The organism is Pseudomonas sp. TE24901 (assembly GCF_054058375.1).
In genome coordinates, this window is sequence record NZ_JBSSAF010000001.1 from 737609 (window position 1) to 793355 (window position 55747).

The 55747-nt window shown below is 60.8% G+C and carries 56 protein-coding genes (2 of these 56 cut by a window edge); 23 read left to right on the plus strand and 33 right to left on the minus strand.

All coding sequences use genetic code 11. From position 1 onward, the window contains the following. The 3 genes from ctaD to ACVWVP_RS03385 form a co-directional block, all read left to right on the plus strand. Positions 1 to 436: the 3' end of a cytochrome c oxidase subunit I gene (gene ctaD / locus ACVWVP_RS03375; protein ID WP_178923941.1), read on the plus strand. The gene continues 1148 nt to the left of window position 1, outside the view; 436 of the gene's 1584 nt are visible here — the last part of the coding sequence; its start codon lies beyond the left edge, outside the window; its stop codon occupies positions 434 to 436. Positions 437 to 572: 136 nt separating this feature from the next. Beyond that, entirely contained in the window at positions 573 to 1124 is a 552-nt protein-coding gene (locus tag ACVWVP_RS03380; protein WP_176994625.1) for a cytochrome c oxidase assembly protein, read from the plus strand. Between the two features lie 35 nt (positions 1125 to 1159). After that, positions 1160 to 2047 carry a cytochrome c oxidase subunit 3 gene (locus ACVWVP_RS03385; RefSeq protein ID WP_176994626.1) on the plus strand — a complete coding sequence of 296 codons (888 nt, stop codon included), beginning with the start codon at positions 1160 to 1162 and terminating at the stop codon, positions 2045 to 2047. 6 nt (positions 2048 to 2053) lie between these two features. Here ACVWVP_RS03385 and ACVWVP_RS03390 read toward each other — a convergent pair whose 3' ends face one another. Beyond that, on the minus strand, positions 2054 to 2257 hold the full coding sequence (locus ACVWVP_RS03390; protein WP_176994627.1) for a twin transmembrane helix small protein: 204 nt from the start codon (positions 2255 to 2257) through the stop codon (positions 2054 to 2056). Positions 2258 to 2302: 45 nt separating this feature from the next. Between ACVWVP_RS03390 and ACVWVP_RS03395 the strand changes: the two genes are divergently transcribed. Genes ACVWVP_RS03395 through ACVWVP_RS03415 form a run of 5 tightly spaced genes read left to right on the plus strand, consistent with a single transcriptional unit; the run spans position 2303 to position 6235 of the window. Continuing rightward, positions 2303 to 3067 carry an SURF1 family protein gene (locus ACVWVP_RS03395; protein ID WP_259172496.1) on the plus strand — a complete coding sequence of 255 codons (765 nt, stop codon included), beginning with the start codon at positions 2303 to 2305 and terminating at the stop codon, positions 3065 to 3067. Beyond that, the gene (locus tag ACVWVP_RS03400) at positions 3033 to 3626 is read left to right on the plus strand and encodes a hypothetical protein (protein ID WP_178923939.1); all 594 of its coding nucleotides are present in this window, start codon (positions 3033 to 3035) and stop codon (positions 3624 to 3626) included. The genes ACVWVP_RS03395 and ACVWVP_RS03400 overlap by 35 nt, the downstream gene beginning before the upstream one ends. Positions 3627 to 3636: 10 nt before the next feature. After that, positions 3637 to 4716 carry a COX15/CtaA family protein gene (locus ACVWVP_RS03405; RefSeq protein ID WP_178923938.1) on the plus strand — a complete coding sequence of 360 codons (1080 nt, stop codon included), beginning with the start codon at positions 3637 to 3639 and terminating at the stop codon, positions 4714 to 4716. Then, positions 4704 to 5603, plus strand: coding sequence for a heme o synthase (cyoE, locus tag ACVWVP_RS03410; RefSeq protein WP_178923937.1), 900 nt, complete (start codon positions 4704 to 4706; stop codon positions 5601 to 5603). Before ACVWVP_RS03405 ends, cyoE begins: the two co-directional genes overlap by 13 nt. Then, entirely contained in the window at positions 5600 to 6235 is a 636-nt protein-coding gene (locus ACVWVP_RS03415; RefSeq protein ID WP_259172497.1) for an SCO family protein, read from the plus strand. The genes cyoE and ACVWVP_RS03415 overlap by 4 nt, the downstream gene beginning before the upstream one ends. A 143-nt stretch (positions 6236 to 6378) precedes the next feature. Here the strand turns inward: ACVWVP_RS03415 and ACVWVP_RS03420 are convergent, their stop codons facing one another. The 3 genes from ACVWVP_RS03420 to ACVWVP_RS03430 are packed head-to-tail and all read right to left on the minus strand — an operon-like array spanning position 6379 to position 8882. After that, a complete protein-coding gene (locus ACVWVP_RS03420) occupies positions 6379 to 7149 on the minus strand; it encodes a MetQ/NlpA family ABC transporter substrate-binding protein (protein ID WP_457404471.1) in 771 nt (256 codons plus the stop codon). Positions 7150 to 7200: 51 nt separating this feature from the next. After that, a complete protein-coding gene (locus tag ACVWVP_RS03425) occupies positions 7201 to 7875 on the minus strand; it encodes a methionine ABC transporter permease (protein ID WP_178923934.1) in 675 nt (224 codons plus the stop codon). After that, on the minus strand, positions 7875 to 8882 hold the full coding sequence (locus ACVWVP_RS03430; protein WP_259172499.1) for a methionine ABC transporter ATP-binding protein: 1008 nt from the start codon (positions 8880 to 8882) through the stop codon (positions 7875 to 7877). Before ACVWVP_RS03430 ends, ACVWVP_RS03425 begins: the two co-directional genes overlap by 1 nt. A 229-nt stretch (positions 8883 to 9111) precedes the next feature. Between ACVWVP_RS03430 and katE the strand changes: the two genes are divergently transcribed. Continuing rightward, on the plus strand, positions 9112 to 11241 hold the full coding sequence (gene katE / locus ACVWVP_RS03435; RefSeq protein ID WP_457404472.1) for a catalase HPII: 2130 nt from the start codon (positions 9112 to 9114) through the stop codon (positions 11239 to 11241). 106 nt (positions 11242 to 11347) lie between these two features. Here katE and ACVWVP_RS03440 read toward each other — a convergent pair whose 3' ends face one another. The 4 genes from ACVWVP_RS03440 to ACVWVP_RS03455 are packed head-to-tail and all read right to left on the minus strand — an operon-like array spanning position 11348 to position 14153. Then, a complete protein-coding gene (locus ACVWVP_RS03440) occupies positions 11348 to 12067 on the minus strand; it encodes a PA5502 family lipoprotein (protein WP_457404473.1) in 720 nt (239 codons plus the stop codon). Between the two features lie 37 nt (positions 12068 to 12104). After that, positions 12105 to 12893 (minus strand): zinc ABC transporter permease subunit ZnuB, encoded by a 789-nt coding sequence (znuB, locus tag ACVWVP_RS03445; protein WP_016969536.1) that lies wholly within the window; start codon positions 12891 to 12893, stop codon positions 12105 to 12107. Then, a complete protein-coding gene (gene znuC, locus ACVWVP_RS03450) occupies positions 12886 to 13671 on the minus strand; it encodes a zinc ABC transporter ATP-binding protein ZnuC (protein ID WP_176994638.1) in 786 nt (261 codons plus the stop codon). The genes znuB and znuC overlap by 8 nt, the downstream gene beginning before the upstream one ends. Continuing rightward, on the minus strand, positions 13671 to 14153 hold the full coding sequence (locus tag ACVWVP_RS03455) for a Fur family transcriptional regulator (protein ID WP_372339939.1): 483 nt from the start codon (positions 14151 to 14153) through the stop codon (positions 13671 to 13673). The genes znuC and ACVWVP_RS03455 overlap by 1 nt, the downstream gene beginning before the upstream one ends. 58 nt (positions 14154 to 14211) lie before the next feature. Here ACVWVP_RS03455 and ACVWVP_RS03460 point away from each other — a divergent pair, with 58 nt between their 5' ends. Next, a complete protein-coding gene (locus tag ACVWVP_RS03460; protein ID WP_457404474.1) occupies positions 14212 to 15141 on the plus strand; it encodes a zinc ABC transporter substrate-binding protein in 930 nt (309 codons plus the stop codon). Positions 15142 to 15269: 128 nt separating this feature from the next. On the opposite strand, the gene ACVWVP_RS03465 is transcribed toward ACVWVP_RS03460, so the two are convergent. Continuing rightward, complete coding sequence (locus ACVWVP_RS03465) at positions 15270 to 16223, minus strand: homoserine kinase (protein WP_178923914.1); 954 nt, start codon at positions 16221 to 16223, stop codon at positions 15270 to 15272. A gap of 56 nt (positions 16224 to 16279) precedes the next feature. Beyond that, the gene (locus ACVWVP_RS03470) at positions 16280 to 16570 is read right to left on the minus strand and encodes a DUF2782 domain-containing protein (protein WP_016969541.1); all 291 of its coding nucleotides are present in this window, start codon (positions 16568 to 16570) and stop codon (positions 16280 to 16282) included. A gap of 74 nt (positions 16571 to 16644) precedes the next feature. On the opposite strand from ACVWVP_RS03470, the gene polA reads away from it, so the two are divergent. After that, complete coding sequence (gene polA, locus ACVWVP_RS03475) at positions 16645 to 19428, plus strand: DNA polymerase I (protein WP_457404475.1); 2784 nt, start codon at positions 16645 to 16647, stop codon at positions 19426 to 19428. Positions 19429 to 19697: 269 nt separating this feature from the next. Here polA and yihA read toward each other — a convergent pair whose 3' ends face one another. Next, the gene (gene yihA / locus ACVWVP_RS03480) at positions 19698 to 20339 is read right to left on the minus strand and encodes a ribosome biogenesis GTP-binding protein YihA/YsxC (RefSeq protein ID WP_025854318.1); all 642 of its coding nucleotides are present in this window, start codon (positions 20337 to 20339) and stop codon (positions 19698 to 19700) included. A 192-nt stretch (positions 20340 to 20531) separates the two neighbouring features. Between yihA and ACVWVP_RS03485 the strand changes: the two genes are divergently transcribed. From ACVWVP_RS03485 to ACVWVP_RS03510, 6 genes are all read left to right on the plus strand, one after another. Further along, positions 20532 to 20834 carry a c-type cytochrome gene (locus tag ACVWVP_RS03485; RefSeq protein WP_457404476.1) on the plus strand — a complete coding sequence of 101 codons (303 nt, stop codon included), beginning with the start codon at positions 20532 to 20534 and terminating at the stop codon, positions 20832 to 20834. A 35-nt stretch (positions 20835 to 20869) separates the two neighbouring features. Next, positions 20870 to 21475, plus strand: a complete 606-nt coding sequence (locus tag ACVWVP_RS03490) for a c-type cytochrome (protein ID WP_176994643.1) — start codon at positions 20870 to 20872, stop codon at positions 21473 to 21475. Positions 21476 to 21643: 168 nt separating this feature from the next. Continuing rightward, complete coding sequence (dsbA, locus tag ACVWVP_RS03495; protein ID WP_178923910.1) at positions 21644 to 22279, plus strand: thiol:disulfide interchange protein DsbA; 636 nt, start codon at positions 21644 to 21646, stop codon at positions 22277 to 22279. Between the two features lie 7 nt (positions 22280 to 22286). Then, positions 22287 to 23168, plus strand: coding sequence for an endonuclease/exonuclease/phosphatase family protein (locus ACVWVP_RS03500; protein ID WP_457404491.1), 882 nt, complete (start codon positions 22287 to 22289; stop codon positions 23166 to 23168). Further along, positions 23165 to 25243, plus strand: coding sequence for a diguanylate cyclase (locus ACVWVP_RS03505; protein WP_457404477.1), 2079 nt, complete (start codon positions 23165 to 23167; stop codon positions 25241 to 25243). The genes ACVWVP_RS03500 and ACVWVP_RS03505 overlap by 4 nt, the downstream gene beginning before the upstream one ends. An 88-nt stretch (positions 25244 to 25331) precedes the next feature. Then, positions 25332 to 26108, plus strand: a complete 777-nt coding sequence (locus tag ACVWVP_RS03510; protein ID WP_178923906.1) for an N-acetylmuramoyl-L-alanine amidase — start codon at positions 25332 to 25334, stop codon at positions 26106 to 26108. 123 nt (positions 26109 to 26231) lie between these two features. On the opposite strand, the gene ACVWVP_RS03515 is transcribed toward ACVWVP_RS03510, so the two are convergent. Both ACVWVP_RS03515 and algB read right to left on the minus strand, forming a co-directional pair. Continuing rightward, positions 26232 to 28019 carry a KinB sensor domain-containing domain gene (locus ACVWVP_RS03515; protein WP_457404478.1) on the minus strand — a complete coding sequence of 596 codons (1788 nt, stop codon included), beginning with the start codon at positions 28017 to 28019 and terminating at the stop codon, positions 26232 to 26234. A 10-nt stretch (positions 28020 to 28029) separates the two neighbouring features. Continuing rightward, entirely contained in the window at positions 28030 to 29376 is a 1347-nt protein-coding gene (gene algB / locus ACVWVP_RS03520) for a sigma-54-dependent response regulator transcription factor AlgB (RefSeq protein WP_078740007.1), read from the minus strand. A gap of 391 nt (positions 29377 to 29767) precedes the next feature. Between algB and ACVWVP_RS03525 the strand changes: the two genes are divergently transcribed. From ACVWVP_RS03525 to ACVWVP_RS03545, 5 genes are all read left to right on the plus strand, one after another. After that, a complete protein-coding gene (locus ACVWVP_RS03525) occupies positions 29768 to 30052 on the plus strand; it encodes a hypothetical protein (RefSeq protein ID WP_457404479.1) in 285 nt (94 codons plus the stop codon). Positions 30053 to 30127: 75 nt separating this feature from the next. Further along, positions 30128 to 30292: a DUF1328 domain-containing protein gene (locus ACVWVP_RS03530; RefSeq protein ID WP_003170804.1), complete on the plus strand. Its 165-nt coding sequence runs from the start codon at positions 30128 to 30130 to the stop codon at positions 30290 to 30292. A 2-nt stretch (positions 30293 to 30294) separates the two neighbouring features. Next, positions 30295 to 30762, plus strand: coding sequence for an inhibitor of vertebrate lysozyme family protein (locus tag ACVWVP_RS03535; protein WP_176994649.1), 468 nt, complete (start codon positions 30295 to 30297; stop codon positions 30760 to 30762). Positions 30763 to 31479: 717 nt separating this feature from the next. Continuing rightward, complete coding sequence (gltP, locus tag ACVWVP_RS03540; protein WP_178923900.1) at positions 31480 to 32811, plus strand: glutamate/aspartate:proton symporter GltP; 1332 nt, start codon at positions 31480 to 31482, stop codon at positions 32809 to 32811. A gap of 98 nt (positions 32812 to 32909) precedes the next feature. Then, on the plus strand, positions 32910 to 34139 hold the full coding sequence (locus ACVWVP_RS03545; RefSeq protein ID WP_178923898.1) for a nucleoside recognition domain-containing protein: 1230 nt from the start codon (positions 32910 to 32912) through the stop codon (positions 34137 to 34139). Between the two features lie 40 nt (positions 34140 to 34179). Here the strand turns inward: ACVWVP_RS03545 and ACVWVP_RS03550 are convergent, their stop codons facing one another. The 20 genes from ACVWVP_RS03550 to ACVWVP_RS03645 form a co-directional block, all read right to left on the minus strand. After that, a complete protein-coding gene (locus ACVWVP_RS03550; RefSeq protein ID WP_457404480.1) occupies positions 34180 to 34791 on the minus strand; it encodes an ABC-type transport auxiliary lipoprotein family protein in 612 nt (203 codons plus the stop codon). Then, positions 34788 to 35726, minus strand: coding sequence for an MlaD family protein (locus ACVWVP_RS03555; RefSeq protein ID WP_176994653.1), 939 nt, complete (start codon positions 35724 to 35726; stop codon positions 34788 to 34790). Before ACVWVP_RS03555 ends, ACVWVP_RS03550 begins: the two co-directional genes overlap by 4 nt. A gap of 1 nt (position 35727) precedes the next feature. Continuing rightward, complete coding sequence (locus ACVWVP_RS03560; protein ID WP_259172523.1) at positions 35728 to 36531, minus strand: ABC transporter ATP-binding protein; 804 nt, start codon at positions 36529 to 36531, stop codon at positions 35728 to 35730. Further along, complete coding sequence (locus ACVWVP_RS03565) at positions 36528 to 37676, minus strand: ABC transporter permease (protein WP_178923890.1); 1149 nt, start codon at positions 37674 to 37676, stop codon at positions 36528 to 36530. The genes ACVWVP_RS03560 and ACVWVP_RS03565 overlap by 4 nt, the downstream gene beginning before the upstream one ends. Before the next feature lie 54 nt (positions 37677 to 37730). Further along, the gene (locus tag ACVWVP_RS03570; protein WP_178923888.1) at positions 37731 to 38762 is read right to left on the minus strand and encodes a DUF5924 family protein; all 1032 of its coding nucleotides are present in this window, start codon (positions 38760 to 38762) and stop codon (positions 37731 to 37733) included. Positions 38763 to 38831: 69 nt separating this feature from the next. Continuing rightward, positions 38832 to 40214 (minus strand): M16 family metallopeptidase, encoded by a 1383-nt coding sequence (locus tag ACVWVP_RS03575; protein WP_457404481.1) that lies wholly within the window; start codon positions 40212 to 40214, stop codon positions 38832 to 38834. 58 nt (positions 40215 to 40272) lie between these two features. Further along, complete coding sequence (locus tag ACVWVP_RS03580; RefSeq protein WP_178923884.1) at positions 40273 to 41931, minus strand: Na/Pi cotransporter family protein; 1659 nt, start codon at positions 41929 to 41931, stop codon at positions 40273 to 40275. A 212-nt stretch (positions 41932 to 42143) separates the two neighbouring features. Next, complete coding sequence (locus tag ACVWVP_RS03585; RefSeq protein WP_457404482.1) at positions 42144 to 42911, minus strand: TerC family protein; 768 nt, start codon at positions 42909 to 42911, stop codon at positions 42144 to 42146. A gap of 65 nt (positions 42912 to 42976) precedes the next feature. Continuing rightward, positions 42977 to 44284 carry a CitMHS family transporter gene (locus ACVWVP_RS03590; RefSeq protein WP_259172526.1) on the minus strand — a complete coding sequence of 436 codons (1308 nt, stop codon included), beginning with the start codon at positions 44282 to 44284 and terminating at the stop codon, positions 42977 to 42979. Between the two features lie 376 nt (positions 44285 to 44660). Then, positions 44661 to 46622 carry a DUF7844 domain-containing protein gene (locus ACVWVP_RS03595; RefSeq protein WP_457404483.1) on the minus strand — a complete coding sequence of 654 codons (1962 nt, stop codon included), beginning with the start codon at positions 46620 to 46622 and terminating at the stop codon, positions 44661 to 44663. After that, positions 46619 to 46939, minus strand: a complete 321-nt coding sequence (locus ACVWVP_RS03600; RefSeq protein ID WP_178923878.1) for a DUF2388 domain-containing protein — start codon at positions 46937 to 46939, stop codon at positions 46619 to 46621. Before ACVWVP_RS03600 ends, ACVWVP_RS03595 begins: the two co-directional genes overlap by 4 nt. Before the next feature lie 39 nt (positions 46940 to 46978). Further along, positions 46979 to 47287 carry a DUF2388 domain-containing protein gene (locus tag ACVWVP_RS03605; RefSeq protein WP_176994662.1) on the minus strand — a complete coding sequence of 103 codons (309 nt, stop codon included), beginning with the start codon at positions 47285 to 47287 and terminating at the stop codon, positions 46979 to 46981. Between the two features lie 106 nt (positions 47288 to 47393). Then, positions 47394 to 47714: a DUF2388 domain-containing protein gene (locus tag ACVWVP_RS03610; protein WP_457404484.1), complete on the minus strand. Its 321-nt coding sequence runs from the start codon at positions 47712 to 47714 to the stop codon at positions 47394 to 47396. 159 nt (positions 47715 to 47873) lie between these two features. Beyond that, a complete protein-coding gene (locus ACVWVP_RS03615; RefSeq protein WP_176994664.1) occupies positions 47874 to 48059 on the minus strand; it encodes a DUF1127 domain-containing protein in 186 nt (61 codons plus the stop codon). Between the two features lie 263 nt (positions 48060 to 48322). Further along, positions 48323 to 48538 (minus strand): DUF1127 domain-containing protein, encoded by a 216-nt coding sequence (locus ACVWVP_RS03620; RefSeq protein ID WP_010168694.1) that lies wholly within the window; start codon positions 48536 to 48538, stop codon positions 48323 to 48325. Between the two features lie 318 nt (positions 48539 to 48856). Beyond that, positions 48857 to 50350: an acetyl-CoA hydrolase/transferase family protein gene (locus ACVWVP_RS03625; RefSeq protein ID WP_178923875.1), complete on the minus strand. Its 1494-nt coding sequence runs from the start codon at positions 50348 to 50350 to the stop codon at positions 48857 to 48859. 179 nt (positions 50351 to 50529) lie between these two features. Beyond that, positions 50530 to 51966 (minus strand): NAD(P)(+) transhydrogenase (Re/Si-specific) subunit beta, encoded by a 1437-nt coding sequence (locus ACVWVP_RS03630; RefSeq protein WP_123716752.1) that lies wholly within the window; start codon positions 51964 to 51966, stop codon positions 50530 to 50532. Continuing rightward, a complete protein-coding gene (locus ACVWVP_RS03635) occupies positions 51966 to 52286 on the minus strand; it encodes an NAD(P) transhydrogenase subunit alpha (RefSeq protein ID WP_003220416.1) in 321 nt (106 codons plus the stop codon). The genes ACVWVP_RS03630 and ACVWVP_RS03635 overlap by 1 nt, the downstream gene beginning before the upstream one ends. A gap of 15 nt (positions 52287 to 52301) precedes the next feature. Further along, positions 52302 to 53423 (minus strand): Re/Si-specific NAD(P)(+) transhydrogenase subunit alpha, encoded by a 1122-nt coding sequence (locus ACVWVP_RS03640; protein ID WP_259172534.1) that lies wholly within the window; start codon positions 53421 to 53423, stop codon positions 52302 to 52304. Between the two features lie 452 nt (positions 53424 to 53875). Then, positions 53876 to 54775 carry a LysR family transcriptional regulator gene (locus ACVWVP_RS03645; protein ID WP_178923871.1) on the minus strand — a complete coding sequence of 300 codons (900 nt, stop codon included), beginning with the start codon at positions 54773 to 54775 and terminating at the stop codon, positions 53876 to 53878. A 156-nt stretch (positions 54776 to 54931) separates the two neighbouring features. Here ACVWVP_RS03645 and ACVWVP_RS03650 point away from each other — a divergent pair, with 156 nt between their 5' ends. Then, positions 54932 to 55747 carry the 5' portion of an acyl-CoA dehydrogenase gene (locus tag ACVWVP_RS03650; protein ID WP_003187423.1) on the plus strand. It continues 366 nt past the right edge of the window, so only the first 816 of its 1182 coding nucleotides appear in the window; it begins with the start codon at positions 54932 to 54934; the stop codon falls past the right edge of the window.

Here is a 55747-nt window from a genome sequence, read left to right on the forward strand (position 1 = left end):
CACCTACTTTGTGGTGGCGCACTTCCATTACGTACTGGTGCCTGGCGCGATCTTTGGCATCTTCGCCTCGGCGTACTACTGGCTGCCGAAATGGACCGGCCACATGTACGACGAAACCCTGGGCAAGCTGCACTTCTGGCTGTCCTTCGTGGGCATGAACCTGGCGTTCTTCCCGATGCATTTCGTGGGGCTGGCCGGTATGCCGCGCCGGGTGCCGGACTACAACCTGCAGTTCGCCGACTTCAACATGGTTTCGTCGATTGGCGCGTTCATGTTCGGCGCTACGCAGATCTTCTTCCTGTTCATCGTGATTAAGTGCATCCGTGGCGGCCCGCCTGCGCCGGCCAAGCCGTGGGATGGGGCTGAAGGGCTGGAATGGAGCATTCCTTCGCCGGCGCCGTACCACACCTTCACCACGCCGCCGGAGGTCAAATGAACACCTCTGTACAAATCCCTTGTAGGAGCTGGCTTGCCAGCGATAGCGGTGTGTCAGTTGCCGGAAATGGTCGCTGGGACACCGCCATCGCAGGCAAGCCAGCTCCCACAGAAAATCAACAGCGAGGGGGTGTGTGATGGCTGAATCGGTGCCGATCAGGCGGCTGGTCACCCGCCTGCTGATCCTGGTGGTGGCCATGTTCGCCTTCGGCTTTGCCCTGGTGCCGATCTACGACGTGATGTGCAAAGCCTTCGGTATCAACGGCAAGACCGCCGGGCAGTACGAGGGTGAGCAGGTGGTGGATCCCACGCGTCAAGTGCGCGTGCAGTTCCTGTCCACCAATGCCATCGACATGGTCTGGGAGTTCCATTCCAAGGCCGATGAGGTGGTGGTCAATCCCGGTGCGGTCACCGAGATGCTGTTTGTGGCCTACAACCCTACCGATAAACCCATGACCGCCCAGGCCGTACCGAGTATTTCCCCGGCGGAAGCGGCGATGTATTTCCACAAGACCGAGTGTTTTTGTTTCACCCAGCAAGTGCTGCAGCCAGGCCAGCGCATCGAAATGCCGGTGCGTTTTATTGTCGATCGCGACATGCCCAAGGATGTGAAGCATTTGACCCTGGCGTACACGCTGTTCGATATCACTGCGCGCCAACCGCCGGTGGCTGTCCACACCGGGGGCTAGCTACTGTTTGCCCCCTCAATCAGGAGAGCGAATACATGTCGTCTCATGATACGTACTACGTACCAGCGCAAAGCAAATGGCCAATAATTGCTACGTTTGGCATGTTGATCACGGTGTACGGCCTGGCCGTGTGGTTCAACGACCTGAAGGCGGCGCGCCCGGAATCCCACGGCCCGTGGATTTTCTTCGTCGGCGGCCTGTTGCTGGCCTACATGCTGTTCGGTTGGTTTGGCGCGGTGATCAAGGAAAGCCGCGCCGGTTTGTACAGCCCACAGATGGACCGCTCGTTCCGCTGGGGCATGACTTGGTTCATCTTTTCCGAGGTGATGTTCTTTATCGCCTTCTTCGGTGCGCTGTTCTACGTGCGGCATATGTCCGGCCCGTGGCTGGGCGGCGAAGGCCACAAGGGCATCGCGCACATGCTGTGGCCGAACTTCGAATTTACCTGGCCGCTGCTCAACAACCCTGACCCGAAACTGTACCCGCCGCCGGAAGGCACGATCAGCCCGTGGGGCTTGCCGTTGGTCAACACGATCCTGCTGGTCAGTTCCAGCGTGACCATCACCCTGGCGCACCATGCGTTGCGCAAGGGGCACCGTGGCGCGTTGAAAATCTGGCTGGCGATCACCGTGCTGCTGGGTTGGGCATTCCTGGGCTTCCAGGCCGAGGAGTACATGCATGCCTATAAAGAGCTGGGCCTGACCCTCGGCTCTGGCGTGTACGGCGCGACCTTCTTCATGCTCACAGGCTTTCATGGCGCCCACGTGACCATCGGCACGATCATTTTGTTCGTGATGCTGATGCGCATCCTCAAGGGGCACTTCAATGCCGAGCACCAGTTCGGTTTTGAGGCGGCCAGTTGGTATTGGCATTTTGTGGATGTGGTGTGGATCGGCCTGTTTTTCTTCGTCTACGTGCTGTGACGCGTCTTACCACGGCGCATGGGACACCAACTGGCCGCTGAAAAAGCCCCAGGCGATCAACGCCACGGTGATCACGGCCAGTACCACACGCACGGTCAGGGCGGTGACGAGGCGGTTGGAGTTGCCCTCGTCCTTGACCAGGAAGAACAAGCCACTGAACAGGCTCGCGACGGTCGCGATCAGCATCAGGGCAATGGCGGCTTTGAGCATGTCTGGGTTCCTGGCGCGGTGGGGCATTGAGGAGAGGGGCGGGCAATGAAAACAAGTATAGCCACCGCCATAAAAGACTTTCGCCCAGGGCTCGCACCCACATTGGTGGTGCTGGTGCTGCTGCCCTTGATGGTGGGCCTGGGGTTCTGGCAGCTGTCGCGCGGCCATGAAAAGCAGCTGCTGGTGGACAGCTATGCCGAGCGCCGTGTGGCTGACCCGGTGAGCAGCGCGCAACTCGTCGACTTGACTGACCCGGCCTTTCGTCGCGTTCGCCTGCGCGGCCAGTTCGACGCCGAACACAGCGTGTTGCTCGACAACCGCATGCGTGACGGCCGGGCGGGCGTCGAGCTGCTGCAACCCTTTCATGACCAGGCCAGCGGCGAGTGGCTGTTGCTCAACCGCGGCTGGCTGCCTTGGCCAGACCGACGTGTCCCGCCCGTCTTCACCACCCCCAATCAGCCGGTGAACCTCGACGCCTGGGTCTACGTGGCTCCAGGCGAAACGTTCCAATTGCACGCCGACCCAGCCACCGCACAGTGGCCGCGCCTGCTCACTGCCCTGCACCCGGCTGCGTTGTGGGCGGAGCTGGGCCGCAACGGGTTTGCCTACGAGCTGCGCGCAGAAGCCGGCGCCGGTACGTACGACACCACCTGGGCGGTGGTCGCCATGGGCCCGGAAAAACACTTGGGGTATGCCGTGCAATGGTTTGCCATGGCAGTGGCGCTGTTGGCGCTTTACCTCTACCTCGGATGGCATAACAAAAAGGAGAAGCACCATGGGAGCGGCCATGAATCCACTCAACATGTCTGACGCGCCTGTCACGCCCGACCGACGCAAAGGCCGCTGGCAGTTGATCCTGATCCTGATGATGGTGATTGGCCCGATGGCACTGGCCACCTTCATGTACAAGCTGCAGTTCTGGGTGCCCGAGAGTCGCAGCTACCACGGCGAGATGATCGGCAATGGTCAGACGCGTGCCGACATCGGTGTGCAGGCCGATGAAGACCGCTGGCAACTGCTGGTGACTGCACCCACCGCCTGCGCCGCCGATTGCCAGCAATTGGTGTACCTCGCGCGCCAACTGCAGATCAGCCTGGGCCGCGACGCTTCCCGCGCCAGTCATGCCCTGGCCAGCGCGCTACCGGTCGGCACCGAATACGAAGCCAAGCTCAAGGCCGAATACCCGCAGTTGCAGCGCTACCCCCTGGACCTGTCGACCTTCACCAAAGACGCCGCTGCACCCGGCGACGCGCAGCTGTGGATCGTCGACCCCCACGGCAACCTGGTGCTGCGCTACGACGCCAAGGTCAAGGGCAAGGACTTGCTCAACGACCTGCGCCTGCTGCTGAAACTGTCGAACATCGGATAAGGGCATCGTCATGGCCAAACCTGGATTTCGCCTCGCGTTGTTTGCCACCTTGCTGGCGCTGTTCGTCGTGCTGCTGGGTGCCTATACCCGCCTGACCCATGCCGGCCTGGGGTGTCCGGACTGGCCGGGCTGCTACGGCTTTATCAGCGTTCCCAAGACCGAAGCCCAACTGGCCCACGCCGAGCTGCATTTTCCGGATGCGCCGGTCGAGGCCGACAAGGGCTGGGCCGAGATGACCCATCGCTACTTTGCCGGCACCCTGGGGTTGTTGATCGTGCTGTTGGCGGCGCGCTCCTGGAGCCATCGGCGTGATCCGGGCCAGCCGGTGAAGTTGCCACTGTTTCTGTTGGCGGTGGTGTTCGCCCAGGCGGCGTTCGGCATGTGGACGGTGACGCTCAAGCTGTGGCCGCAGGTGGTGACTGGCCACCTGCTGGGCGGCTTCGCGACCCTGAGCCTGTTGTTTCTGCTGACCCTGCGCTTGTCCGGCGTGTTGCCCGCGTTGATCGTGCCCAAGCGCCTGCAATATTGGGCGACGGCGGGGTTGGTGCTGGTAATCGGCCAGATCGCGCTGGGGGGCTGGGTCAGTTCCAATTATGCGGCGGTGGCCTGCATTGACCTGCCCACGTGCCACGGCCAGTGGTGGCCGGCGGCGGACTTTGCCAACGGGTTTCACCTCACCCAACACATCGGCCCCAATTACTTGGGCGGGCAGCTCGACAGCGATGCGCGCACCGCGATCCACCTGACCCACCGCATCGGCGCGGTCATCGTGACTCTGGTGCTGCTGGGCCTGGCCTGGCAACTGCGCGCAGTGGGCATGACGCGGTTGGCGGGCCTGCTGCTGATCGCGCTGGCGGCGCAGATCAGCCTGGGCCTGAGCAACGTGTATTTCCATCTGCCATTGCCGGTGGCGGTGGCGCACAACGCCGGTGGCGCGGCGCTGTTGTTGAGCCTGGTGCTGGTCAATTACCACGCCCGTACCAGCCTGGTCCGGGTGCGCAACCCGTCACGCTTCGGCTGGCGCTTCATTCCGCGCAAACACGTATCGGGCCTCATCACCCTTAAAGGAGAGATGCCATGGCGACCTTGATCGGCGCACGCCACAGCCAGCCGATCTGGCGTGACTATTTGGAGCTGACCAAGCCAAAAGTGGTGGTGCTGATGCTCATCACCTCCCTGGTGGGCATGTTCCTCGCCACGCGCGCCGGGGTGCCCTGGACGGTGCTGGTATTCGGTAACCTGGGGATCGCCCTGTGCGCCGGTGGCGCAGCGGCGGTGAACCATGTGGTGGACCGGCGCATTGATGCGGTGATGGCGCGCACCCATAAGCGCCCGTTGGCCGAGGGGCGTGTGTCGCCGCTGGCCGCGTTGGCGTTTGCGTTGTTTCTGGCGGTGGCGGGACTGGCCCTGCTGCTGGCCTTTACCAACCCGTTGGCCGCCTGGCTGACGCTGGCGTCGCTGTTGGGGTATGCGGTGATCTATACCGGCTTTCTCAAGCGCGCGACACCGCAGAACATCGTCATCGGCGGGCTCGCCGGGGCCGCGCCGCCGCTGTTGGGCTGGGTGGCCGTGACCGGGCATGTCAGCGCCGAACCCTTGCTGCTGGTGCTGATCATCTTCGCCTGGACCCCGCCGCACTTCTGGGCCCTGGCCATCCACCGCAAGGAGGAATACGCCAAGGCCGACATCCCCATGTTGCCGGTCACCCATGGCGAGCACTACACCAAGGTGCACATCCTGCTCTACACCTTCGCCCTGCTGGCGGTGAGCCTGATGCCGTACGTGATCCACATGAGCGGCCTGTTGTACCTGGCCTGTGCGCTGCTATTGGGCGGGCGCTTTCTGCAATGGGCCCTGGTGTTGTACCGTGGCGCTCAGCCGCACGCGGCGATCAACACCTTCAAGTACTCTATCTGGTACCTGCTGCTGCTGTTCATCGCCCTGCTCGTAGACCACTACTTATTGTTGAACCTATGACTCGAACTCAAAAAACCGTCTTCATCCTGGTGGCCATCGTCGCGTTGATCATGGGCCTGACCGTCAACAAAGTGCTCTCGGGCAAAGGCCAGGGCGACCCTACCGCACTGATCGACGCCGGCATTATCCTGCTGCCGCAAAGCCGCCAGTTGCCGCCAGTGAGCATGACCAATCAGGAAGGCCAGCCGGTGGTGGTCAACGAATTGAAAGGCAAGTGGAGCCTGCTGTTCTTCGGCTACACCTTCTGCCCGGATATCTGCCCTACCACTCTCGCCCAGCTGCGCCAGATCAAGAGCGAACTGCCTAAAGAGGCGGTGGACAAGTTGCAGGTGATCCTGGTCAGCGTCGACCCGAACCGCGACACCCCGGCCCAGCTCAAGCAGTACCTGGGTTACTTCGACCCGCAGTTTGAAGGGCTGACCGGCGCAAACGTGGAGGATGTGCAGAAGGTTTCGAATGCGGTGAGCATTCCGTTTATCCCGGCCGATACCAGCAAGCCCAACTACACCGTCGACCATAGCGGCAACTTGGCGGTGATTGGGCCGGACGGGACTCAGCGTGGGTTTATTCGGGCGCCGTTGAATAACCAGAAGCTAATCGCGCAACTGCCTGGCCTGTTGCAGCGCAAGTAACTAGCAACGCAAAACAAATGTGGGAGCGGGCTTGCTCGCGAATGCGGTGTATCAGTTACGAATCTATCGACTGACACTCAGCTTTCGCGAGCAAGCCCGCTCCCACATTTTTTGATCTCCGGTGTTTGGGAGATAGGGTTACATCAGAACGCTGGCTTGATCGCGCCTTTGTACTTCTCTTCGATGAATTGCTTCACTTCAGGCGTGTGCAGGGCTGCTACCAGCTTCTTCACCGCGTCCGAATCCTTGTTGTCTTCGCGGGTGACCAGGATGTTCACGTAAGGCGAGTCGCTGCCTTCGATCACCAGGGCGTCCTTGGACGGGTCCAGCTTGGCTTCCAGTGCGTAGTTGGTGTTGATCAGCGCCAGGTCGACCTGGGTCAGCACGCGCGGCAGGGTGGCGGCTTCCAGTTCGCGGAACTTCAGGCCTTTAGGGTTGGCGGTGATGTCCTTGATGGTCGACAGGATGTTGGTCGGCTCCTTCAGGGTGATCAGGCCGTTCTTGGCCAGCAGCAACAGCGCGCGGCCGCCGTTGGTGGCGTCGTTCGGGATGACCACGTTGGCACCGCTTGGCAGCTCGTCCAGCTTCTTGTATTTGCTGGAGTAGGCGCCCAGGGGCTCCAGGTGCACCGCGCCAACGCTCACCAGGTGGGTGCCCTTGGCCTTGTTGAATTCATCCAGGTACGGCTGGTGCTGGAAGAAGTTGGCGTCCAGGCGCTTTTCAGCCACCTGTACGTTTGGCTGCACGTAGTCGGTGAAGACCTTGACCTGCAAATCCACGCCTTCTTTGGCGAGTGCAGGTTTCACGAATTCCAGGATTTCCGCGTGAGGCACAGGCGACGCAGCGACGGTAATGGTCTCGGCGTGGGCGGAAAACGCGGCAACGGCGGCGAAAGCAACCAGTAGTTTTTTCATCCAACAAGCTCCTTGTTCGGGCATGTGCCGGCTTGTGGCCGGCAATGGCCGTTATTTTCGAGAAAAATGCACCACCAGCTTGTCGCCGACGGTTTGCAGAATTTGCACCAGGATCAACAGCATCACCACGGTGACCACCATCACATCGGTCTGGAAGCGCTGATAACCAAAGCGGATCGCCAGGTCTCCCAAGCCACCAGCACCTACGACACCGGCCATGGCCGTGTAGGACACCAGTGTAATCGCCGTCACCGTAATCGCCGCGAAAATGCCAGGGCGGGCTTCGGGCAGCAGGGCGTTGGTGATGATCTGGCGCGTGGTAGCGCCCATGGACTGGGTGGCCTCGATGATGCCGCGGTCCACTTCACGCAGGGCGGTTTCCACCAGGCGTGCGAAGAATGGCGTCGCCCCGACCACTAGCGGCGGAATCGCACCGGCCACACCCAGCGACGTGCCGGTAAGCAGTACGGTGAATGGAATCATCACGATCAACAGAATGATGAACGGCAGTGAGCGCAGGATATTCACGATCAGCGACAGGAAGGCGTACAGGCTTTTTTGCTCGAACAGCTGGCGCGGGCTGGTCAGGAACAGCAGCACGCCCAGCGGCAGGCCGAGCACCACGGTGAAGAACAGTGAGCCAAACAGCATGGTCATGGTGTCGCCGGTGGCGAGCCAGATTTCCGACCAGTCGATATTGGCGAAGAAACTCAACAAAACGTCCATTAGCGCAGGACCTCCATGTGGACGTCTGCCGCAGTAAAGCGGGCGAACGCGGCTTCCATGTCCCCACCGGTGACGGCGAGGGTCAATTGGCCGTAGGGCGTGTCTTTGATGTGGTCGATACGACCGGCGAGGATGCTGTAGTCCACACCTGTTTCACGGGCGACGGTACCCAGCAAAGGCGCGTAGGTCGCTTCGCCCTGGAACGTCAGGCGCACGATGCGCCCCGGCACGTGGGCGAACACATCGCGCTGTTCGCCTTCGTCGACCTGCTCGGCTTCTTGCACGAAGCGCTTGGTGGTCGGGTGCTGTGGGTGCAGGAATACTTCTGCCACTGAGCCTTGCTCGACGATCACGCCAGCGTCCATCACAGCCACCTGGTCGCACACGCGGCGGATCACGTCCATTTCATGGGTGATCAGCACGATGGTCAGGTTCAGTTCGCGGTTGATCTCGGCCAGCAGTTTGAGCACCGACGCGGTGGTCTGCGGGTCGAGGGCGCTGGTGGCTTCGTCGCACAGCAAGATCTTTGGCTTGGTCGCCAGGGCGCGGGCGATGCCGACGCGCTGCTTCTGGCCGCCCGACAGCTGGGCCGGGTACTTCCTGGCGTGGTCAGACAGGCCAACGCGGGCGAGCAGTTCAGCCACGCGCAGGTCGATTTCCTTGCGCGACAATTCGCCGGCCAGGGTCAGCGGCAGCGCGACGTTGTCGGCGACTGTCTTGGACGCCAGCAAATTGAAGTGCTGGAAAATCATCCCGACCTGCTGGCGGAAACGGCGCAGGCCGTTGGCGTCCAGGGCGGTGACTTCTTCGCCATCCACCGTGATCTGGCCGCCGCTTGGCTCTTCAAGGCGGTTGATCAGGCGCAGCAGGGTGCTTTTACCCGCACCCGAGTGGCCGATAAGGCCAAACACCTGGCCGTGCTCGACGCGCAGGCTGGTGGGGTGCAGCGCGGGGATATCCTTACCGGCGACGCGGTAGGTTTTATGGACGTTATGAAACTCGATCACGTAGCGAACCTTGTGGGGCGCATGGAAAAGGGATCAGCGGTTAGCCGGGCGCGCATTTTAGCCTGTCCGTATAGTCTTTCTTAGCATTTATTTCGCATTCATCCATTGATTTGGCAATAACGCGATCAAAGGTCATAAAAAAGGAACGGGCCAAAACCCCATCAGTCACTACTTAGGCAGCCCGATCACCCAGGTGCCGTGCCTGGGTCCGAATAAGGAGTTTTGACTGATGAGCACGAAAAAGCCAAAGAGCGAACTCGCCGGCACCGATACCCTGGACCGTAAGAACACCAATGCCAAACTTCAGGCTTTGGAAGCATTTCGCTCCGACGCGACCGGCCAGGCCCTGCGTACCAACCAGGGTGTGAAAATTTCCGATAACCAGAACAGCTTGAAGGCCGGCGCACGCGGGCCATCGCTGCTGGAAGATTTCATCATGCGTGAAAAGATCACGCATTTTGACCATGAACGTATCCCGGAGCGCATCGTGCATGCGCGGGGCACCGGTGCCCATGGCTACTTCCAGACCTATGAAAACCATTCGGCACTGACCAAGGCAGGGTTCTTACGCGATCCTGGCCATAAAACCCCGGTTTTTCTGCGTTTTTCCACTGTGCAAGGGCCTCGGGGCTCCGGCGACACCGTGCGCGACGTCCGCGGTTTTGCCGTGAAATTCTTCACGGATGAAGGCAACTTCGACCTGGTCGGCAACAACATGCCGGTGTTTTTCATTCAGGACGCAATCAAGTTTCCCGATTTTGTTCACGCGGTAAAACCCGAGCCTCACAACGAGATTCCCACAGGCGGTTCGGCCCACGATACCTTCTGGGACTTCGTGTCACTGCAGCCGGAATCGGCGCATATGGTGATTTGGGCAATGTCCGACCGGGCGATTCCTAAAAGCCTACGGGCCATGCAGGGTTTTGGGGTGCACACCTTTCGCTTCATCAACGCCGAAGGGCAATCCAGCTTCGTTAAATTCCACTGGCGCCCTACCGCCGGCACCTGCTCGCTGGTGTGGGACGAAGCGCAAAAGCTCGCCGGTAAAGATACCGACTACCACCGCCGCGATCTCTGGGAAGCGATTGAGATGGGCGATTACCCTGAGTGGGAATTGGGCGTGCAGGTAATTGCCGAGGAGGACGAGCATAAATTCGACTTCGACATTCTCGATCCGACCAAACTGATCCCTGAAGAACTGGTGCCCATCACCCCGCTGGGCAAGATGGTGCTGAACCGCAACCCGGATAACTTCTTTGCTGAAGTCGAGCAGGTCGCCTTCTGTCCAGGCCATATCGTGCCGGGCATCGATTTCTCCAATGACCCATTGTTGCAGGGTCGCCTGTTTTCCTACACCGATACGCAGATCAGCCGACTCGGTGGCCCGAATTTCCATGAGTTGCCGATCAACCGCCCGGTGGCGCCGTTCCATAATGGCCAGCGCGATGCCATGCACCGCACCACGATTGACAAGGGGCGTGCGGCCTATGAACCCAACTCCATCGACGGTGGCTGGCCGAAGGAAACGCCTCCTGCTGCACAGGATGGTGGTTTCGAGTCTTACTACGAGCGCATCGATGCCCATAAGGTGCGCGAGCGCAGCGAATCGTTTGGGGATCACTTCTCCCAGGCGCGCCTGTTTTTCCGCAGCATGAGCAAGCACGAGCAAGAGCACATCATCGCGGCCTACAGCTTTGAGTTGGGCAAGGTGGAGCGTGAGTTCATTCGCGCGCGACAGGTGAATGAGATCTTGGCCAACATTGACCTCGAGCTTGCCAAGCGTGTGGCGCAGAACCTGGGCTTGCCGGTGCCCAAAAAAGGTACGGTGCCAGAGCGCAAAACCTCGTTGTCGCGCTCACCAGCCTTGAGCCAGGCCAACCTGTTGTCGGGCGACATCAAGACGCGCAAGGTGGCGATCCTGGCGGCCAACGGCGTGGATGGCGCGGCGATCGAGGCGTTGAAGAAAGTGCTCAAGGCCGAAGGTGCCCATGCCAAATTGTTGGGGCCGACGTCAGCACCGGTGACCACCGCCGATGGCAAGAGCCTGCCGGTGGACGCGTCCATGGAAGGTTTGCCCTCGGTGGCGTTCGACGCGGTGTTTGTGCCGGGCGGCGCGAAATCGGTGAAGGCCCTGAGTGAAGATGGCGTGGCGCTGCATTACCTGCTGGAGGCGTACAAGCATCTGAAGGCGATTGCGGTGGCCGGTGAGGCGAAGCAGTTGGTGGACCTGCTCAAGCTGGAGGCGGATGCGGGGTTGATCGTGGGCGGGGATGCCAAGGCGTTGAAGGCGTTTGTGGCGGCGATCGCGCAGCACCGGGTTTGGGATCGGGAGGCTAAAGCCAAGGCAATTCCGGCTTAAGCTTTTGGTTGACTGCTAGATTGTTATCGCAGGCAAGCCAGCTCCCACATTTGAAGTGTGAATACATTCAAATGTGGGAGCTGGCTTGCCTGCGATGCTTTTTGCTTTATTGCGCCTTGCGCGGAATCAGCACGACCTGCGCCGGAATCTTTTTCAAGATCTGCCGGTGAATCTTCAAGTCATACGCTGGATCGATGCGTTTCACTCGTTTGGTCAGCAGCGTGGCCAGCCACGGGTAATCCTCAGTGCGCGGCGCCTGGATGCTCACGTCGCACTGGTAGTTCACCACGTCGGTGGCGATGGCATCGAGCTGATGGCGAAGTTCTTCGATATCCGTGAGGTTCAGTGCCACCGTCGTGCTCTCAGCGGCAGGGTCGATGACCTTGGCGACGGGCTTGGCTTCGGCGGCCTTCAGGGCGGCCTCGGCTTTATCCAGCTCGGCTTTGCGGGCGTGGCTGATGGCGCTGTTGACGCCACCGGTGAGTGCCGGTGCCTTGGGCATTAGCGCACGGGCACGGCTGAGGGCGGTCGCGGCAGCGTTGACGTCACCTTTTTGCAACACGATCTGGCTGCGTTGCAGATAGGCTTCGGCCAATTGGCGCTGGTAGGGCTCCAGCGTCGGGTCGTTGGGCGACTGGGCCTGCAGCGCGGCCAGTTCGTCTTCGGCGGTGGCCAGCTCGCTGCTGGCCAGGTTTTGTTCCAGCTGCGCGATGGCCGCAGCGCGTGCGTCCGGGACCTCGGGGGCCGCGGGCGGTGTGCTTTGACAGGCGCCCAGCAGCAGGAAAAATGCGGCAAGGAGCAGATAACGGGAGGTGAACGGCTTCATTCCTGCGACTCTCTATTTGCGCAAAAAGCGAGCAAGTCTACACCCCTCGACGGGGCAGGACAAAACTCAGCAGAAACAGGGCGGCGGCCGTGACCACAATCGATGGCCCGGCCGGCGTGTCCTTGAACCAGGACAGCGCCAGGCCCCCGCACACGGCAAGCATCCCCAACAGGCTGGCGCCGATCGCCATTTGCTCCGGTGAGCGGGCATGGCGCTGGGCGGCGGCGGCGGGAATGATCAGCAGCGACGTGATCAACAATACGCCGACAATCTTCATCGCGACAGCGATCACCACCGCAATCAACAGCATCAGGGCCATGCGCAGGGTCGGCACGGGCAAACCTTCGACCGTGGCCAGTTCTTCGTGCACGGTGATGGCCAGCAGTGGGCGCCACAGGGCGACCAGCAAGACCAGCACGGCCGCGCTGCCGCCGAGGATCCAGGCCAGGTCGGTGGTGCTGATGGCCAGCAGGTCGCCGAACAGGTAGGCCATCAGGTCGATGCGCACTTCATGCATGAAACTCAGCACCACCAGGCCCAGGGACAGCGTGCTGGGCGCCAGGATACCGAGCAGGGTGTCGGAGGCCAGCGGCTGGCGCTGTTGCAGGGTCACCAGCAGTACCGCCAGCAGCAGGCAGCCAACCGTTACGGCGATAGTCGGGCTGACATCCAGCAGGAAACCCATGGCCACGCCCAACAGCGCGGCATGGGACAACGTGTCGCCGAAATAGGCCATGCGGCGCCAGACCACGAACGAGCCCAACGGGCCCGCCACCAACGCCAAAGCCAAGCCTGCCAGCAGGGCGTACAGCAGAAAATCAGCCATGCTTGCAGCTATCTCCATGAACGTGGGTGTGGGGTGTTGCGGGATCGTCGACCACAGCGCCATGCAGGTCATGGGCGTGGTCGTGATGGTGATGATAGATCGCCAGGCTCTGGGCGTTCTTGCCGAACAGCTCGACAAACGCCGGGTCGCCGCTGACTTGCTCCGGGTGGCCGGAGCAGCACACGTGACGGTTGAGGCACACCACCTGATCGGTGGTGCTCATCACCAGGTGCAGGTCGTGGGAAACCATCAGCACGCCGCAGCCGTGGCGGTCGCGCAGGCGGGTGATCAGGCTGTAGAGTTCGGCCTGGCCGGCGACGTCGACGCCTTGTACGGGTTCATCCAGCACCAGCAGTTCCGGTTCGCGTAACAGCGCGCGGGCCAGCAGCACGCGCTGCATCTCGCCGCCGGAGATGCTTTGCACCGGGCTGTCGATCACCTGTTCGGCGCCGACTTCTTTGAGCGCAGCCAGTGCGCGGGTACGGTCCACACCGGGCACCAGGCGCAGGAAGCGCAGCACGGAGAGCGGCAGGGTCGGGTCGACGTGCAGCTTCTGGGGCATGTAGCCGACGCGCAGCTTGGGTTTGCGCCATACCGTGCCGCTGTCGGGCTTGAGCAGGCCAAGCACCGCGCGCACCAGGGTGGTCTTGCCGGCGCCATTGGGGCCGATCAGGGTGACGATCTGCCCGGGCTCTACGCTGAGCGCGATGTTATCCAGCACGTTTTGCCCGGCGAACGTGACCCCGACCTGCTCCAGGCGGATTAACGCGTTGCTCATCAAGCCCCCTGGCAGCCCGAGCACAGGCCGACCACTTCGACCGTTTGCCCTTCGACCTTGAAGCCGACCTCGGTAGAGCTTTTGATGATGGCGTCACTGATGCTTTTTTGTTCAAGCTCGATGGCGGCGTGGCACTCGCGGCAGATCAGGAACTGGCCCTGATGAGCGTGTTCCGGGTGGCTGCAGCCGACAAAGGCGTTGAGCGAGGCGATGCGGTGCACCAGGCCGTTTTCCAGCAGGAAGTCCAGCGCACGGTATACGGTCGGCGGCGCGGCGCGGCGGCCGTCCTGTTCGCTGAGCACACCCAGGATGTCGTAGGCGCCCAGCGGCTTGTGGCTCTGCCACACCAGTTCCAGCACGCGACGACGCAGGGCAGTCAGGCGCAACCCCTTCTGCGTGCAGAGGGTGTCGGCTTCCGACAGCGCGGTATGCACGCAGTGAGAGTGGTCATGGGGACGGCTGGCAAGCGGTGTTTTAGGCATGAGCGGCGACAGACATTTGATAGAGACGTTATTATGTTACCCGTTCCTACGCCATTGAGTGGTCATCGTGTCCCGACTTTTTCCCGTTTTTGTCGTATTTGTCACCAGTTTGTTCATCGCAGGTGCCGCTCAGGCTGAAGTCAAGGTACTGACCAGCATCAAGCCGCTGCAGCTGATTGCCGCTGCTGTACAGGATGGCGTGGCCATTCCGGAAGTGTTGCTGCCGCCGGGTGCTTCGCCGCATAACTATGCGTTGCGCCCATCCGACGTACGGCGTGTGCAATCGGTGGACCTGCTGTACTGGATCGGTCCGGACATGGAAAGCTTCCTGCCGCGTGTACTCAAGGGGCGCAGCCTGCCAACCGTGGCAGTGCAGGATCTGCCGGGCATGAAGTTGCGTCGTTTTGCCGAAGATAGCCACTCCCATGCCGATGATGCCGACGAACATGACCACGATCATCGCCCAGGCAGCCTGGATGCGCACTTGTGGTTGTCGACGGTGAATGCCCGGGTGATCGCGGCGCGCATGGCGGCCGACCTGAGTTCGGCCGACCCGGCCAATGCGGCGCGGTACCAGAGCAACGTGAAGGCGTTCGATGAACGACTGGATGCGCTGGATGCCCGTCTCAAGGCTCGCCTGGCAACCGTGGGTGATAAACCCTACTTCGTTTTCCACGAAGCCTTCGACTACTTCGAAGACGCCTACGGGCTCAAGCACACCGGCGTGTTCAGTGTGGCCGCCGAAGTGCAGCCTGGCGCCCAGCATGTGGCGGCGATGCGCACACGATTGCAGGAGGTGGGTAAGACGTGTGTGTTCAGCGAGCCGCCATTGCGTCCGCGCCTGGCCGAGACCTTGGTGGCCGGCCTGCCGGTGAAGCTGGCGGAGTTGGATGCGCTGGGTGGGTACACGCCCGCCACCGCTCAGGGGTATGAACAGGTGCTGGAGAAGCTGGGTAACGATTTGGCGGGTTGCCTGGAGTCGCTCTAACCGTCACTGCATGATCCTGTGGGAGCTGGCTTGCCTGCGATAGCGTCAGGCCAGCCAGCATCTCTGTTGCTGGCCCACCGCTATCGCAGGCAAGCCAGCTCCCACATTTTTTGACCGAGTTGATCTTCTTATAGCGCGAACGGGAGTTGCAGGGTGACCTGCTGGCGCTGCGCCAAACGGTGCTCGAACTCGGCGGGGTCATGGATCAATACATCCTGCCCGGCAAACGACTCGGCAGCGATCAGCCGTGACAGCCAGAACCGCACGCACGCCACGCGCAACATGGTCGGCCACAGCTCGGCTTCTTTCGCCGTAAACGGTCGCAGGCTCGCGTAGGCACCCAGCAACGCGCGGGCACGCTGCCCATCGATCACGCCGTCGGCGTCCGAACACCAGTCATTGAGGGCGATTGCCACGTCGTACAGCATCGGACCTGAGCAGGCGTTGTAGAAGTCGATCAGGCCTGTGAGGTGCGTGCCTTCGAACATCGCGTTGTCGCGGAACAGGTCCGCGTGCACGTTGGCGCGTGGCAGGGCGAGGATTTCGGCCTTGTGCGCATCGATTTCGGTCAGCGCGTCTTGCAGCAGTCGCTGCTGTGCATCGTTGAGGTGTGAAATCAACTGCGCACCTTCACTGAGCATCCAGTCGAGCCCGCGATCCGTCTTGCGCTCCAGCACTTTCTCGCCTTGGGTGGCCAGGTGCAGGTGGCCGAGCAGGTCACCGACCTGGGCGCAATGCTGGGCGTTGGCGTCCTTGATGTGCTTGCCGGCCAAGCGCGGTTGCAGCAGCGCCGGTTTGCCTTTGAGTTCGCGCAATGCCACGCCGTCGGTGGTGCGCAGCGCGTAAGGCACGGGCAAGTCGGCGTCGTGGAGCACGTCGAGCAGTTTGATGAAGAACGGCATTTCCGCGACCGGGCCGCGTTCAACCAGGGTCAGGACGAACTCGCCCTGTTCCAGGCTGACGAAAAAATTGGTGTTTTCGCTACCGGCGGCAATTCCCTGGAAATCAAGCAGGCGGCCGAGCCCGTAAGGGGCGAGAAAGGTTTCCAGCTCGGGCCGAGCCAGGGGGGTGAACACAGACATGGTTAAAACTGCCAGTACGGGCGCCGCGGTGCGCGGCGCCAATTGAAGTTAAGAAATCATTTCCATTCGAAGATCTTCCATGACGGGATCAGCATATCCGGCTGGTCAGAGCGGATGAAGTTCGCATCCGTTCCGTCCGCGCGTACCAGGAAATACGGAGGTGCGCCTTTTGGGGTTACCTTGATCGCATACAGGAAGCCGTTTTGGCGGTATTCCCGGATTTCCTTGTCGCCTTCGGTGCGGATCGTGACATCCGGGTCTCCCGAGGGCGCGCTGTCGGCTGCCGTGGCGGCCAGCGGCAAGAATGCAATCAAGCCGGTCAACAACAAGCGATTCGCTGTACGCATGATAACCTTGTCCCTTTGTCGTCATTGGTCCGGCTATTCTAGCGCCTGACCCGCCGAAAAGGTTGATCCTGCTCATGAGCCAAGCCCCCCTCGTCCTGGTGGACGGTTCTTCATATCTGTACCGCGCCTTCCACGCGTTGCCACCGCTGACCACCTCCAAAGGCCTGCCGACCGGTGCGGTCAAGGGCGTGTTGAACATGCTCAAAAGCCTGCGCAAGCAGTACCCGGACAGCCCGTTCGCGGTGGTGTTCGACGCCAAGGGTGGGACCTTTCGCGACGACATGTACGCCGAATACAAGGCCAACCGCCCGAGCATGCCCGATGACATGCGAGTGCAGATCGAGCCGCTGCACCAGAGCGTGATCGCACTGGGTTTCCCATTGCTGTGCGTCGAAGGCGTTGAGGCCGATGACGTGATCGGCACCTTGGCCCGCAGCAGCGCGGCGGCCAGCCGGCCGGTGGTGATTTCCACCGGCGACAAGGACATGGCGCAACTGGTCGACGGGCACATTACCTTGGTCAACACCATGACCGGTAGCTCGATGGACATCGAGGGCGTAAAGGAGAAATTTGGCGTCGCTCCGGAGCAGATCATCGACTATCTGGCGCTGATGGGCGATTCCTCCGACAACATCCCGGGTGTTCCGGGTATTGGTCCCAAGACGGCGTCCGGCTTGCTGGTGGGCGTGAATGGCGGGATCAAAGAGCTGTATGAGCAGCTGGATATCGTGCCGACCCTGCCGATCCGGGGTGCCAAGACGCTGCCGGCCAAGCTGGAAGAACACAAGGAAATGGCGTTTCTTTCCTACCAGTTGGCGACGATCAAGTGCGATGTGGCGCTGGACGTGGGCCTGGACGATCTGCATCTGATTGAGCCGGATCGGGAAAAACTGCTGGAGCTCTATACGCTGCTTGAGTTCAAGAGCTGGATCGATGAGGTTCAGCGCGATGCCAAGCGTGTAGAGCTCAGCGCGGCACCAGCAGCCGAGGCGGTTGTTGAAGAAGTTGCGGCGGCGCCTGTCGAGGCGAGCTACACCACGATCCTTGATCAGGCGACGTTTGATCGTTGGCTGAAGAAGCTCAACGACGCCAAATTGTTTGCCTTTGATACCGAAACCACCGGGATCGACGCGCAACAGGCGCAGTTGGTCGGGGTTTCCTTTGCTGTACAGCCCCATGAAGCGGCCTACATCCCGCTGACCCATTCCTACATCGGCGCGCCGCAGCAGTTGGATCGAGACACGGTATTGCTGGCGCTCAAACCGCTGCTGGAAGACCCAGCCAAGCTCAAGGTTGGCCAGCACGCCAAGTTTGACATGAACATTTTGGCCAACTGCGCCATCGGCGGCGACCCTGCGCAAGGCATTACCGTGCGCGGCATCGCGTTCGACACCATGCTCGAATCCTACGTGCTGAATTCCACCGCGACCCGGCATGACATGGACAGCCTGGCCAAGAAGTACCTGGACTACGACACCGTTGCCTTCCAGGACATCGCGGGCAAAGGCGCCAAACAGCTGACGTTCGACCAGATCGCGCTGGAACAAGCTGGCCCGTATGCGGCGGAAGACGCCGATGTCACTTTGCGCCTGCACCAAGAGCTGTTTGCGCAGTTGGCGGCGATCCCGAGCCTGGCGAGCGTGCTCACGGATATCGAAATCCCGTTAGTGCCTGTGCTGGCGCGTATCGAGCGCCAGGGGGCGCTGGTCGACAAGGACTTGCTGGGCATCCAGAGCATCGAGCTGGGTAACAAAATGGTCGAGCTGGAGCGCGAGGCGTTCGAGATCGCCGGCGAAGAGTTCAACCTAGGCTCGCCCAAGCAACTCGGTGCGATTCTCTACGAGAAGCTGGGTTTGCCCGTCTTGAAGAAGACCGGCAAGGGCCAGGCTTCCACGGCCGAAGAAGTGTTGGCCAAGCTGGCCGAGGACGACTTCCTGCTGCCCAAGGTGCTGATGCAGTACCGCAGCATGAGCAAATTGAAGAGCACCTACACCGACCGTCTGCCGGAGCAGATCAACCCGCGTACCGGGCGTATTCATACGTCCTATCACCAGGCTGTGGCGGCGACCGGGCGTTTGTCTTCCAGTGATCCGAACCTGCAGAACATTCCGGTGCGTACCGCCGAGGGCCGGCGGATTCGCCAGGCGTTCGTCGCGCCCAAGGGTTACAAGCTGTTGGCGGCGGACTATTCGCAGATCGAGCTGCGCATCATGGCCCACTTGTCCAAGGACGAAGGGCTGATGAATGCCTTCCGTAACGACCTGGACGTGCACACGGCGACGGCGGCGGAAGTGTTCAAGGTTGAGCTGGCCGAGGTCACCTCCAATCAGCGTCGCAGCGCCAAGGCGATCAACTTTGGCCTGATCTATGGCATGGGTGCGCAGAAGCTGGGCAAGGACATCGGCGTTGACACCAAGACGGCCAAGGCCTACATCGACGTCTACTTCGCCCGCTACCCGGGTGTGCGCGAGTACATGGAGCGCACCCGCGCCCAGGCGGCCGACCAGGGTTATGTCGAGACCTTCTTCGGGCGTCGCCTGTATCTGCCGGATATCAACTCCAACAAACCTCAGGAGCGCGCCGCTGCGGAGCGCACGGCGATCAACGCGCCGATGCAGGGCACGGCGGCTGACATCATCAAGAAGGCCATGGTGCGGGTGGATAACTGGCTGACCGAGTCAGGCCTGGATGCCAAGGTGATCCTGCAGGTGCACGATGAGCTGGTGCTTGAGGTGCGTGAGGATCTGGTCGAAGAGGTGAGCGAGAAGATTCGCGAGCACATGAGTGCCGCAGCAGCGCTGGACGTGCCACTGGTGGTGGACGTGGGCGTCGGTGATAACTGGGACGAAGCGCACTGATTCAGGGGATTTGCCACCACCTGGCGTGGTGGCAGAGTGCTTTAGATCGGATGTCGCCGTCAGTTATTTCCAATAGTTTTTTGAACCTGCCGGAACTTAACCCGTGAACTGCTACTCAGAGTTACTGAATGGGTGGTGAAGCCCTTCAATGCTCCTATGTTGTGTTAAGTGTTGGCAGATATCTGGACCCCGCCCTAGCGGTCCGGAACTTGAACCCCGAACTTCCCCTCCCCATACGAAGTCCGGGGTTTTTTTTGCCCGCAGAAAAATTATTCCGCGATTTCAGCGCCTTTGTCTGCCAATTCCATCCAGCCGGCCAGCACGGTGTAAGCCTCTTCCAGGCCCATGCGTTTTGGCGCCGAGAACAGCTGGATGGTGATCGCATCACCCCACCCTTTACGGATTTCGGACTGCACTTTGAGCAAGGTGTTCTTGGCAGCGCCGTAAGTGAGCTTGTCGGCCTTGGTCAGCAGAATATGCATCGGCATGCCGCTGGCGACGGCCCAGTCGAGCATCAGCAGGTCGAAGTCGGTCATCGGGTGGCGGATGTCCATCATCAGGATCAGACCCTTCAAACTCTCGCGGCCACCCAGGTAAGCCTCCAGGTGACGCTGCCAGTGCAGCTTCAACGGGATAGGTACTTTTGCGTATCCGTAGCCCGGCAGGTCGACCAGACGCCGATCATCGTCTAGCTTGAAGAAATTGAGGAGTTGCGTGCGGCCTGGGGTTTTCGAGGTACGGGCCAGGCTGGCGTGGGTCAGGGTGTTCAATGCGCTGGATTTGCCAGCGTTGGAACGACCGGCAAAGGCGACTTCAAAGCCTTCGTCATCGGGGCATTGGTCAACTTTGGCGGCGCTGAGCATGAACGTGGACTGTTGGCACAGGCCGAGGATGGGATTCTTGAGTTGCATGAGATTTCCGATGTGGGCGGTGCCGAGAAAGGGTGCGGCAAGCGGTGTCGTTTCCGTTTCAGTAGCGCCAGTATATAATGCCGCAGATTTTGTGTGTGCTTTGTCCCAGCGAAGGATGAAGTTCACGGGAGCGATAGACCTTTATTGCGCATTAGAACGCAAAACGCTCTCAAACCCTGAACTGGTCGACGTATGACCAAGTGGTTGCTTGCTATCGGTGTCCTGATTCCGCTTTACGGCGCTCAGGCTACACAGGATCCCGAAGCGGTGTACAACCGAGTTTGCGTGGCTTGCCATGCCGGCCAGTTGCCCAGCGCCCCCAAACGGGGTGACCAGGCAGCGTGGGCGCCAAGATTGGCGCAGGGCATGGACACGCTGGTGCAACACGTGACCCAGGGTTTCAAGGCGATGCCGCCGCGTGGTTTGTGCATGGACTGCAGTACTGAGGATTACCAGGCCATCATTGAAATGATGGTGAGTAAACCCGGTAGATAACTCTATAAACCCCTTAGCCGTAGTTGGATTAGCTGATGAACAAACTGATCGTGAGTCTGCTGTTGACCCTGGGCATCACCGGTGTTGCCCATGCTGCAGGCGACGCTACAGCGGGCCAGGCGAAAGCCGCCGTATGTGGTGCTTGCCATGGACCGGATGGCAACAGCCCGGCGCCGAACTTTCCCAAACTGGCCGGCCAGGGCGAGCGTTACCTGACCAAGCAGATGCACGACATCAAGGACGGCAAGCGCACGGTACTGGAAATGACCGGCTTGCTGACCAACCTCAGCGATCAGGACCTGGCAGATATCGCGGCGTATTTTGCCAGCCAGAAAGGCAGTGTGGGAGCTGCCGATCCAAAAGTCGTGGCCCACGGTGAAGAACTGTTCCGTGGCGGCAACCTGGAAAAAGGCATGCCTTCGTGCATCGGTTGCCACTCGCCTAACGGCGCAGGCCTTGCCGCTGCTGGCTTCCCGCACTTGAGCGGCCAGCACGCGCAGTACATCGCCAAGCAGCTGACGGACTTCCGTGAAGGCAATCGCACCAACGACGGCGATGCCAAAATCATGCAAACCATCTCCAATAAAATGAGCAACAAGGACATTGAGGCGGTTTCCCAGTACATCCAGGGTCTGCACTGATACAAATACGACGTTAACGCTCGATTAATCCGTCGATGCAAGCATAAAAAGGGTGGCTTAGGCCGCCCTTTTTTGTGGCCGGTGCCGTTACACTAACGAACTCATGCCCGCGTAGACCTGTCACAACAAAGGTCGCGTGAGGCGACTTTATTTGTCCAGGAGTAAAGCATGCGTAATCTGATCCTCAGCGCCGCTCTCGTCACTGCCAGCCTCTTCGGCATGACCGCACAAGCTGCCGACGTGCCGCTTGAAGCCGGTAAAACCTACGTTGAATTGGCCAACCCGGTGCCGGTCTCGGTGCCTGGCAAGATCGAAGTGGTGGAGCTGTTCTGGTACGGCTGCCCGCATTGCTACGCCTTTGAGCCGACCATCAACCCTTGGGTCGAAAAACTCCCGTCCGACGTCAACTTCAAGCGCATCCCGGCCATGTTCGGCGGCCCATGGGACGCCCACGGCCAACTGTTCCTGACCCTGGAAGCCATGGGTGTTGAGCACAAGGTCCACAACGCGGTGTTTGACGCGATCCAGAAACAAGGCAAGCGCCTGACCAAGCCGGAAGAGATGGCTGACTTCGTTGCCACCCAAGGCGTCGACAAGGACAAGTTCCTCGCCACCTTCAATTCCTTCGCTATCCAGGGCCAGATCAAGCAGGCCAAGGAACTGGCGCAGAAGTACGGCGTGCAAGGCGTACCGACCATGATCGTCAACGGCAAATACCGTTTCGACCTGGGCACCTCCGGTGGTCCTGAGCAGACGCTGAATGTTGCCGACCAGCTGATCGCCAAAGAGCGCGCAGCCAAGTAAGGGGGCCATCATGCGCCGCTGGGGGACTGAACGCATCGTCGGCCTGCATGACCCGCAGGTCAACGAGCACCATCTGGAGTCCACGGGCCTGCCGGCAGACAGCCGTCTGCGCCTGCTCAGCTTCAATATCCAGGTGGGCATCAGTACCGAGAAGTACCGGCATTACCTCACCCGTGGCTGGCAGCACCTGCTGCCCCACAACGGACGTGCCGGCAACCTGCAAAAGATCGGCAACCTGTTGAGCGACTTCGACCTCGTCGCCTTGCAGGAAGCCGATGGCGGCAGCATCCGCTCGGGCTACATCAACCAGGTGGAACACCTGGCCCAGCTCGGCGCATTCCCTTACTGGTACCAGCAACTCAATCGCAACCTCGGGCGCCTGGCGCAGCACAGCAATGGCGTGCTCAGCCGCTTGAAGCCATGGGCTATCGAAGACCACCCGCTGCCAGGCCCGAAGGGCCGGGGCGCGATCCTCGTGCGCTTTGGCGAAGGCCCGGAAGCCTTGGTGGTGGTGATGATGCATCTGGCGCTCGGGGCGCGTACCCGCACGATGCAACTGGCCTACATCCGAGAGCTGATCGGCAATTACAAACACCAGGTGCTGATGGGGGACATGAACACCCACGCCAGCGACCTGCTACAGAATTCCCCGCTGCGAGACCTTGGGTTACTGGCGCCGCAAGTCGAAGCCACCTTTCCCAGCTGGCGCCCGCAGCGCTGCCTCGACCATATCCTGCTCAGCCCGACCCTCACGCTCGAAAGCGTGCAGGTCCTGGCGCAGCCCATCTCCGATCACCTGCCGGTCGCGGTAGAGATTCGTCTGCCGGGTTCGCTCACGGCTGATGCATTGCCCGCGTTGAGCCCCGGCCCTCGCGGACCCCTTGCATGAGCGACGACGCCCAGCGCTGGAAAGAAAAATACCTCAAGAGCATCGAGCAGCAGGACAAGCTCGAACGCCGCTGGGCTGCCCGCCTCGACCTGCTGCGCCGAGGGCTGGTACGCAGCACACTGGCCGCTGAGGGCACCGACCGCGCCGTTGATCAGTGCATGAAGGAGATGCGTGATGTGGTCCGCACCGACGACATGGATGCCGCCCTCGCCGCCCTGCTGCCACGCCTTGAAAAAGCCGTGCTCGACTCTGAACAGCGCCGCGAAACCCGGGTTGACCAGATCAGCACCGCGCTCACCGCACTGGTTGCACAGTTGCAGAAGCTGCCACTGCCGCGCGAAGTGGCCCGGCCGCTGAAAACCTTCGCCAAGCAGTTGGACGGGCGCGTCGGCCAGGCGCGGGAGATCCCGCTGCTGCTCAGTGAGCTGAGCAGCCTGCAAGGGCAAGCGCTGGATAACCTGGAGCCAGACGGCGAAACCCCACGCTCGGGGCCTGGTTTGCTGCAGCGGTTGTTTGGTGCAAAAGAGGTTGCCAATGACCCCCCGGCAGTCGAGCCGGCATCAGATCCTGCGCCGAAGCCCGCGTCTTCCAAGCTGCACTCGGAGCCTGAGCCTCAGGCACCTGCACAATCCGAAGAGTTGACCCAAGCGTTGCGCGCCTTTGCGCCTTTGCCGCAGGCAGCCGTCGCCGCGCCGCCTGAGCCGCCTACGCCTGTCAGTGTGGCTGCGCCCCCCAAGGTGCTAGAGGCAGCCAGTGAAGCATTGGCCTTCGAGGCCCCCGCGCAAGCGGCGCCCAAGGCTGCGCCTGTCGAGGCACCTGAACCCGAGGTGATTGAACCTGCGGTCGAAGATCCCGCCCCCGAAAGTGCCCTCGCGGCGTTTATCGAACCACCGCCGGTTCAGGACGATGCGCCGGATGAAACCTCAATCGGCAGCCTGTCGCTTCCGCCTGTTCTGGAAAGCGCCGAGCCTGACCCTGACGCGTTGCAGTCGGACGGCGTGTACGCCTTGCCCGACTCGCCCGAGCCGTCCTACAGCTCGGTGGCCAAGCATATCGAAGACACCTTGCTCGGCCTGCTGGAAGACCTCTCGCTGCCCGAACGCCACCGTCCCCAGGCCGAAGCCATGCGTGAGCGCCTGGCCCATGGTTTGAACTGGTATGAACTGCTGCCGATCCTCGATGATTTGGCGGTGTTGATGCTGGCAATCACCGACAGTGGCCAGCATGAGTTCGAGGCCTATCTCAAGCAGCTCAACGAACGACTGGAAGCCTTCCAGGGCCATCTGCAGGTTGCCAGCGATGGTCATGCCGACAGCCGCTCGGCTGCACGGGATCTGGACACGCAGATTCGTGAGCAGGTCGACGGTTTGCAAAGCAGCGTGCAGGACGCGGCCGACCTCGACAGCCTCAAGCAGGTGCTGGAGAGCCACCTCGAAGGCTTGCTTGGCACCATGGACCAACACCAGCAGCAGCGTGACCAGCGTGAGCAGGAAGTGGCGGCGCGCTTGAAAGGCTTGGCTGAGCGCGTGGCGAATATGGAGCAGGAGGCCCAGGGCTATCGCGAGCACCTGGAGGTGCAGCGCCAGAAGGCCTTGATCGACCCGCTGACCGGGCTGCCCAACCGTGCGGCGTGGAGCGAGCGCCTCGACCATGAGGTCAATGCCTGGCACCAGCGTGGCAACAGCCTGTCGCTGGCCATGCTCGACCTGGACCACTTCAAGCGCATCAACGATGGCTACGGCCACCTGGCGGGCGATAAAGTGCTCAAGATCATTGCCAGTGTGCTGCGCAAACGCCTGCGACCCACCGATTTTATTGCGCGCTTCGGCGGTGAAGAGTTTGTGTTGCTGATGCCCAACTCATCCCTGGCCGATGCGCTGGCGGCCGGTGAGATGTTGCGCCAGGCCATCGAAGCGTGCCCTTTCCACTTCAAGGGTGAGCCGGTGACGATCACGGTATCCATGGGCGTGGCACAGTTCCAACCCGGTGAGCGCAGCGACTTGGCGCTCAAGCGTGCCGATGAGGCGTTGTATCGGGCCAAGGCGGCAGGGCGCAATCAGGTGCAGGCGGCCTAAAAGATGTTCCATTTTGTAATTTGACCGCCCGGCCACAAACGGTACGTTACACTGTTGCATTATCGCCTTCAGTGTAATGTCTCCTGCCATGAAATCCTTTTGCTTTGCCTTTGTGTTCCTACTGCTCGCCGGCTGCGCCAGCGGCCCGCGCCTGAATACCAGCCATCCCTCGGTGAACCACGACAATCGCGTGCAGTTCGTCGTTGTTCACTACACCTCCACCAATCTCGAGCGCTCCCTGGCCTTGCTCACGCACGGCCAGGTCAGCAGCCATTACCTGATCGGCGACGACGCGTCGGGCACTATCTACAAACTGGTGGATGAGAGCCAGCGCGCCTGGCATGCCGGAGAAAGCGAGTGGATGGGCCGCACCTGGCTCAACTCCAGCTCCATCGGCATCGAAATCGTCAACCCCGGGTACCAGGACACCCCCACCGGCCGTGTGTGGTTCCCCTACTCCGAGGCGCAGTTCCAGTCCCTGGTGGTGCTGCTCAAGGACATCAGCAAACGCAACGGTATCGACCCCAAGAACATCATCGGCCATAGCGACATCGCACCACTGCGCAAGCTTGACCCCGGTCCGCTGTTTCCCTGGAAGCGCTTGGCGGCTGAAGGCTTAGGGGTTTGGCCGGACGCTCAGGCTGTCGCCCGGTTCCAGGTACAGTACGCCGCTGACCTGCCGAGCATCACGTGGTTCCAGGAAGAGCTGGCGCGGTTGGGCTACCAGACGCCGCAGACGGGGGAATTGGATGTGGCCACGCGTCATGTGATCGCGGCCTTCCAGATGCACTTCCGCCCTTCGTTGTTTGACGGCACCCCCGATGCGGAAAGCGCCGCGATCCTGCGAGCACTCAACCGCAGCTAACTGTAGGAGCCCGGCTTACTGTGGCGAGGGAGCTTGCTCCCGTTCGACTGCGCAGCAGGCGCCGGCTGTCATGAGCACCATGCACCCAGAGGGGACAAGCACCCTTGCCACCTACGGTTGCCGCTACAAAGGCAACGCCATATAAAACTGCGTACCCTGCCCCGGCCGTGAATACACACCCATGCGGCCGCCGTGCAACTGCACGATTTCCTTGCACAGCGCCAACCCCAGGCCCGCGCCGCCTTTCTTGCGGCCCACCTGCACGAAGGGTTCGAAGATCCGCCCTTGCTGGCCGTAGGCAATGCCCTCGCCGTTATCCTCGACACTGATGATCACCCGTTCTCCGTGTCGGCGCGCCTGCAGGCGAATCTGACCGCCCTCGGCAGTGTGGCGCAGGGCGTTGCCCAGCAGATTGTCCAGCACCCGTTCCAATTGCGCGCGGTCGGCATACAGGCGAGGTAAGTCAGACTGGGCTTCCACCAGGAGCTCAATGTGCTGGGCATTGGCCGGTTCGGCAAAGCGGGCGCGAGCGTGATCCAGCAGGTCGGTCACGTCACAGGGCCCCAGGGTGAGTTTTTGCAGGCCGTTCTGGTAGCGCGAGAAGTTGAGCAGGTCGTTGATCAACTGCATCAGGCGCTGCATCTCTTCATTGACCGTATCCAGCAAGTCCGCTTCGCGAGACTCCGCAGGAAACTTCGCCCGTTCACGAAACAGCCCGAACGCCATGTGCATGCCGGTCACGGGCGTGCGCAATTCATGGGAAGCACGCAGCACGAACTCGCTGCGCACCCGCTCGAAGGCACGCTGTTCGGTAACGTCATGCAGCACCATCACGGCCCCGAGAATATGCCCTTGGGTGTGGCTGACGGGGGTGAGGCTGTAGGTCAGCAGGCGCAGTTCACCCTCGACCTCCACTTCCAGATCTTCCGGCGCCCGCTCCAGGTTGCCGCCGCGCAGCACCAGTTGAAGCTGTTCATCCAGTTCCGGTCGCACCAGGGCTTCGCCCAGCCCTTGGCCAAGACGGTCCTCGTCCCAGCCTAATTGGCGCTGCGCCACCGGGTTGAGGTGTTCCAGGCGGCCTTGGCGGTCGATCATCAGCAGGCCATCGTCGATACTGTCGAGCACCGCCTGCAGGCGTTGCTGGCCCGCCAGCAGTTCATCAACGTTGGTTGCCTGATGCTGGCGCAGCGCTTCGGCCATGATGCCGAAGCGTCGGGTCAGCTGGTTCATTTCGGATGCCGAAGAGATGGGCAGCGTGACTTCAAAATCCCCCTGCCCGATCTTGTCGGCTGCCTTGGCCAGGGCTTCGATTGGCCCACCAAAACGCCGGGCGATGCCGTGGGCGGTCACGAACCCGATGATCAGCACCGCCAGTCCGACCAGCCCCAGCAGCCCGGCGATCAGCAAAGCACGCTCGCGCGATTTGTGCTCGCTGGTACTGATGTTTTCCAGGGCGCGCTTGTGTTCGGCGATCAGGCCGTTACGCAGCACATTGAAGGTCTCGGTCAGTTTTTCCTTGCTACCGGGGGGCGGTGAGGCTTGCTGGGATTCGTCGAAAGCCTCCAGCAGGTGCTGGTAGTCGGTGCGGGCCTGGCTGAAGCCGCTGCCACTGGCATCTCGCTGCTCGTGGGCGATGCCTTGGTCCAGGAGCTCGAAATAACGCTGCTTGGAGGCTTGCAGTGCCTGGGGATCGGGGCGCTTCTCCAGCATCATGATCAGCTGGTCGCCCAGGCTCTGGCGCAGCTTGAGCCCCAGGTCCAGAGTCACGAAGTTGCTGCGTATCAATGATTCCTGGGTCTTGGCCATCTGCATCACGCTGACCAGGCCCAGGATCAATCCCAGCAGGGCGACGGTGATCAGCGCGGAGATACTCAGGAACAACCGAGTGCGCAGTTTCATCGCAAGCTTCATAAGGTGCCGCTCACAGGTTGTACTGTTTGCGTTTGCGGTACAGGGTCGACGCGTCGATGCCCAGGGTGCGAGCTGCCTGATCCAGGGTGTCGCTGGTGGCGAGCACGGCGCCGATATGGGCCTTCTCCAATTCATCCAGGCTCAACGCGGCGCCAATCCTGGGCGCATTGTTGGTAGGTTGCTCGGCCATGCCGAGGTGGCTGATCTCCACCTTTTCCTGTGGGCAGATGATGCTGGCACGTTCCACCACGTTACGCAGCTCGCGGATGTTGCCCGGCCAGCGATAGTTGAGCAGCGCCTCGCGTGCTTCGTCGCTGAATCCCCGTGCCGGCCGTGCGTACTCCTTCACGAAGCGCGCCAGGAAGCGATCGGCGAGGGTCAGGATGTCTTCACTGCGTTCACGCAGCGGTGGCAGGTGCAAGGTGATGACGTTGAGGCGGTAGAGCAAATCCTCACGGAAGCGGCCATCGCGCACCATGTCTTCCAGGTTCAGGTTGGTGGCCGCAAGGATGCGCACGTCGGCGCGACGGGTAACCGGGTCGCCCACACGCTCATATTCCTTGTCCTGGATGAAACGCAGCAGTTTTGGCTGCAAAGTGAGCGGAAAGTCGCCGATCTCGTCGAGAAACAGCGTGCCGCCGTCTGCCTGATTGACCCGGCCCAAGGTGCTCTCGCTGGCCCCGGTAAAGGCACCGCGGCTATGGCCGAACAGCTCGCTTTCCATCAATTCCGCCGTCAGCGACGGGCAGTTGATGGTCACGCAGGATTTTTTCGAGCGCTTGCTCCAGCCGTGAATCGCCCGGGCCAGTTCGCCCTTACCGGTGCCGGACTCGCCGAGGATCAGGATGTTAGCGTCAGTGCCGGCGACCTGGCGTGCAGTCTCCAGTACCACCATCATGGCCGGGCTGTGGGAGTCGAGGCCGTCCTTGGGCTGGCGCACCTCGCCTTCCAGCGCTTCAAGGCGCGCGGACAGTTGGCGCACTTCCAACTGCTTGGCGGTGGCCAGGCGCAGTTGGTCCGGGCTGCAAGGTTTTACCAGGTAGTCGGCGGCGCCTGCCTGGATCGCGTCTACGGCTGTATCGACAGCCGAATGAGCGGTGACGATCACCACGCGCATCCATGGCGCCTGGATGCGCATCTGGGCCAGTACATCCAGGCCATTGTCCTCGCCCAGACGCAGGTCGAGGAAGCACAGGTCGAACACCTGGCGTTGCATCAGGGCGTCCGCCTGGGCGGCGCTGTTGGCAGTGGCTACGGTGTAGCCTTCATCTTCCAGGCAGTAACGGAAGGTGCGAAGGATCGCGGATTCGTCATCCACTAAAAGAATGCGGCCTTGAAGTTCCTTGGCTGATTCCATCTGTCCCGCGCTCCTTAAAGTATGAATGATGGTGTTTAGTCCCGGAATAATCGGGCAAGTTGCATGGTTTATTCTGATTGATAAACGGCATCTTCGCGCAGCTATCTGCACGGTCTCCTACAAATACGCCGATTGCTGGCGTTTTCATGCCTTCTTGCCACTTCGGCAACTCGCCAAGCGCTTTCGATCCCTCGATCCGACCACTGACCATCGTGCATTTCGCACGGCTCATCCAGGGCCATCGTGCAGGATGCTGGTCGTCATCTGTTGCATGCATTTGTAACTAATTGATTTTATTGAGTTTTATTTTGTAAAAAACCTGGCATGCGCTCTGCAATACCTCTCCCAACAGTGTCATGAACCAATAATCAGAATGCGGGAGAAACACAGCATGACTCGCCAAAGCCTCCGCCAATTGCCTGTATCGCCACTGCGCTTGCAGCAAGGCCTGTTCGCCAGCCTGGCCCTGATGGTCACCTTGGTTATTGGCCAACAGATGCAGCATTGGCAGCAGAGTCAGCAACACGCCCCGCAATTTGAAAGGCCAGTCATGACGCAAACCCATTTCCGTTCCGTTGGCAGCGCTACTGCCGATGTAACCGCCCCGCAACTGAGAGTGGCTGACCAGGATTCCACCCCTGGCGATCTGCCAATCCAAGAGCGCTGGGTGTTCTAGGCAAGACAAAGCCGCTGTTGAGCGGCTGCACGGCAACACCGCTGTTACCCCTATAAAAGCGTAAGGAGAATCACCATGTTGAGCTGGGCTATCACATTTCTGATCATCGCCATTGTGGCCGCCGTCCTGGGCTTCGGTGGTATCGCGGGCACTGCCACGGGTATCGCCAAGATCCTGTTTGTCGTCTTCCTGGTGATGTTCATCGCTTCGTTCTTCTTTGGTCGTCGCGGCCGAGGCTGAATATGACCACTCTGCCCTTTAAAGCCATGGCTGCCGCCCTGCTCCTGGGCGGCAGCGGCCTAGTGATGGCCGCCAACGACGGCCAAAGCCGAGCCAACGAATTGCTGACCTCGGACCCTCAGTTCCGTGAGACCTGGCAAGGCGTGGTGAAGAAAGAAGAGCGCCTGCCGGAATGGGTGATGAACCTGTCCGGTACGGCCGAACAAATGAATGCCGTGGAAGAAGACGGTGACAAGTACTTGGTGGGGCCGCTTTGCGAAACTGCAGATACGTGCCTGAACAAGCGCCTGATCGTTGCCTTCAGCTACGACAAGAAAGATGCCTACGCCATGTTGGTGGAAGTCCCGGCCGGCCTGCCGGCGGACAAATCCCCGACGCGTCACGCCGATTATCGGTTCCTCGGTAAGCCGGACGAAGGCATGCAGAAGCTGCTGATGGAGCAGCTCAAGAAAGACCCCAATTGGTACTAGGTTCCGCTTGGCGCATCGCGCTTGTGGAACCAGCGTCCATAGAAAGAAGCCCAGCTGCTTCTTTCTGTTTGCATCGCCCGCCAAGGGCGGTGCATGACCAGGGGGCCGGGTTGCTCTGATCAATCGGGATCGGCGTGACCTACGGGTACAGGGAGTGCCTGCGCAAGGGCCGGGTCAGGCAAAAAGCTGCGACGCAGGTTCACAAGCCCAAGGCTTGCTGAACTTGCGACGGGCTTATACCTCCCTCCTATGTCTTCCATAGTCGCTAATTCCGTTTTTGCTCATTCCCAACCATTACTTGGTGTGTCGGGTTGACCATCTATCGATAAAATTTACGTGGGCCTATAAGACATTTCCGACACTAAACGACGGAATTCACAGGCATTTCTGCCAATGCTCTCTAGACGTCCTGAATCTCTGAGCGAGCCGGGTTTGGCCGGTTCACGGCATGTTTGTCGGACAAAATGTCACATTTGAACTGACCGTTCGGACAGTTATTATTAAAAAAAGCCATGCCGATTCGGCATAGGGTAGGCGTTTACGGCATTAGACGTCGCTCCCTTGCATGGGAATAGTTGCGCCTTTTTTCGCCTGCCAGTAAGCCATTTCGGCCATGCGGCGGTGACCTTCCATGGAGGCAGATGCTCACACTTTTTCGCTTTCGAGCGTTCCAGCTGGCGCATTTGCCTTAAGTCCACTTGAAGTAAGGGTAATGACATGAAGAAGGCAAAGCTAAGCCTCGCCTGGCAGATCCTCATCGGTTTGGTGTTGGGGATCGCAATCGGTGCAGTGCTCAACCATTTCAGTGCTGAAAAGGCCTGGTGGATCAGCAATGTGTTGCAGCCAGCGGGCGATATCTTTATCCGCCTGATCAAGATGATCGTGATCCCGATTGTGATTTCCTCGCTGATCGTCGGCATTGCCGGTGTCGGTGACGCGAAAAAGCTCGGCCGCATCGGCGTCAAAACCATCGTTTACTTCGAAGTGGTCACCACCATCGCCATCGTGGTCGGCTTGCTGTTGGCCAACCTGTTCCACCCGGGCGCTGGCATCGACATGAGTACCCTGGGTACTGTCGATATTTCCAAGTACACCGCCACCGCCGCTGAAGTGCAGCACGAGCATGCGTTCATCGAGACCCTCCTCAACCTGATCCCTTCGAACATCTTTGCCGCCGTGGCTCGTGGCGAAATGCTGCCGATCATCTTCTTCTCGGTGCTGTTCGGCCTGGGCTTGTCGAGCCTCAAGCCTGAACTGCGCGAGCCGCTGGTGACCATGTTCCAGGGCGTGTCCGAGAGCATGTTCAAAGTCACCCACATGATCATGAAGTACGCCCCGATCGGCGTATTTGCCCTGATCGCCGTGACGGTCGCCAACTTCGGCTTCGCCTCCTTGCTGCCGCTGGCCAAGCTGGTGATTCTGGTTTACGTGGCCATCCTGTTCTTCGCCTTTGTGGTACTGGGCCTGATCGCCCGCCTGTTCGGCTTCTCGGTGATCAAGCTGATGCGCATCTTCAAGGATGAGCTGGTCCTGGCCTACTCCACCGCCAGTTCCGAAACCGTGCTGCCGCGCGTGATCGAGAAGATGGAAGCCTACGGCGCGCCCAAGGCGATCTGCAGCTTCGTGGTGCCGACCGGCTACTCGTTCAACCTCGACGGCTCGACCCTGTACCAGAGCATCGCGGCGATCTTTATCGCTCAGCTGTACGGCATCGACCTGTCGATCGGTCAGCAGTTGATGCTGGTACTGACCTTGATGGTCACCTCCAAAGGCATCGCCGGTGTCCCGGGTGTGTCCTTCGTGGTGCTGCTGGCCACCCTGGGCAGCGTGGGCATTCCACTGGAAGGCCTGGCCTTCATCGCCGGTGTCGACCGTGTGATGGACATGGCGCGTACCGCACTGAACGTGATCGGCAACGCCCTGGCCGTATTGGTCATCGCGCGTTGGGAAGGCATGTACGACGACGCCAAGGGCGAGCGCTACTGGAATTCCCTGCCGCACTGGCGCAGCAAGGAAGCCGCACCGACCGCTCAAGCGACCCGCAGCTGACAGGCTGACGGCGCCCAGACAAACCTCGGATAATTCCGGGGTTTGTCGTTTCTGCCAGCCCCGCTATCATTCGCCCCATCTTTCGGGGGATTCAACTGATGCTCAATGGCCTGTGGCTTGGCTTCTTTGTCGTGGCAATGGTGTCAGCACTGGTGCAATGGCTGGTCGGTGGCAACGCCGGCATTTTTGCGGCGATGGTCGAAAGCATTTTCGCCATGGCCAAACTGTCGGTGGAAGTGATGGTGCTGCTGTTCGGTACTCTCACCCTCTGGCTGGGTTTCCTGCGCATCGCTGAAAAAGCCGGCATTGTCGACTGGCTGGCCAAAGCCCTGGGCCCGCTGTTCCGCCGCTTGATGCCGGAAGTGCCTGCCGGGCACCCGGCGATCGGCCTGATCACCCTCAACTTCGCCGCCAATGGCCTGGGGCTGGACAATGCGGCCACGCCCATCGGCCTGAAGGCCATGAAGGCGCTGCAGGAACTCAACCCCATCCCCAACACCGCCAGTAACGCGCAGATCCTGTTCCTGGTGCTCAACGCGTCCTCGCTGACGCTGTTGCCGGTGACGATCTTCATGTACCGCGCCCAGCAAGGCGCGGCGGACCCGACGCTGGTGTTTCTGCCGATCCTGCTGGCGACCAGCGCCTCCACTTTGGTAGGTCTGTTGTCGGTGGCGATCATGCAGCGCCTGCGCTTGTGGGACCCGGTGGTGCTGGCTTACCTGATTCCCGGTGCGCTGGTGCTCGGCGGTTTCATGGCCTTCCTGGCGACACTGTCGGCCACGGCGCTGGCGGGCTTGTCTTCGATACTCGGCAACCTGACGCTGTTCGGCTTGATCATGCTGTTTTTGGTGATCGGTGCGCTGCGCAAGGTGAAGGTGTACGAGGCGTTTGTCGAAGGCGCCAAAGAAGGTTTTGACGTTGCCAAGAACCTGCTGCCGTACCTGGTGGCGATGCTGTGCGCGGTGGGTGTATTGCGCGCTTCGGGCGCGCTGGATTTCGGCCTGGAAGGGATTCGCCATGTGGTCGCCTGGACCGGCATGGACACGCGTTTTGTCGATGCGTTGCCCACGGCCATGGTCAAACCGTTTTCCGGCAGCGCGGCCCGGGCGCTGTTGATCGAAACCATGCAGACCCAGGGTGTGGACAGCTTCCCGGCGCTGGTAGCGGCGACGATCCAGGGCAGTACCGAGACGACGTTCTATGTGTTGGCGGTGTACTTTGGGTCGGTGGGCATCCAGCGGGCCCGGCATGCGGTGGGGTGTGCGCTGCTGGCGGAGTTGGCGGGTGTCGTTGCGGCTATTGCGGTGTGCTACTGGTTCTTTGCTTGAGGCTTAAATGGCTATCGCCGGCAAGCCGGCGATAGGGCTCTCAGCGTTTCGCAGCACTATTGCCTTGCTGCACAACCCAATCCACCACCTGCCTGTTCAACTGATCCCCCGCCAGCCCAAACCCGGCCACCACCGCCGGCACCTTGGTACCCGTCACTGGCTGGTGAATTTCAAACCGCCGGCTGGCAATAATCCGCTGATCGCTCCCGCGCACCAATCGCGCGTCGAGGCGGATCACCACGTCCACCGCGCCTCCCCGGTATTCACTCTGGAACGCCTGCAACTGCCCGCCCAGCTCGTAGTCGGCCTGCAGGTTGGTCTCATCGGTGCTCAACAGCGTCACGCGGCCATCACGTTGGAAGCCGTCCATGAAGCGGTTGCGCAACAGCACTGGCGACGGGTCGCTCCAACGGGCGTTCGCATAGCTGCTGATTAAGTTGCCGTCCGGCACCACGGCAATGCGCGGGCTGTCGAGAAACTCGCTGGTCTGCGGCTTGGAAACGCGCAGCGACCAGCTCACCGTGGCGCCCTGGCTTGCGGTTTGGGCTGGCACCAGACGGTACACGTCCGAAGGGTCGGCCTTGGGCAGGATCGAGCACGCGCTCACGAGCGCCAATGCCACGGGGGCGATCATCTGGTAAGCACGCTTCATGGCGTGAACTCCTTGTTCTTGTCGCTGCCCAGCAAGTAGCCACTGGGGTTGGCTTCCAGGCGGCGGGAGATGGCGCGCAGCGAACCGAGGGTTTCGCGCAGTTCGCGCACCGCCGGCGCCAGTTCATTGAGGCCCTGCATGCCGCTGTTCACCGAGTCCTTGTTGTTAGTGAGCAAGGTGTTGATGGTGGCGGTGCTTTGCTCCAGGGATTTCATGGCCTGTTCGGCACTGCCGAAGGCCTGCTTGCCTTGATCGTTGAGCAAGCCATTGGCGTTGCGCATCAAGGTGGTGGTTTGCTCCAGGGCGGCGCTGGCCTGCTTGCTCACTTGCATCAGTTGCTGCATCACCACCTTGATATCGCCGCGTTGGTCGGCGATGGCGCCGGTGGTTTGCTGCAGGTTGTCCAGGGTGTTGCTCAAGCGCTCGACGTTTTCACGGGAGAACATGTGGTTGGCGTTGTGCAGCAGCAGGTTGATGCTGGTCATCAGGTCGTTGCTGTTATTGAGCAGGCGCGCAATGGGCGAAGGCGAGGCGATGATTTCCGGCAGGTTGCCGTCCTTGCCCTTGAGCTCCGGGCTTTGGGGTGTGCCGCCGCTGAGCTGGATGATCGAGGTGCCGGTGATGCCGGTGAGGGCCAGCTTGGCCTGGGTGTCTTCCTTGATCGGCGTCTGCCCAGCCAAGCGAATGCGTGCCAGCACGCGGCGGGGGTCGTTAGGGTCCAGGCGCAGGCTGGTGACATCGCCCACCTTGATCCCGCTGTATTGCACCGGGCTGCCTTGGGACAGGCCGCTGACCGCCTCGTTGAACACCACTTCATAATCCTGAAAGGCGCTGTCGACGCTGGATTTGGCCAGCCACAGGCCGAACAGCAGGGCGCCGACCACCACAATCACGCTGAACAGACCGATCATCACATGATGGGCTCGGGTTTCCATGTCATACCTCGTCTAGCGATTGAGCGGCATCCAATGCCGCGCGGCCCCGGGGGCCGTGGAAATATTCGTGAATCCACGCGTCGTCCGTTTCCGAGACGACATCGATGGCATCGGCCACCAGCACTTTTTTCTGCGCCAGCACCGCCACGCGGTCGGTGATGGTGTAGAGCGTGTCGAGGTCGTGGGTCACCAGGAACACGCTCAGGCCCAGCGCGTCGCGCAGAGTCAGGATCAACTGATCGAATTGCGCCGCACCAATCGGGTCAAGGCCGGCGGTGGGTTCGTCGAGAAACAGGATGTCCGGGTCCAGGGCCAAGGCGCGTGCCAGGGCGGCGCGCTTGATCATGCCGCCGGACAGCGAAGACGGGTATTTGTCGGCGGCCGAGAGCGGCAACCCGGCCAAGGCCAGTTTCACCGCGGCCAAGTGCTCGGCGTCACGGCGGCTGAGGCCGGCATGTTCGATCAGCGGCAGGGCGACGTTTTCGGTGACGGTCAGCGAGGAAAACAGCGCGCCCTTCTGGAACAGCACGCCAAAGCGTCGTTCTACCAGCGAGCGCTCATGTTCCGACAGGCTCGGCAGGTTTTTGCCGAACACCCGCACCTCACCCTCGCTGGGGCGGCGCAGGCCGACGATGCTGCGCAACAGCACCGACTTGCCGCTGCCCGAGCCGCCGACCACTGCCAGGATTTCGCCTTTGTACAGATCCAGGTCGAGGTTCTCGTGCACGCTCTGCCGGCCAAAGCGGTTGCACAGGCCGCGCACTTCAATCACCGCCTCACTGGGCGCACGGTGTAGACGGCTCACCAGCCCATCTCCATGAAGAACATCGCGGCCACCGCATCCAGCACGATCACCACAAAGATCGATTGCACCACGCTGGAGGTGGTGTGGGCGCCGACCGACTCGGCACTGCCGCTGACCTTGAAGCCTTCGAGGCAGCCAATGGCGGCGATCAGGAAGGCGAAGATCGGCGCCTTCACCATGCCCACCAGGAAATGTTGCACGCCAATGTCCGATTGCAGCAGCGACAGGAACATCGCCGGCGAAATGTCCAACGCCACGGCGCACACCACGCCACCCCCGACAATCCCCGAGAGCATCGCCAGGAACGTCAGCATCGGCAGCGACACCAGCAGTGCCAGCACGCGCGGTAATACCAGTAGCTCCATGGGGTCGAGGCCCAGGGTACGGATCGCATCGATTTCTTCGTTGGCCTTCATCGAGCCGATTTGTGCGGTGAACGCACTGGCGGTGCGCCCGGCGATCAAAATGGCCGTCAGCAACACGCCAAATTCCCGTAGGAAAGAAAACGCCACCAAGTCCACGGTGAACACCGTCGCACCAAAACTCTTGAGCACCGTTGCACCCAGGAAGGCCACCACGGCGCCGACCAAAAAGGTCAGCAGCGCGACGATGGGCGCGGCGTCGAGCCCGGTCTGTTCGATATGGGCGACCATCGGCGTGATGCGCCAGCGTTTGGGGCGCCAGATGCCGCGCGCGAAGGTTTCGAGGATCAGGCCAATAAAGCCGAGCAGCTTCATGCTGTCTTGCCACACGGTGTCGACCGCCCGGCCAATGCGCGCCAACACCTGGATGCCGGCCGCCTCTTCTGGGGCTTTTTCCGGCACACAGAAATCATTCAGCGAGCGGTAGACGGTCTTGAGCAGTGCGCGGTCGGCGGCAGAGAGGCTACAGTCAGTCTGTTCGGCCGAGTGTTCGATCCTGGCGGGGCCCAGCAGCTCCACCAGCAGTGACGCGCCGGCGGTATCCAGCGCGCCCAGGCCATTGAGGTCGATGCGAGCGCCGGCGTCGTATTGGCCGTCGAGCTTGTCCGACAGCTTCTTCAGGTTTGCGTAGTGGGCAAGCGTCCAGTCCCCCGTAATCCTGAGTAACGGAGGCGTCGTGGACGTATCGAGATGGGCGGCACCGGCCGTCGTACGTGTGGTCATAAGCTCCGAGCTTGTTTGGCTATCCACAATTCCTACGTAATAGCACGATACAGCCTACTTTGGGTTGTCCGTTTGTGCTGGGTCAGTGACTTTGAAACGCAGCACACCAATCACCTGGCCGTCCTCGGTCAACACCCGCACTTGCCAGCGGCCTACTGAATCGGCCGGGAAGTTCTGCTTGTGGGTCCAGGCGCGGTAACCCTCCTTGCGCCCGCCATGGATATCCAGCGCGATGCGGTCGACTTCTTTGCCGTTGAATTTCCACACGTGGTAGATCCGCTCATCCAGCCCGCGCGGGGCATTGATCGCGGTGTAGGCGTACAGCCCGCCGCTGCGTAGCTGGGCAGCTGTGACTTCCTTGAGGTCATCGCCCGGGGTGCGGTCTTGCAGCTGGGTGCTGATGGCCACTTCGGTCATCCACAGGGTGGCCGGTGGCACCCAACTGCGCAGGAACCAGCCGGCACAGCCAATCGCCGCCGTGACTCCCAGCAACATTGCCCAGCCCTTGACGCTGCGCAGTGGCAGGCTCACGGCCAGGCTGGGGATCGACAGCAGCATGGCGACGCCGAGGGCGAGCTTGTAACTTTCGGCGGTGGTCAGGTGCAGGATGATCGGCAGCGCGGTGAGCAGCGCCGCGAACAGGGTCAGGGTGTGCAGCGCCAGGAACAGCGAACGCTTGGGCGCCAGCCATTTGTAGTACAGCGGGTCAGTAATCGAGACCAGCGCCGCCGCGCCCAGCAGGCCGGTGAAAATCGATTGGCCGCTGTTCCAGGTGGTGGTGACGAAAAAGAACGGCAACACAAAAAACAGACTTTCCTGGTGGATCATCTGGGTGGCGTAGCGCAGCAGGGGTTCGGGGATTTCCCGCTTGAAGACCCGAGTGAACAGTTGGGTAAAGCTGTTTTCCAACATCAGCCACAACCAGCTCACCAGCATGATCACCGCGATCCAGCTGGCCATGCCTTGCTGACGGTCCACCAGGATGAAGCTGCACACCCCCGAGATAAAGCCGCCGAGTGCGATCACCCCCGGGTAGCGCTTGATCAGTTCGAGGATGCGCTGGATGAGGGGGGGCAGGCTTGGCATGGGAATTCACAATTCGTATAGGAAAAAACCCACACAGAATAACGTCTTAGCCGTGAGTACGGTGCTGCATTACGCAATCCGTTTGCGATAAAACCGCAGGCCGATCAACACAAGTGCGATCAGTCCAAGCACGCCGGCACCTATCCAACTGAGCAGGTCGTAGCTGAACAAGGGTTTTTCGATGCGCCAATAGCCCGGCTGGTTGAACACTTGGCGCATGGCCTCGTTGGTTTGCTTCAGGCTCACGGCCTTGATGCGCTTTACCGGATCGCTGAAATGGCCGTTGGCGTAGTCACCGGAGGCACTCCAGTAATAGTCGGCCAACGCGCTGTTGCCTTGCACCGCCCACGACTGGCGTGCAATGGCGGCTTGCTGCAGGCGGGTAAAGGTTGCCGGGTCGAGGCCGTCCTTGAGCAGTTGGGCCTTGAGGTCCTGCAGTACCTGTTCGGCTTCGGGCAGGTTGTCGCGTTCGAGGTCGGCGTTCAGGCTCAGGAAGCCGACACCGCCGAGCACCTCGCGCTCGCTCCACGGGCCGTAGGACAAACCATGCTTGAGGCGCAGTTGACGGTAGAGCGCCCAGTCGAGGTAGTCCTTGAGCAGGTCGTAGGTTTCATCGTGCTGATCATCTAGCACCGGCTCGGGGAACAGCCAGTGCAGTTTGGCACTGTCACCGATCCAACCGTGCACCAGTTCGCGGTGGCTGGCGGCGGCGTGCTGGATCTCTGGCAGTGGTCGATGTTCGCTCGGCTCGACGGGTTCGAGCTGGCCGTAGGTGCGTTCCAGGTAGGCCGGCAGCAATTTGTCGAGGTCGCCGACGATGATGAGGGTCATATTGTTGGGGGCGTACCAGTTCTTGCGCAGCGCCTCCAGCTGGTCGCGGGTGAGGTGATTGACCTCGGCACGTTCGGCGCATTTGAGCCCCAGTTCGATGGCCAATTGGTTGCTGGCGGTGTGGCCCAGGTCCTGGCGGTCAAGCAGGCGTTGCAGGTGCGAGTAGTGGCCGCCGTCTTCGCGTTCGACCACTTGTTTGGCGGCGTTGATGTTGGCGTCGGTCAGTTGGGTGCGGGTGAGGATGGCCAGCAACAGGTCGAGCACCTTGCGCTGATTTTGCGCGGGGGCTTCGATCACGAAGGTGGTGTCGGCATTGCTGGTGTAGGCGTTCCATTCGCCGCCCAGGGCTTGCATACGGTCTTCAAGGTCGCCCTCGCCGCCGCCGTCGATGCCGCTGAACAGCAAGTGTTCGAGCAGGTGCGGCAGCTCTTTTTCGTCGCAGCTGAAGTCATCCAGACCGACCCCTACCACCAGGCGGATGGCCACATGGCCCCGCTCGGTGCCGGGTTTGAGCAGCAATTGCAGACCGTTGGGCAAGGTGTAGCCTTCGACTTGCAGGCGGTCAAAGGCAAAGACATGTGCAGAGCCCATGAGCAGGCAGGCGAATAGCAGGCGACGCATAACAAGCTTCCTGGCGAGTGAGGTCCATTGTTAACTGACTTCACTCGCCGTCTTACGTTCAGGGGGAATGGGTGATGTCGGCAATATCTTCGGCGGAGAGTGCACCGGTGTCGGACGTTTCCAAGACTACATAGGCGCTGCTGCAAAACAATGAATTGAGGCGCTTCATGTCGGCAATCAGCTCCAGGTGCAGCGAGCTGGTTTCCAGGCTCTGCACGATCTTGCGTTGCAGGCGGCTGACGTGGGCATGGGCCAGGCGGCGCTCCTGGGCGCGGAAGCGACGCTTCTCGCGCAGCAGTTGGCGGGCGCTTTCGGGATCGGCGCTGAGAAACACCGACAGCCCCAGGCGCAGGTTGGCAATCAACTGGCTGTGCAGGCCAGTGAGCTCTTCCAGGCCGACTTCGGAGAACTGGCGGCGTTGGGAGGTCTTCTGCTGCTGCACCTTGCGCAGCATGCGTTCGATCAGGTCTCCGGCCAGTTTCAGGTTGATCGACAGCTCGATGATTTCGGCCCAGCGGCGGTTGTCCTGTTCACTGAGGTCCTCGCGGGGCATCTGCGCCAGGTAGAGCTTGATCGCACTGTACAGGGCTTCGACGTCGTCGCTGAGGCTGCGCATTTCCTGGGTGATGGCGGTTTGTTTGCCGCGCAGCACTTCCTGCATCGCGGTGAGCATGTTGTCGATCAGGTCACCCAGGCGCAGGGTTTCGCGGGCGGCGTTGGCCAGGGCCAGGCTCGGCGTGTTGAGCGACGCCAGGTCCAGGTGACGAGGCTTGGCTTTGCCGTTGGTTTCCTGCTGTTCCGGCAGCAGCCAGGCGCACAGGCGGGCCATCGGGCCGATGGACGGGAGCAGGATCAGGCAGCGGCTGACGTTGTAGAGCACGTGGAAGGTAATGACCATGCCCTGGGCGCTGTAGTCCAGGCCGTCCATCCAGCGTACCAGCGGGTCGAGTACCGGGATGATCAGCAGCAAGCCGATCAGTTTGTACAGCAGGCTGCCCAGGGCGACCTGGCGACCGGCCGAGTTCTGCATGCTGGTGCTGAGAAAGGCCAGCACACCGCTGCCGATGTTGGCGCCGATCACCAGGCCGATGGCCACATGCAGGCCGATTACGCCGGCGCCGGCCAAGGTGGCTGTGAGCAGGACGGCGGCCAGGCTGGAGTAGGAAATCATCGCAAACAATGCGCCCACCAGGGCGTCGAGCAAGATATCGCCGGTCAGCGAGGCGAAGATGACTTTGACGCCTTGGGCATGGGTAATCGGCCCGGCTGCTTCGACGATCAATTGCAGTGCCAGAATGATCAGGCCCAGGCCGATCCCGACCCGGCCCATCTGCCCTGCCCGCGTCTGCTTGCGGGACAGGAAGAAAATCACCCCAAGGAAAATCAGCAGCGGTGATAGCCACGACAAGTCGAAGGTCAGTACCCGCGCCATCAAGGCCGTACCGACGTCGGCGCCGAGCATGGTTGCCAGGGCCGGCGTGAGGCTCATCAGGCCCTGGCCGACAAATGAAGTCACCAGCATGGCCGTGGCGTTGCTGCTCTGCACCATGGCCGTCACCAGGATACCGGCGACAAACGCCAGCCAGCGCTTGGACATGTTCTGCCCGATGACTTGGCGCAAGTTGGAACCGTAGACCCGCAAGATGCCGGTACGGACGATGTGCGTGCCCCAGATAAGCAGGGTCACGGCGGAAAGCAGATTGAGCAAGGTCAGCATGCTCGGCCCCCCGTGTGGGTACGCTCCAAAAAGAGCGAAGGAAGTTTGCCGCGTGCCGTTCTACGTCTTGTAGTTAAGCTGTAGTTGGCGAATGGGCTCTGCGCCAGCATCGCATAGCTAAAGTGGGGATTGAAACAAAACTGTCATGAAATCAGCTGAGTGCGAAATGAAAAAAGGGGCCTGCATAGGCCCCTTTTTTGTCTGGCTCGGGTTTATTGACCCGGAATGTCCTTGCGCAGTTTCACAGGATCCTGCTGTTTCTTCTTTTTCGCGATGGCGGTGCGCATCTTGATGTTCACCGCTTCTACCGCCAGCGAGAACGCCATGGCGAAGTAGACGTAGCCTTTTGGCACGTGCACGTCGAAGGATTCGGCGATCAGCACCGTACCCACCACCAGCAGGAACGACAGCGCGAGCATCTTCAGCGACGGGTGCTTGTCGATGAATGCGCTGATGGTGCCGGCCGCCAGCATCATCACCAATACCGCCACGATAATCGCCGCGACCATGACCGGCACATGGGAGACCATGCCGACGGCCGTGATGACCGAGTCCAGGGAGAACACGATGTCGATGATGGCGATCTGGATGATGGTGTAGATGAACTTGCCACCGGCGCCCTTGGGCTCGTCGTGGGTTTCGTCTTCACCTTCCAGGGCGTGGTACATCTCCTGGGAGCTTTTCCACAGCAGGAACAGGCCACCGAAGAACAGGATCAGGTCGCGACCGGAAATGCCCTGGCCGAACACCACGAACAGGTCGGCGGTCAGTTGCATGACCCAGGTGATCGACAGCAGCAACAGGATGCGCGTGACCATGGCCAGGGCCAGGCCGAAGATCCGGGTGCGTGCCTGCATATGCTTGGGCATGCGGCTGACCAGGATCGAAATCATGATGATGTTATCGATACCCAGGACGATCTCGAGGGCCGTCAGGGTGAAGAAGGCAATCCAGATTTCCGGATTGGTCAGCCATTCCATGTGTATTCCTTTGAGCAAGTGTTAAACCGCGCAAGCTGCAGCGCCGCGCGGTTGGGTTGATACGATTATAGAGTACTGAACAGCGGGAAAATCCCCATCAGCAAAGCGGCGAACATTATGCACAGGCACACCAGCACTGCCCACTTCAGGGTGAAGCGTTGGTGATCGCCAAATTCGATACCGGCCAGGGCCACCAGCAGGTAAGTCGATGGCACCAGTGGGCTGAGCAAGTGCACCGGCTGGCCAACGATGGACGCCCGCGCCATTTCGACGGCGGTGATGCCGTAGTGGCTGGCGGCCTCGGCGAGTACCGGCAGCACGCCATAGTAGAACGCGTCGTTGGACATGAAGAAGGTAAACGGCATGCTCACCAGGGCGGTGATCACCGCCAGGTACGGGCCCAGTGCGTCAGGAATGACCGCCAGCAGGCTCTTGGACATGGCGTCGACCATACCGGTGCCCGACAGGATACCGGTGAAGATACCGGCCGCGAAGATCAGGCCGGTCACCGCCAGTACGCTGCCGGAGTGGGCGGCGATGCGGTCTTTCTGCATTTGCAGGCATGGGTAGTTGACGATCATCGCGATACTGAACGCCACCATGAACAGCACCGGCAGCGGCAGCAGGCCGGCGATCAGCGTGCACATCAGGGCGAAGGTCAGCGCGCCGTTGAACCAGATCAGCTTCGGACGACGGGCGTCAGGGTACTGCGACACACTGATTTCACTGTGGTCGATTTCATCGCCCGCCAGGTGCAGTTCACCCAGGCGTGCACGCTCGCGCACGCCGTACAGGTAGGCGATCACCAGGATCGCGACCACACCGACGGCCATGGCCGGGATCATCGGCACGAAGATGTCCGACGGGTCCACATGCAGCGCACTGGCGGCGCGGGCGGTCGGGCCACCCCAAGGGGTCATGTTCATCACGCCACCGGCAAGGATGATCAGGCCGGCCATGATCCGCGGGCTCATGCCGATGCGCTGGTACAGCGGCAACATGGCGGCGACGCAGATCATGTAGGTGGTGGCGCCGTCACCGTCCAGGGACACGACCAGCGCCAGCACGGCGGTGCCGACCGAGACTTTCAGCGGGTCGCCCTTGACCATCTTGAGGATCTTGCGCACAGCCGGGTCGAACAGGCCGGAGTCGATCATCAGGGCAAAGTAGAGAATGGCGAACATCAGCATCACGCCGGTCGGCGCAAGCTTGGTGATACCGGCCAGCATCATCGGGCCGATCTCGGGCGCGAAGCCGCCGAACAGCGCGAACAGGATCGGCACGATGATCAAGGCGATCAGCGCAGACAGGCGCTTGGTCATGATCAGGAACATGAACGTGATGACCATGGCAAAGCCAAGGAAAGTCAGCATAGGAATACTCCAGGCGTAGCGCGGCTAGGGAATGGCGAACCGAGTGGGGTCAGCGCAGATCGAAAGGCACGAGGCGTACGGGTGGAGTGGGGGCGAACAGGCGGGTACGAGCGGACATCGGGAATCACCATTGTTGTTGTTAACAGCCGGTCTGTTGCCGACAGTGGGGGCGATCCTAGACGGGTAAGCTTTCAGCCAGCTTTCGCTGGAAAAACAGGTGACGAAGGGGAAAGGCACATTCTTCAGGTATGTGGAGATTCAATGTGGGAGCTGGCTTGCCTGCGATAGCGGTGGGCCAGGCAACAAAGATGTTGAATGTGCCGGCGCCATCGCAGGCAAGCCAGCTCCCACATTCGGATTGTGCTTGCAGGAATTATCAGGGCAGCTCGAGGCCGCCGGCGGCCTTGTGCAAGGCGCGCAAGTGCTCGCCGACCTGCTTGAGGTTGGCTTCGCAGGCGGCAATCTCGGCGGCGCGAGAAGGTTCCAGCAGCACCCTCACCTCTTTATCCAGATCGCCGGTCAGCGTTTGCAGCTGCTTTTGACGTTGGGCGCTTTCCGATTCGAGGCGCTTGGACTCCGACGGTTGCGGCAGGCCGTAGCCGCCGCTGCCCAGTAGTTCAGCCGGGCGGCTGAGGAAGCCGCTGTTGGCGAGGATTTGTTGCAGGGTGTTGTTGGCTTTTTCCATGCCGCCGTTTTTCAGCTCGCGGGCGCCAAGGTAGCGTTGCTTGACCTCATCCTGGGCCAGCATCAGTTGTTTGCGGTAGCTGGCCTGCTCCAGCAACAACAGGGCGGCACTGGTGCGCAGATCGGCCTGGCCAAACCACTGGCGGCGTTCTTCTGCGCTGAGTGACAGCCAATCTTCGACCTGAGTCTGCTTTATCGGCAGGTGTTTGCGCAGGACGTCGAACATCGCCTGGTAGCGTTCGCGGAATGAATCGAAGTGATAACCCAGGCGCAGCGCTTCGCGCTTGTCCTTGAGGACGCTGGTGTCGGCCAGGCCGCGGGCGCTGAGGACTTCCAGCAAACCGTTGGGGGTAATGTTGTCCAGCCCGGTGAGCTGTGGGTTGGCGCTGCCGCTGCGCAAAAGTTTCAGGCTCTCTACCGCACAGTTGTTGGAGATGAAGAAGTAGTTGCCGTCGTAGCTCCAGTGCATCTCGGCGGCGTGCTCGACGGTGTCGTTGATTTCCTGGCGTGTGAGTTTGAGCGGCACCGAGGCCAGGCCGCGCAGCTCGGTCTTGGTGTATTCATCGATCACCTGGGCCAGGGGCAGCACGAACAACCGCGACGGGTACTTGCCCACCAGGCCGTCCCAGCTCGACAGTTGTACGTCACCGACGAACGCGCGGTAGGACAGGACCAGATGCTGGTCTAGGTCGAGCCGGCAGTCCGGGCCGCGTGGCCGGCCGGGTGCACAGATCACCAGGCGTAACATGCTGTGGCCCCAGCGGCTGACCAGGTTCTCGTTGGCTTCGGCCAGCAGGTAGTCAATTTCGTAGACGCGCTCCGGGTCGATCTGGCCCAGCGGCGTCTTGGCAAAATCATTGCCTGCGTTCAGGAAGGCGTAGGTCTTGGCGCAAGTGTCTTGCTCGGGCGGTGCCCAGCCGAAGTGTTCCTTGTAATAGCGAAACAGCGCCGGGCGGCGGCAGGCGTAGCTCGGGTCAAGGAGGAAATACTCCATGTTGACCGCGACGAACTCCAGCGGGCTGGTGGTTTCGTAGATGTCCGGGCTGCGCGCTACCTGGTGGTTGTGCTGTTCGCGCTCGCCGCGACGGCCGACGTATTGCGGCCAGCCGGCGAGGTCCAGCAGGCGCGGGTCATCGCTGAGGGTAAAGCGGCGGTCATTCTGGCCACGGCACTGGTCGGGCAGGCCGATCAGGCCGGTGATGTTGTTCTGGCGACTGCAACGGTTGATGAGCGCGCGGTCTTCCTTGGACCACAGGCGCGCACGGTCATAAATGTGAGTCAGCTCATGCAGCACAGTGGCGAGCATTTCGCGGCGCACGGTGCCGTGGGGGCGGTTGGTCTTCTGAGTTGCGGCGCTGCCGTCGGTCAGGCTGGCGAGCAGGTTCTGGTTGAGATCCAGTTCGGAAACCAGGGAGGCCTGGCCGTAGGCGTTCTCGGGCATCTTGTCGGTCCAGCCGACCTCGATGGTGCGGTCCAGTTGTTCGATGAAGCGCGGTGGCAGAGAGCGCATCGCTTCATCGAGCAACGCCTGGCTGGCCTGCTGTTCGGCCGGGCTCAAGCCGTCGGACTTGAGCCGCAGTTGCAGGCTGGCCTGGGCTGCGCTTGCACTGAGCAGCACAGCCACGGCCAGTAGCCAGGCGTTGAGGCGCCTCACAGTGCGAGGATGGCTTCGGCGAGGCTCTGGTCGCTGGCGTCGCGCGTTTCCGGCATGCGCGTACGAATGGTGTCGAAAGCGGCTTCCAGTTGTGCGCCACGGATCTCGCCGTTGGTGGCGACGAAGCTCGCGGCGTCATCGTGGGCTTCGCGCACGATTTTCGAGTCGCGGATGGACGTGGTGGTGTCCGAGGTGAAGTCAATGGTACGGGCCGACGCACGGACGATGATGTTACTGGTGGCCTTCAAGGTTTGCGCGTGGGCAACATCGGCCAACAACAGCAGGCCGAGAGCGGCGGCGATCAGCGGGCTACGCATGGAATAACTCCAATTACAAAGACGGAAATACAAAGATGATTATTGGACGAGAATTGCTTGCGCCAGTTCAAGGTCGCTGGCGTTAAGTTTTGGCTGGGTGCGGCGCAGGTAATCCAGTGCGGATTCCAGGCGAGCGCCCCGCCATTGGCCGTCAGTGGCTACAAACGCGGCAGCGTCATCCTGGGCGGCCAATACCAATTTCTTGTCAAAGGGCGCGGAAGTCACCTTGCTGGTGGCGTACACACTTATGACGGTGCTCTGGGTGGTCACGTCGAAGGCCGAAGCCAATGGCGACCAGACGACGGAAAACAGAACAGGAACGATCAACAGGCGGTATGAAAAAGCCATGGGACTCGACAACTGGAAGCGAGCGCCAAGGCTAGCGCAATGCCCGGGCGAGAGCCAGCGTTGAGGCATGCGGGAGCGGCTGGCGCTCCCTTACACCGAGCTGAAGTCAGATCGCCAGGATGGCCTGGGCCAGTTGTGCGTCTGTTGCGGCATTCAGTTGCGGGGCTTGTTGGCGGATCTGTACCAGAGCGCTTTCCAGCTTGACGCCACGGATGGCGCCGTCGCTGGCGACAAAGCTGGCTGCGTCGTCACGGGCAGCTCGCACAACCTTATTGTCACGCAAGGACGACGTGGCATCGGAACTGGCGTCCGACGTGGCTTTGAGTGCGCCGACGATTGCGTCGGTGGTCACGATGAGGCTGGTGGCATTGGTATTGGCAGCCACGGCCAACAAGGCAGCAGCACTCAGCAGGCGAAAACGGGACATGGAAAAACTCCTGTAGATGAACAAATAAGGTGGCGCAGAACGGCCACTGTGAAACGGGTGTTGTTGCTGTTGAGCATCAGACGCCCGTTCTACAAGGTTCGCCACGTGGTAACGGGATCTTAAGCCGCCGCTTATCTGTTCGAAAAGCCTCTCGACCCGTTAGTCACGCCAAAAGGGTTTAGACAGTTCGGCCATTCGGTCGCCGGCGCTGATACCGGCGTCAGACAGTTCGCGTGGATCAAGTTGCGCCAGTTGGCGGCGTTCGTGGGCCTGTCGCGCCCATCTGGCCAGTGCACGGGCTATACCTGCGATCAACTGTTTATAGCGTGGGGTTTGGGTGGTCATGAGTGAGGCCTTCCATGCGGTCTTGGAACACCATGTTGGGCGGCGCGGGTTTACCGGTACAGATACACTCGACCTAAATTGTACTGCTTAATTGTTATGTTTTTTAAACTGTACCTGTCGTGAAGTTGACCTTCTGTTTTTATCCTCAAAACCCAAACCCCGGAAACAACAAAGCCCGCCTCCGGTTTCCCGGGGCGGGCTTTGCTTTGATAAATCAGGGTGCTGGCGGTGGACCCGGTGGGTCAGGGCCAGCGGGCGCTACATTAGCGCCAGAACGGCTTGCTCAGCTCTTCGTAGCGTTGAGCTTCGCTGATACCGGCGTCAGCCAGCAGACGCGAATCCAGACGAGCCAGTTGGTGGCGGCTGGAGATGCGGCGCTGCCACAACATCAGGTTGGCGATAACGCGCAAAGGCAGAGAGGCCTGGGTGTTTACAGCTTTTTCTTCGAAGAACAGATCGGAACTGAGTGTACGTTCCATGATGACATCCTTCCGCTTGTGGCGGGATTAGGTAGTGGTTTAACTGATGCCAATGATCCTCTTCCGGCGCAAGACTCTCTAGATACAGTTCACCTGTATTGTGAGGGGCCAGTTAACTGTTTATAGGTGCTGTACTGTTCGGAAATGGGGCAACTGTACCTGTCCGCACTGAAACAGTGCGAAATAGGAGTTTTCGACGGAGTATGTGGGATATTTCGGTAGGAAATGACCGGTACAGCAGTACAGTTTTTTTCAGTTTACTAAGAAGTACAGCCGAGCTGATGAAACTGCCGTTGCATCAGCCCGGATCTGTATCAATCAAGCCTTGAGCATATGCCCGGTTTCTTCCAGGTTGATGTGCCAACTCAGTGCTTCGCGCAGGATGTGTGGCGTATGCCCGCCGATGGCACAGGCTGCGTCGAAGTAAGTATTCAGCGCATCGCGATATGCCGGGTGCACACAGTTGTCGATGATCACCCGGGCGCGTTCGCGGGGCGCGAGGCCACGCAGGTCGGCCAGGCCGACTTCGGTCACGAGGATATCCACATCATGCTCGGTGTGGTCCACATGGCTGACCATCGGCACCACGCTGGAAATCGCGCCACCCTTGGCGATCGATTTGGTGACGAAGATCGCCAAGTGAGCGTTGCGCGCGAAGTCCCCGGAGCCGCCAATGCCGTTCATCATCCGCGTGCCGCAGACATGGGTGGAGTTGACGTTGCCGTAGATATCGAACTCCAGCGCGGTGTTGATCCCGATTATACCCAGGCGGCGCACCACTTCCGGGTGGTTGGAAATTTCCTGCGGGCGCAGCACCAGTTTGTCTTTGTAGCGCTCCAGGTTGCCGAACACGTCGGCATTGCGTCGTTCTGACAGGGTGATCGAACTGCCCGAGGCGAAGCTCAGTTTGCCGGCATCGATCAGGTCGAACGTCGAATCCTGCAACACTTCCGAATACATCGTCAGGTCTTCGAAGGGCGACTCGATCAGGCCGCACATCACTGCGTTGGCGATGTTGCCGATGCCGGCCTGCAGCGGGCCGAGCTTGTTGGTCATGCGCCCGGCGTCCACTTCCTGCTTGAGGAAGTTGATCAGGTGGTTGGCAATGCCTTGGGTGTCGCTGTCGGGCGGTGTCACGGTGGAGGCGGAATCCGCCTGGTTGGTGACCACGATGGCGACAATCTTTTCCGGCGGAATGGGAATGGCCGTGCTGCCGATGCGGTCATCGACCTTCACCAGCGGAATGGGCGTGCGGGTTGGCCGGTAGGTCGGGATATAGATGTCGTGCAGCCCTTCCAGGTTCGGGTTGTGCGCCAGGTTGATCTCGACGATCACCTGCTTGGCGAAAATCGCGAAGCTGGCCGAGTTACCCACCGATGTCGTCGGCACGATGTGCCCCTGTTCGGTGATCGCAACGGCTTCGATCACGGCAATGTCCGGCAGCTTGAGCTGGTTGTTGCGCAATTGCTCGACGGTTTCCGACAAGTGCTGGTCAATAAACATCACCTCGCCGGCATTGATGGCGCGGCGCAGGGTGCTGTCGACCTGGAACGGCATGCGACGGGACAGCACGCCGGCCTCGGTCAGTTGCTTGTCCAGGTCATTGCCCAGGCTGGCGCCGGTCATCAAGGTGATTTTCAGCGGGGAAGTCTTGGCGCGTTCGGCCAGGGCGTGGGGGACGGCCTTGGCTTCACCGGCGCGGGTGAAGCCGCTCATGCCGACGGTCATGCCGTCCTCGATCAGTGCGGCGGCGTCTGCCGCGCTCATGACCTTGTTCAACAACGAAGGCAAGCGGATACGATCACGGTACATGGATTGTTATCTCAGGCTACGGAAGCAAGGTGCGCAGTTTAGTGATTTCAAAAAAATTCGGCCCGCTACCATGGTCGAATGCCGGGCAGCGATTTAGAGCCTTTGGTCGGGTTTCATGCGGCAATAAAAAACCCCAGCCTACAAGAGGCCGGGGTTTCGAGTATTGCGCTGAAGCAGTGTTACTCGACGGCCTTGACCATGTCTTCGATGACTTTCTTGGCGTCGCCGAAGACCATCATGGTCTTGTCCAGGTAGAACAACTCGTTATCCAGGCCGGCATAACCGCTGGCCATCGAGCGTTTGTTGACGATGATGGTCTTGGCCTTGAAGGCTTCGAGAATCGGCATGCCGGCGATCGGTGAGTTCGGGTCGTTCTTGGCGGCCGGGTTGACCACGTCGTTCGCGCCGAGCACCAGCACCACGTCGGCCTGGCCGAACTCGGAATTGATGTCTTCCATTTCGAACACCTGGTCGTAAGGCACTTCGGCCTCGGCGAGCAAGACGTTCATGTGCCCGGGCATACGGCCGGCCACCGGGTGGATCGCGTACTTCACGGTGACGCCGTGGTGGGTCAGCTTCTCGGTCAGTTCCTTGAGCGCATGCTGCGCCCGTGCCACTGCCAGGCCATAGCCCGGCACGATGATCACGGTGTCGGCGTTGGTCAGCAGGAATGTGGCGTCGTCAGCGGAGCCGGACTTCACTGGCCGCGCTTCTTTAGAGCCGGTTGCCGCAGCGGCATCCGAGGTATTGCCGAAACCGCCGAGCAATACATTAAAGAAGGAACGGTTCATCGCCTTGCACATGATGTACGAGAGGATCGCGCCGCTGGAGCCCACCAGGGAGCCGGCGATGATCAGCATCGAGTTGTTCAGCGAGAAGCCGATACCTGCCGCCGCCCAGCCGGAGTAGCTGTTGAGCATCGACACCACCACCGGCATGTCGGCGCCGCCGATTGGGATGATGATCAGCACGCCGAGCACGAAGGCCAGGGCCAGCATCAGGGCGAAGGCGGTGAGGTTACCGGTGAACATGAACGCCAGGCCTAGGCCCAGGGTAGCCAGGCCGAGCACCAGGTTCAGTTTGTGCTGGCCGCCGAACTGTACGGGTGCGCCCTGGAACAGGCGGAACTTGTACTTGCCCGACAGCTTGCCGAACGCGATCACCGAACCGGAGAAGGTGATGGCACCGATGGCTGCACCGAGGAACAGTTCCAGGCGATTACCAGCAGGGATCGAGTCACCTAAATGTTTGACGATGCCCAGGGATTGCGGCTCGACCACTGCGGCAATCGCAATGAACACTGCCGCCAGGCCGATCATGCTGTGCATGAACGCGACCAGCTCCGGCATCTTGGTCATTTCTACGCGCTTGGCCATGATCGAACCGGCGGTGCCGCCGATCAGCAGGCCGACAATCACATAGCCGATGCCGGCAGTTGCCAGCTCAGCGCCCAGCTTATAGATGAGGCCTACGGTGGTGAGCACCGCCAGCGCCATGCCGAGCATGCCGAACAGGTTGCCGCGCCGCGAAGTTGTTGGGTGCGACAGGCCTTTGAGAGCCTGAATGAAGCAGATCGACGCGATCAGGTAGAGCGTCGTTACGAGATTCATGCTCATTACTTCGGCGCCTCTTCTTTTGCTTTCGGGGCTTTCTTCTTGAACATCTCAAGCATCCTGCGAGTGACCAGGAAGCCACCGAACACGTTTACCGCTGCGAGCGCCACGGCCAGGGTGCCCATGGTCTTGCCCAGCGGGGTCACGGTGAGGGCCGCAGCCAGCATGGCGCCGACGATCACGATTGCGGAAATGGCGTTGGTAACGGCCATCAAGGGCGTGTGCAGCGCGGGTGTCACGTTCCAGACCACGTGGTAACCGACATAAATCGCCAGCACAAAGATGATCAGGTTGTAGATACCGGGGGAGATAAGCTCTTCCATCGTCTGAATCCCTGCTTAGGCGTTTTTGCGGATGACTTGGCCGTCGCGGCACATCAGGCACGCGGCGACGATGTCGTCTTCGAGGTTGATTTCAAACTGCCCTTCCTTGGTGAAGACCAGCTTCAGGAAGTCCAGCAGGTTGCGTGCATACAAGGCCGAGGCGTCGGCGGCGACAGCGCCGGCGAGGTTGGTCGGGCCGCAGATGATCACGCCGTTCTCCACCACCACCTGATCGGCGACGGTCAGCGGGCAGTTGCCGCCTTGGGCGGCGGCGAGGTCGATGACCACCGAGCCGGGCTTCATCTGCGCGACGGTGTCGGCGCTGAGCAGGGTCGGAGCCTTGCGGCCCGGGATCAGTGCGGTGGTGATCACGATATCGGCCTGCTTGGCGCGCTCGTGCACGGCCAGGGCCTGGCGCTGCATCCAGCTGGTGGGCATCGGGCGGGCATAACCGCCGACACCGACGGCGCATTCACGCTCTTCATCGGTCTCGTAGGGCACGTCGACAAACTTGGCGCCGAGGGATTCGATCTGTTCCTTCACGGCCGGGCGTACGTCAGACGCTTCGATCACAGCACCCAGGCGTTTCGCTGTCGCAATCGCCTGCAGACCCGCGACGCCGGCGCCGAGGATCAGCACGCGTGCAGCCTTTACGGTGCCGGCGGCCGTCATCAGCATCGGCATAAAGCGTGGGTAGTGATGAGCGGCGAGCAGCACGGCCTTGTAGCCAGCGATGTTGGCCTGGGAGGACAGCACGTCGAGGCTCTGGGCACGCGAGGTACGTGGTGCGGCTTCGAGGGCAAAAGCGGTAATGCCGCGTTCGGCCAGCTTGGCGATGGTTTCGTTGCTGAACGGGTTGAGCATGCCCACCAGTACGGTGCCGCTTTTGATCAGCGCAAGCTCGCTGTCGCTGGGGGCAACTACCTTGAGAATCAGCTCTGCGTCAAACGCATCGCTGGCACTGCCAATGGTTGCGCCTGCCGTTTCGTAGGCACTGTCGACGACACTGGCTTTAACGCCGGCTCCGCTTTGAACAGTGACCTTATGGCCCTGGCCGATCAGCTTCTTGATGGTTTCCGGGGTGGCAGCCACCCGCGTTTCACCGGTCTGGGTTTCGAGAGGAACACCAATGTGCACGTCAAATCTCCTGCATGATCTTTTTGCTTTTGATCTTTTTGTAAAAAGGCCAGTGCACCGTGAGTGGCGCATCTGGGGCGGCCGATCAGCACGATCCCGCTGAAATGACAGCGGGGCGCGGCATTTTGCAGGCGAACTTTACGGCCTTCAAGGGATTATGACGGGTGACGAAAAATTAACTACAAGTCACCCTGTGACTGATTGTCGCAATGCGATGAAATAACCTCTTTAAATACAGGTGTTTAAAGGACTGTAGCCGAATATTGGGTGTTTCTTCATCGTTGGTGTGAATGGTCGTGCATTGGCTTGCCGTAGTCGCTACACGCCTTGAAAATCATGGCTCTTAGCCTTAATTTGAACAGATAAGTACAGTCTGCTTAAACGCGACATATACGTATATCTGTAGGTCTTGATTTTATTTGACTACAGGGTCAATAAACGGGCTTTGTCCTTTAAATGCTGGGGCTATAGCGTTGGGATTGATCAACCAACCAGTCCCTGAAAGCGTGTAATGACGCCGATTCGACTTTTCTGTCGGGAATCATCAGGTAGTACGCCTTCGCGCTGCTCAGCGTTTCGGGGTTGGCGATCACCAATTGGTGCTCGTCGAGTTCGCGCTGAATCAAGAACGGCGGGATCAGCGCGATGCCCATGTCATGCATGGCTGCCTGAGACAACATCGAGAATAGCTCGTAACGAGGGCCTGTCATGTCGCGAGGAATGTTCAGATGTTGCGCGTTGAACCATTGGCGCCAGGCGTAAGGCCGCGTGGTCTGCTGCAGTAGCGGCAGTTCGGCAATTTCCTGGGCGCTGAAGTGGGTACGTGTGCCCAATAAGCGAGGGCTGCAGACGGGAACGGGGTTCTCGCCCATCAGTCGGTGTGATTCGGTACCCGACCAGTCGGCATCACCAAAGTAGATCGCAGCGTCGAACTCGGTGTCTGCAAACAGGAATGGGCGGGTACGGTTAGTGAGGTTGACCGTGACTTCCGGGTGCTTGTGTTGAAAATCCTTCAGGCGGGGGATCAGCCATTGGGTGCCGAAGGTGGGTACCACCGCGAGTTCGATGACATTGGCGCCCTGTTGCCCCATGACCGACAGGGTGTCACGTTCTACTGCGTCCAGCTGCATGGCGACGCGGCGGCTGTACGACAACCCCGCCTCCGTGAGTTTTACCCCGCGTCGCGAGCGCCGAAATAGCTCGACACTCAAAAACTCTTCGAGACTCGCGATTTGTCGGCAGATAGCGCCTTGAGTGATGGAAAGCTCGTGCGCGGCCTTGGTAAAGCTCTCGTGGCGGGCTGCCGCTTCAAAGCTGACCAGGGCAGTGGTGCTGGGGATCTTTCTGCGCATGTAACTTGTCCTCACTTATAAACCGCATATACGTCGTCTATGGCGCTTTCGAAGTGAGAAATTAGCACAACCCTATTCGGAAACCTCGTTTGCCCTCTGCGTTTGCCCGGCCTAGTCTGCATCCACGACTTCTGATTTTTCCGCGAGGACTTATTCATGGCTGGCAAGGCAAGCTTCAACTGGATCGATCCACTGCTGCTGGATCAACAGCTCACCGAAGAAGAGCGCATGGTGCGCGACAGTGCTGAGCAATTCGCCCAGGACAAGCTGGCGCCCCGTGTGCTCGAAGCTTTTCGCCATGAAAAGACCGACCCTGCCATCTTTCGCGAGATGGGCGAGACCGGCTTGCTGGGCGCGATGATTCCCGAGCAATACGGCGGCAGTGGTTTGAACTACGTCAGCTATGGGTTGATTGCCCGTGAGGTCGAGCGTGTCGACTCCGGTTATCGCTCGATGATGAGTGTGCAGTCGTCACTGGTGATGGTGCCTATCAATGAGTTTGGCACTGAGGCGCAGAAGCAGAAGTACCTGCCGAAGCTGGCTTCCGGCGAGTGGATCGGTTGTTTCGGCCTGACCGAGCCTAATCACGGCTCCGATCCGGGCGCGATGATTACCCGGGCGCGCAAGGTGGATGGCGGCTACAGCCTGACGGGCGCCAAGATGTGGATCACCAATAGCCCAATCGCCGATGTGTTTGTGGTGTGGGGCAAGGATGATGCGGGTGACATCCGTGGATTTGTCCTGGAGAAAGGTTGGAAGGGGCTGAGCGCTCCGGCGATCCACGGTAAGGTTGGCCTGCGTGCCTCGATTACCGGCGAGATCGTAATGGACAACGTCTTTGTGCCGGAAGAGAACATCTTCCCGGATGTACGGGGTTTGAAGGGGCCGTTTACCTGTCTCAACTCCGCACGTTACGGCATTTCCTGGGGCGCGTTGGGAGCCGCTGAGTTCTGCTGGCATACCGCCCGCCAG

Excerpts from the sequence above, each read along its gene's own strand:
- ACVWVP_RS03380 (WP_176994625.1), top strand. The coding sequence starts at position 573 with ATGGCTGAATCGGTGCCGATCAGGCGGCTGGTCACCCGCCTGCTGATC.
- ACVWVP_RS03530 (WP_003170804.1), top strand. The coding sequence starts at position 30,128 with ATGTTGAGCTGGGCTATCACATTTCTGATCATCGCCATTGTGGCCGCC.
- ACVWVP_RS03510 (WP_178923906.1), top strand. The coding sequence starts at position 25,332 with ATGAAATCCTTTTGCTTTGCCTTTGTGTTCCTACTGCTCGCCGGCTGC.
- ACVWVP_RS03565 (WP_178923890.1), bottom strand. The coding sequence starts at position 37,676 with ATGACCACACGTACGACGGCCGGTGCCGCCCATCTCGATACGTCCACG.
- ACVWVP_RS03455 (WP_372339939.1), bottom strand. The coding sequence starts at position 14,153 with ATGCCTAAAACACCGCTTGCCAGCCGTCCCCATGACCACTCTCACTGC.
- dsbA (WP_178923910.1), top strand. The coding sequence starts at position 21,644 with ATGCGTAATCTGATCCTCAGCGCCGCTCTCGTCACTGCCAGCCTCTTC.
- ACVWVP_RS03570 (WP_178923888.1), bottom strand. The coding sequence starts at position 38,762 with ATGCCAAGCCTGCCCCCCCTCATCCAGCGCATCCTCGAACTGATCAAG.
- ACVWVP_RS03440 (WP_457404473.1), bottom strand. The coding sequence starts at position 12,067 with ATGAAGCCGTTCACCTCCCGTTATCTGCTCCTTGCCGCATTTTTCCTG.
- ACVWVP_RS03575 (WP_457404481.1), bottom strand. The coding sequence starts at position 40,214 with ATGCGTCGCCTGCTATTCGCCTGCCTGCTCATGGGCTCTGCACATGTC.
- ACVWVP_RS03545 (WP_178923898.1), top strand. The coding sequence starts at position 32,910 with ATGCTCAATGGCCTGTGGCTTGGCTTCTTTGTCGTGGCAATGGTGTCA.
- katE (WP_457404472.1), top strand. The coding sequence starts at position 9,112 with ATGAGCACGAAAAAGCCAAAGAGCGAACTCGCCGGCACCGATACCCTG.
- ACVWVP_RS03625 (WP_178923875.1), bottom strand. The coding sequence starts at position 50,350 with ATGTACCGTGATCGTATCCGCTTGCCTTCGTTGTTGAACAAGGTCATG.
- znuC (WP_176994638.1), bottom strand. The coding sequence starts at position 13,671 with ATGAGCAACGCGTTAATCCGCCTGGAGCAGGTCGGGGTCACGTTCGCC.
- ACVWVP_RS03555 (WP_176994653.1), bottom strand. The coding sequence starts at position 35,726 with ATGGAAACCCGAGCCCATCATGTGATGATCGGTCTGTTCAGCGTGATT.
- ACVWVP_RS03615 (WP_176994664.1), bottom strand. The coding sequence starts at position 48,059 with ATGACCACCCAAACCCCACGCTATAAACAGTTGATCGCAGGTATAGCC.
- ACVWVP_RS03465 (WP_178923914.1), bottom strand. The coding sequence starts at position 16,223 with ATGTCTGTGTTCACCCCCCTGGCTCGGCCCGAGCTGGAAACCTTTCTC.
- cyoE (WP_178923937.1), top strand. The coding sequence starts at position 4,704 with ATGGCGACCTTGATCGGCGCACGCCACAGCCAGCCGATCTGGCGTGAC.
- znuB (WP_016969536.1), bottom strand. The coding sequence starts at position 12,893 with ATGGCTGATTTTCTGCTGTACGCCCTGCTGGCAGGCTTGGCTTTGGCG.
- ACVWVP_RS03515 (WP_457404478.1), bottom strand. The coding sequence starts at position 28,019 with ATGAAGCTTGCGATGAAACTGCGCACTCGGTTGTTCCTGAGTATCTCC.
- ACVWVP_RS03580 (WP_178923884.1), bottom strand. The coding sequence starts at position 41,931 with ATGCTGACCTTGCTCAATCTGCTTTCCGCCGTGACCCTGCTTATCTGG.
- ACVWVP_RS03635 (WP_003220416.1), bottom strand. The coding sequence starts at position 52,286 with ATGGAAGAGCTTATCTCCCCCGGTATCTACAACCTGATCATCTTTGTG.
- algB (WP_078740007.1), bottom strand. The coding sequence starts at position 29,376 with ATGGAATCAGCCAAGGAACTTCAAGGCCGCATTCTTTTAGTGGATGAC.
- ACVWVP_RS03420 (WP_457404471.1), bottom strand. The coding sequence starts at position 7,149 with ATGAAAAAACTACTGGTTGCTTTCGCCGCCGTTGCCGCGTTTTCCGCC.
- ACVWVP_RS03490 (WP_176994643.1), top strand. The coding sequence starts at position 20,870 with ATGAACAAACTGATCGTGAGTCTGCTGTTGACCCTGGGCATCACCGGT.
- ACVWVP_RS03400 (WP_178923939.1), top strand. The coding sequence starts at position 3,033 with ATGGGAGCGGCCATGAATCCACTCAACATGTCTGACGCGCCTGTCACG.
- ACVWVP_RS03600 (WP_178923878.1), bottom strand. The coding sequence starts at position 46,939 with ATGCGTAGCCCGCTGATCGCCGCCGCTCTCGGCCTGCTGTTGTTGGCC.
- yihA (WP_025854318.1), bottom strand. The coding sequence starts at position 20,339 with ATGCAACTCAAGAATCCCATCCTCGGCCTGTGCCAACAGTCCACGTTC.
- ACVWVP_RS03630 (WP_123716752.1), bottom strand. The coding sequence starts at position 51,966 with ATGAGCATGAATCTCGTAACGACGCTCTACCTGATCGCGTCGATCTGC.
- polA (WP_457404475.1), top strand. The coding sequence starts at position 16,645 with ATGAGCCAAGCCCCCCTCGTCCTGGTGGACGGTTCTTCATATCTGTAC.
- ACVWVP_RS03470 (WP_016969541.1), bottom strand. The coding sequence starts at position 16,570 with ATGCGTACAGCGAATCGCTTGTTGTTGACCGGCTTGATTGCATTCTTG.
- ACVWVP_RS03415 (WP_259172497.1), top strand. The coding sequence starts at position 5,600 with ATGACTCGAACTCAAAAAACCGTCTTCATCCTGGTGGCCATCGTCGCG.
- ACVWVP_RS03585 (WP_457404482.1), bottom strand. The coding sequence starts at position 42,911 with ATGGAATGGCTGACCAATCCGGAAATCTGGATTGCCTTCTTCACCCTG.
- ACVWVP_RS03590 (WP_259172526.1), bottom strand. The coding sequence starts at position 44,284 with ATGCTGACTTTCCTTGGCTTTGCCATGGTCATCACGTTCATGTTCCTG.
- ACVWVP_RS03610 (WP_457404484.1), bottom strand. The coding sequence starts at position 47,714 with ATGTCCCGTTTTCGCCTGCTGAGTGCTGCTGCCTTGTTGGCCGTGGCT.
- ACVWVP_RS03525 (WP_457404479.1), top strand. The coding sequence starts at position 29,768 with ATGACTCGCCAAAGCCTCCGCCAATTGCCTGTATCGCCACTGCGCTTG.
- ACVWVP_RS03385 (WP_176994626.1), top strand. The coding sequence starts at position 1,160 with ATGTCGTCTCATGATACGTACTACGTACCAGCGCAAAGCAAATGGCCA.
- gltP (WP_178923900.1), top strand. The coding sequence starts at position 31,480 with ATGAAGAAGGCAAAGCTAAGCCTCGCCTGGCAGATCCTCATCGGTTTG.
- ACVWVP_RS03550 (WP_457404480.1), bottom strand. The coding sequence starts at position 34,791 with ATGAAGCGTGCTTACCAGATGATCGCCCCCGTGGCATTGGCGCTCGTG.
- ACVWVP_RS03485 (WP_457404476.1), top strand. The coding sequence starts at position 20,532 with ATGACCAAGTGGTTGCTTGCTATCGGTGTCCTGATTCCGCTTTACGGC.
- ACVWVP_RS03425 (WP_178923934.1), bottom strand. The coding sequence starts at position 7,875 with ATGGACGTTTTGTTGAGTTTCTTCGCCAATATCGACTGGTCGGAAATC.
- ACVWVP_RS03390 (WP_176994627.1), bottom strand. The coding sequence starts at position 2,257 with ATGCTCAAAGCCGCCATTGCCCTGATGCTGATCGCGACCGTCGCGAGC.
- ACVWVP_RS03405 (WP_178923938.1), top strand. The coding sequence starts at position 3,637 with ATGGCCAAACCTGGATTTCGCCTCGCGTTGTTTGCCACCTTGCTGGCG.
- ACVWVP_RS03605 (WP_176994662.1), bottom strand. The coding sequence starts at position 47,287 with ATGGCTTTTTCATACCGCCTGTTGATCGTTCCTGTTCTGTTTTCCGTC.
- ACVWVP_RS03645 (WP_178923871.1), bottom strand. The coding sequence starts at position 54,775 with ATGCGCAGAAAGATCCCCAGCACCACTGCCCTGGTCAGCTTTGAAGCG.
- ACVWVP_RS03620 (WP_010168694.1), bottom strand. The coding sequence starts at position 48,538 with ATGGAACGTACACTCAGTTCCGATCTGTTCTTCGAAGAAAAAGCTGTA.
- ACVWVP_RS03535 (WP_176994649.1), top strand. The coding sequence starts at position 30,295 with ATGACCACTCTGCCCTTTAAAGCCATGGCTGCCGCCCTGCTCCTGGGC.
- ACVWVP_RS03505 (WP_457404477.1), top strand. The coding sequence starts at position 23,165 with ATGAGCGACGACGCCCAGCGCTGGAAAGAAAAATACCTCAAGAGCATC.
- ACVWVP_RS03395 (WP_259172496.1), top strand. The coding sequence starts at position 2,303 with ATGAAAACAAGTATAGCCACCGCCATAAAAGACTTTCGCCCAGGGCTC.